This is a genomic window from Winogradskya humida (assembly GCF_016862215.1).
Lineage (GTDB): Bacteria > Actinomycetota > Actinomycetes > Mycobacteriales > Micromonosporaceae > Actinoplanes > Actinoplanes humidus.
The window spans coordinates 1-57,671 of record NZ_BOMN01000101.1; the positions used below are offsets into that span (position 1 = coordinate 1).

Annotated in this window: 48 protein-coding genes and 1 pseudogene (1 of these 49 running past the window's edge); 18 read left to right on the top strand and 31 right to left on the bottom strand. The window is 70.1% G+C overall.

Annotated elements, in window-relative coordinates:
• The 5 genes and pseudogenes from Ahu01nite_RS35035 to Ahu01nite_RS35055 form a co-directional block, all read right to left on the bottom strand.
• A partial coding sequence (locus Ahu01nite_RS35035) for a VOC family protein (protein ID WP_239159373.1) occupies window positions 1–764 on the bottom strand: 764 nt, incomplete at its 3' end.
• A gap of 164 nt (window positions 765–928) precedes the next feature.
• Entirely contained in the window at window positions 929–1,594 is a 666-nt protein-coding gene (locus tag Ahu01nite_RS35040) for a GNAT family N-acetyltransferase (protein WP_307794647.1), read from the bottom strand.
• A 1,608-nt stretch (window positions 1,595–3,202) separates the two neighbouring features.
• Window positions 3,203–3,778 carry a GNAT family N-acetyltransferase gene (locus Ahu01nite_RS35045; RefSeq protein ID WP_203841017.1) on the bottom strand — a complete coding sequence of 192 codons (576 nt, stop codon included), beginning with the start codon at window positions 3,776–3,778 and terminating at the stop codon, window positions 3,203–3,205.
• Window positions 3,779–4,254: 476 nt separating this feature from the next.
• Window positions 4,255–5,751: pseudogene (locus Ahu01nite_RS35050) on the bottom strand (APC family permease); the annotation flags it as partial.
• A gap of 440 nt (window positions 5,752–6,191) precedes the next feature.
• Complete coding sequence (locus tag Ahu01nite_RS35055; RefSeq protein WP_203841019.1) at window positions 6,192–6,848, bottom strand: GOLPH3/VPS74 family protein; 657 nt, start codon at window positions 6,846–6,848, stop codon at window positions 6,192–6,194.
• 167 nt (window positions 6,849–7,015) lie between these two features.
• Here Ahu01nite_RS35055 and Ahu01nite_RS35060 point away from each other — a divergent pair, with 167 nt between their 5' ends.
• The gene (locus Ahu01nite_RS35060) at window positions 7,016–7,786 is read left to right on the top strand and encodes a dioxygenase family protein (RefSeq protein ID WP_203841020.1); all 771 of its coding nucleotides are present in this window, start codon (window positions 7,016–7,018) and stop codon (window positions 7,784–7,786) included.
• Between the two features lie 108 nt (window positions 7,787–7,894).
• A complete protein-coding gene (locus Ahu01nite_RS35065) occupies window positions 7,895–8,902 on the top strand; it encodes a TerC family protein (protein WP_203841021.1) in 1,008 nt (335 codons plus the stop codon).
• Window positions 8,903–8,909: 7 nt separating this feature from the next.
• Here Ahu01nite_RS35065 and Ahu01nite_RS35070 read toward each other — a convergent pair whose 3' ends face one another.
• The gene (locus Ahu01nite_RS35070) at window positions 8,910–9,365 is read right to left on the bottom strand and encodes a MarR family winged helix-turn-helix transcriptional regulator (RefSeq protein WP_203841022.1); all 456 of its coding nucleotides are present in this window, start codon (window positions 9,363–9,365) and stop codon (window positions 8,910–8,912) included.
• Between the two features lie 85 nt (window positions 9,366–9,450).
• Between Ahu01nite_RS35070 and Ahu01nite_RS35075 the strand changes: the two genes are divergently transcribed.
• A complete protein-coding gene (locus tag Ahu01nite_RS35075; RefSeq protein WP_203841023.1) occupies window positions 9,451–10,338 on the top strand; it encodes an NAD-dependent epimerase/dehydratase family protein in 888 nt (295 codons plus the stop codon).
• Here Ahu01nite_RS35075 and Ahu01nite_RS35080 read toward each other — a convergent pair.
• From Ahu01nite_RS35080 to Ahu01nite_RS35090, 3 genes are all read right to left on the bottom strand, one after another.
• Window positions 10,328–11,914: a S8 family peptidase gene (locus Ahu01nite_RS35080; protein WP_239159374.1), complete on the bottom strand. Its 1,587-nt coding sequence runs from the start codon at window positions 11,912–11,914 to the stop codon at window positions 10,328–10,330. The genes Ahu01nite_RS35075 and Ahu01nite_RS35080 overlap by 11 nt on opposite strands.
• Before the next feature lie 97 nt (window positions 11,915–12,011).
• Complete coding sequence (locus Ahu01nite_RS35085) at window positions 12,012–12,257, bottom strand: hypothetical protein (protein WP_203841024.1); 246 nt, start codon at window positions 12,255–12,257, stop codon at window positions 12,012–12,014.
• 218 nt (window positions 12,258–12,475) lie between these two features.
• Window positions 12,476–15,229 carry a helix-turn-helix transcriptional regulator gene (locus tag Ahu01nite_RS35090; protein ID WP_203841025.1) on the bottom strand — a complete coding sequence of 918 codons (2,754 nt, stop codon included), beginning with the start codon at window positions 15,227–15,229 and terminating at the stop codon, window positions 12,476–12,478.
• A 128-nt stretch (window positions 15,230–15,357) separates the two neighbouring features.
• Between Ahu01nite_RS35090 and Ahu01nite_RS35095 the strand changes: the two genes are divergently transcribed.
• Window positions 15,358–16,134 (top strand): thioesterase family protein, encoded by a 777-nt coding sequence (locus Ahu01nite_RS35095; RefSeq protein WP_203841026.1) that lies wholly within the window; start codon window positions 15,358–15,360, stop codon window positions 16,132–16,134.
• Here the strand turns inward: Ahu01nite_RS35095 and Ahu01nite_RS35100 are convergent, their stop codons facing one another.
• From Ahu01nite_RS35100 to Ahu01nite_RS35130, 7 genes are all read right to left on the bottom strand, one after another.
• On the bottom strand, window positions 16,135–16,734 hold the full coding sequence (locus Ahu01nite_RS35100; protein ID WP_203841027.1) for a DUF5666 domain-containing protein: 600 nt from the start codon (window positions 16,732–16,734) through the stop codon (window positions 16,135–16,137). It lies immediately after the preceding gene.
• Between the two features lie 8 nt (window positions 16,735–16,742).
• Window positions 16,743–17,954, bottom strand: coding sequence for an ABC transporter permease (locus Ahu01nite_RS35105; RefSeq protein ID WP_203841028.1), 1,212 nt, complete (start codon window positions 17,952–17,954; stop codon window positions 16,743–16,745).
• Window positions 17,951–18,673 (bottom strand): ABC transporter ATP-binding protein, encoded by a 723-nt coding sequence (locus tag Ahu01nite_RS35110; protein ID WP_203841029.1) that lies wholly within the window; start codon window positions 18,671–18,673, stop codon window positions 17,951–17,953. Before Ahu01nite_RS35110 ends, Ahu01nite_RS35105 begins: the two co-directional genes overlap by 4 nt.
• The gene (locus tag Ahu01nite_RS35115; protein ID WP_203841030.1) at window positions 18,670–19,893 is read right to left on the bottom strand and encodes an efflux RND transporter periplasmic adaptor subunit; all 1,224 of its coding nucleotides are present in this window, start codon (window positions 19,891–19,893) and stop codon (window positions 18,670–18,672) included. The genes Ahu01nite_RS35110 and Ahu01nite_RS35115 overlap by 4 nt, the downstream gene beginning before the upstream one ends.
• 65 nt (window positions 19,894–19,958) lie before the next feature.
• Complete coding sequence (locus Ahu01nite_RS35120) at window positions 19,959–21,458, bottom strand: sensor histidine kinase (protein ID WP_203841031.1); 1,500 nt, start codon at window positions 21,456–21,458, stop codon at window positions 19,959–19,961.
• A complete protein-coding gene (locus tag Ahu01nite_RS35125; protein WP_275411802.1) occupies window positions 21,458–22,207 on the bottom strand; it encodes a response regulator transcription factor in 750 nt (249 codons plus the stop codon). Before Ahu01nite_RS35125 ends, Ahu01nite_RS35120 begins: the two co-directional genes overlap by 1 nt.
• Before the next feature lie 61 nt (window positions 22,208–22,268).
• The gene (locus Ahu01nite_RS35130; protein ID WP_203841032.1) at window positions 22,269–23,615 is read right to left on the bottom strand and encodes an efflux RND transporter periplasmic adaptor subunit; all 1,347 of its coding nucleotides are present in this window, start codon (window positions 23,613–23,615) and stop codon (window positions 22,269–22,271) included.
• A 167-nt stretch (window positions 23,616–23,782) separates the two neighbouring features.
• On the opposite strand from Ahu01nite_RS35130, the gene Ahu01nite_RS35135 reads away from it, so the two are divergent.
• Window positions 23,783–24,412, top strand: a complete 630-nt coding sequence (locus Ahu01nite_RS35135; RefSeq protein WP_239159389.1) for a hypothetical protein — start codon at window positions 23,783–23,785, stop codon at window positions 24,410–24,412.
• Window positions 24,413–24,577: 165 nt separating this feature from the next.
• Here the strand turns inward: Ahu01nite_RS35135 and Ahu01nite_RS35140 are convergent, their stop codons facing one another.
• Window positions 24,578–25,027 (bottom strand): hypothetical protein, encoded by a 450-nt coding sequence (locus Ahu01nite_RS35140; protein ID WP_203841033.1) that lies wholly within the window; start codon window positions 25,025–25,027, stop codon window positions 24,578–24,580.
• 186 nt (window positions 25,028–25,213) lie between these two features.
• On the opposite strand from Ahu01nite_RS35140, the gene Ahu01nite_RS35145 reads away from it, so the two are divergent.
• Genes Ahu01nite_RS35145 through Ahu01nite_RS35160 form a run of 4 tightly spaced genes read left to right on the top strand, consistent with a single transcriptional unit; the run spans window position 25,214 to window position 31,359 of the window.
• Entirely contained in the window at window positions 25,214–26,494 is a 1,281-nt protein-coding gene (locus Ahu01nite_RS35145; RefSeq protein WP_203841034.1) for a hypothetical protein, read from the top strand.
• A 15-nt stretch (window positions 26,495–26,509) separates the two neighbouring features.
• Complete coding sequence (locus Ahu01nite_RS35150; RefSeq protein ID WP_203841035.1) at window positions 26,510–27,043, top strand: NUDIX hydrolase; 534 nt, start codon at window positions 26,510–26,512, stop codon at window positions 27,041–27,043.
• A gap of 48 nt (window positions 27,044–27,091) precedes the next feature.
• Window positions 27,092–29,512, top strand: coding sequence for a glycoside hydrolase family 3 C-terminal domain-containing protein (locus Ahu01nite_RS35155; RefSeq protein ID WP_203841036.1), 2,421 nt, complete (start codon window positions 27,092–27,094; stop codon window positions 29,510–29,512).
• Window positions 29,513–29,559: 47 nt separating this feature from the next.
• Entirely contained in the window at window positions 29,560–31,359 is a 1,800-nt protein-coding gene (locus Ahu01nite_RS35160; RefSeq protein WP_307794652.1) for an L-lactate permease, read from the top strand.
• On the opposite strand, the gene Ahu01nite_RS35165 is transcribed toward Ahu01nite_RS35160, so the two are convergent.
• The 4 genes from Ahu01nite_RS35165 to Ahu01nite_RS35180 form a co-directional block, all read right to left on the bottom strand.
• Entirely contained in the window at window positions 31,285–31,698 is a 414-nt protein-coding gene (locus tag Ahu01nite_RS35165; RefSeq protein ID WP_203841038.1) for a hypothetical protein, read from the bottom strand. The two genes, Ahu01nite_RS35160 and Ahu01nite_RS35165, sit on opposite strands and share 75 nt — an antisense overlap.
• A 16-nt stretch (window positions 31,699–31,714) precedes the next feature.
• The gene (locus Ahu01nite_RS35170; protein ID WP_203841039.1) at window positions 31,715–32,068 is read right to left on the bottom strand and encodes a GNAT family N-acetyltransferase; all 354 of its coding nucleotides are present in this window, start codon (window positions 32,066–32,068) and stop codon (window positions 31,715–31,717) included.
• A gap of 198 nt (window positions 32,069–32,266) precedes the next feature.
• The gene (locus tag Ahu01nite_RS35175; RefSeq protein WP_203841040.1) at window positions 32,267–32,734 is read right to left on the bottom strand and encodes a hypothetical protein; all 468 of its coding nucleotides are present in this window, start codon (window positions 32,732–32,734) and stop codon (window positions 32,267–32,269) included.
• An 839-nt stretch (window positions 32,735–33,573) separates the two neighbouring features.
• The gene (locus Ahu01nite_RS35180; RefSeq protein WP_203841041.1) at window positions 33,574–34,818 is read right to left on the bottom strand and encodes an MFS transporter; all 1,245 of its coding nucleotides are present in this window, start codon (window positions 34,816–34,818) and stop codon (window positions 33,574–33,576) included.
• Window positions 34,819–34,865: 47 nt separating this feature from the next.
• Here Ahu01nite_RS35180 and Ahu01nite_RS35185 point away from each other — a divergent pair, with 47 nt between their 5' ends.
• Complete coding sequence (locus Ahu01nite_RS35185; protein WP_203841042.1) at window positions 34,866–35,960, top strand: ROK family transcriptional regulator; 1,095 nt, start codon at window positions 34,866–34,868, stop codon at window positions 35,958–35,960.
• Between the two features lie 356 nt (window positions 35,961–36,316).
• On the opposite strand, the gene Ahu01nite_RS35190 is transcribed toward Ahu01nite_RS35185, so the two are convergent.
• From Ahu01nite_RS35190 to Ahu01nite_RS35205, 4 genes are all read right to left on the bottom strand, one after another.
• The gene (locus Ahu01nite_RS35190) at window positions 36,317–36,886 is read right to left on the bottom strand and encodes a histidine phosphatase family protein (protein WP_203841043.1); all 570 of its coding nucleotides are present in this window, start codon (window positions 36,884–36,886) and stop codon (window positions 36,317–36,319) included.
• 221 nt (window positions 36,887–37,107) lie between these two features.
• Entirely contained in the window at window positions 37,108–37,713 is a 606-nt protein-coding gene (locus Ahu01nite_RS35195) for an FMN reductase (protein WP_203841044.1), read from the bottom strand.
• Window positions 37,710–38,804: an LLM class flavin-dependent oxidoreductase gene (locus tag Ahu01nite_RS35200; RefSeq protein ID WP_203841045.1), complete on the bottom strand. Its 1,095-nt coding sequence runs from the start codon at window positions 38,802–38,804 to the stop codon at window positions 37,710–37,712. Before Ahu01nite_RS35200 ends, Ahu01nite_RS35195 begins: the two co-directional genes overlap by 4 nt.
• Window positions 38,805–38,922: 118 nt before the next feature.
• Window positions 38,923–40,770: a glycoside hydrolase family 76 protein gene (locus Ahu01nite_RS35205; RefSeq protein ID WP_203841046.1), complete on the bottom strand. Its 1,848-nt coding sequence runs from the start codon at window positions 40,768–40,770 to the stop codon at window positions 38,923–38,925.
• 127 nt (window positions 40,771–40,897) lie between these two features.
• Here Ahu01nite_RS35205 and Ahu01nite_RS35210 point away from each other — a divergent pair, with 127 nt between their 5' ends.
• Window positions 40,898–41,740: a hypothetical protein gene (locus Ahu01nite_RS35210; protein WP_203841047.1), complete on the top strand. Its 843-nt coding sequence runs from the start codon at window positions 40,898–40,900 to the stop codon at window positions 41,738–41,740.
• A gap of 66 nt (window positions 41,741–41,806) precedes the next feature.
• Here the strand turns inward: Ahu01nite_RS35210 and Ahu01nite_RS35215 are convergent, their stop codons facing one another.
• On the bottom strand, window positions 41,807–43,165 hold the full coding sequence (locus Ahu01nite_RS35215; RefSeq protein ID WP_203841048.1) for a carbohydrate-binding protein: 1,359 nt from the start codon (window positions 43,163–43,165) through the stop codon (window positions 41,807–41,809).
• A gap of 314 nt (window positions 43,166–43,479) precedes the next feature.
• On the opposite strand from Ahu01nite_RS35215, the gene Ahu01nite_RS35220 reads away from it, so the two are divergent.
• Genes Ahu01nite_RS35220 through Ahu01nite_RS35235 form a run of 4 tightly spaced genes read left to right on the top strand, consistent with a single transcriptional unit; the run spans window position 43,480 to window position 48,063 of the window.
• Window positions 43,480–44,319: an SCO2525 family SAM-dependent methyltransferase gene (locus Ahu01nite_RS35220; protein WP_203841049.1), complete on the top strand. Its 840-nt coding sequence runs from the start codon at window positions 43,480–43,482 to the stop codon at window positions 44,317–44,319.
• A gap of 33 nt (window positions 44,320–44,352) precedes the next feature.
• Window positions 44,353–46,185 (top strand): SCO2524 family protein, encoded by a 1,833-nt coding sequence (locus tag Ahu01nite_RS35225; protein ID WP_203841050.1) that lies wholly within the window; start codon window positions 44,353–44,355, stop codon window positions 46,183–46,185.
• Between the two features lies 1 nt (window position 46,186).
• Window positions 46,187–47,107, top strand: coding sequence for an SCO2523 family variant P-loop protein (locus Ahu01nite_RS35230; RefSeq protein WP_203841051.1), 921 nt, complete (start codon window positions 46,187–46,189; stop codon window positions 47,105–47,107).
• On the top strand, window positions 47,104–48,063 hold the full coding sequence (locus Ahu01nite_RS35235; protein WP_203841052.1) for an SCO2522 family protein: 960 nt from the start codon (window positions 47,104–47,106) through the stop codon (window positions 48,061–48,063). The genes Ahu01nite_RS35230 and Ahu01nite_RS35235 overlap by 4 nt, the downstream gene beginning before the upstream one ends.
• Before the next feature lie 95 nt (window positions 48,064–48,158).
• On the opposite strand, the gene Ahu01nite_RS35240 is transcribed toward Ahu01nite_RS35235, so the two are convergent.
• The gene (locus tag Ahu01nite_RS35240; protein ID WP_239159375.1) at window positions 48,159–49,100 is read right to left on the bottom strand and encodes a DUF6879 family protein; all 942 of its coding nucleotides are present in this window, start codon (window positions 49,098–49,100) and stop codon (window positions 48,159–48,161) included.
• Window positions 49,101–49,108: 8 nt separating this feature from the next.
• Window positions 49,109–50,032, bottom strand: coding sequence for an SCO2521 family protein (locus tag Ahu01nite_RS35245; protein ID WP_203841053.1), 924 nt, complete (start codon window positions 50,030–50,032; stop codon window positions 49,109–49,111).
• 293 nt (window positions 50,033–50,325) lie between these two features.
• Between Ahu01nite_RS35245 and Ahu01nite_RS35250 the strand changes: the two genes are divergently transcribed.
• The gene (locus Ahu01nite_RS35250; protein WP_203841054.1) at window positions 50,326–51,288 is read left to right on the top strand and encodes an FAD-dependent oxidoreductase; all 963 of its coding nucleotides are present in this window, start codon (window positions 50,326–50,328) and stop codon (window positions 51,286–51,288) included.
• 648 nt (window positions 51,289–51,936) lie between these two features.
• On the opposite strand, the gene Ahu01nite_RS35255 is transcribed toward Ahu01nite_RS35250, so the two are convergent.
• From Ahu01nite_RS35255 to Ahu01nite_RS35265, 3 genes are all read right to left on the bottom strand, one after another.
• Window positions 51,937–53,025, bottom strand: a complete 1,089-nt coding sequence (locus tag Ahu01nite_RS35255; RefSeq protein WP_307794655.1) for a winged helix DNA-binding domain-containing protein — start codon at window positions 53,023–53,025, stop codon at window positions 51,937–51,939.
• Window positions 53,026–53,075: 50 nt separating this feature from the next.
• A complete protein-coding gene (pgi, locus tag Ahu01nite_RS35260; protein ID WP_203841055.1) occupies window positions 53,076–54,707 on the bottom strand; it encodes a glucose-6-phosphate isomerase in 1,632 nt (543 codons plus the stop codon).
• A gap of 130 nt (window positions 54,708–54,837) precedes the next feature.
• The gene (locus Ahu01nite_RS35265) at window positions 54,838–55,203 is read right to left on the bottom strand and encodes a DoxX family protein (RefSeq protein ID WP_203841056.1); all 366 of its coding nucleotides are present in this window, start codon (window positions 55,201–55,203) and stop codon (window positions 54,838–54,840) included.
• A gap of 83 nt (window positions 55,204–55,286) precedes the next feature.
• On the opposite strand from Ahu01nite_RS35265, the gene Ahu01nite_RS35270 reads away from it, so the two are divergent.
• Both Ahu01nite_RS35270 and Ahu01nite_RS35275 read left to right on the top strand, forming a co-directional pair.
• On the top strand, window positions 55,287–55,763 hold the full coding sequence (locus Ahu01nite_RS35270) for a MarR family winged helix-turn-helix transcriptional regulator (RefSeq protein ID WP_239159376.1): 477 nt from the start codon (window positions 55,287–55,289) through the stop codon (window positions 55,761–55,763).
• 69 nt (window positions 55,764–55,832) lie between these two features.
• Window positions 55,833–57,671, top strand: the 5' portion of a protein-coding gene (locus Ahu01nite_RS35275) for an ArnT family glycosyltransferase (protein ID WP_203841057.1). Its footprint extends 264 nt past the window's final position; the window shows 1,839 of its 2,103 coding nt (coding positions 1–1,839); it begins with the start codon at window positions 55,833–55,835; the stop codon falls past the right edge of the window.

Here is a 57,671-nt window from a genome sequence, read left to right on the forward strand (position 1 = left end):
GCACCGCTCCCAACCCCTGCGCCGTCCGCACCGCTCCCAACCCCTGCGCCGTCCGCACCGCTCCCAACCCCTGCGCCGTCCGCACCGCTCCCACCGTGAGCGGGGCCTGCGCCGTCCGCAAGGTCTGCGCGGACTTCGGGCAGCGTGGCCCCGAGGGCAATCAACCGCTCGATCTCCGACAGCTGATCGCCGCTGGCAGGAGTGACGTCGAAGCGCTGCCGACTCGTACCCGGCGTCGGGGCCGGCGAGGGCCCACCCCACGCAACCTTCGTACCTCCGTGCGGCGACTGGATAGCGGTCTCCTCATCCTGGTCCCACACCAACGGCCAGCCCATCGCCTCGCTCCAGAAGACGCCGACTTCCCGCCCGCCGTCACAGGCAACCTCACCAAGAAACCCACACCCGGCCAGAAACTTGTTGCCCGCCTCGATCACACAGAACTCGTTGCCCTCCGGGTCAGCCAGCACGATGTGCCCCTCCTCGGGCAGCTGCCCCACATCAAGATGCGCGGCCCCGAGCTCCAGAGCAACCGACACTGTGCGCTCCTGGTCGGCGCTGGTGGCACTGGTCAGATGCAGATGCAACCGATTCGCCCCGGCCTTCACCGAATCGCTCGGCACAAACCGAAGCCCCACCTGCGTGTCATCGCCCGGCAGAAGCGCCTCACCGCCGGCCTCGACAACCACCCGGCCGAGCAAACCGCCCCAGAACTGCGCCAGACGAACCGCATCGCGCGCGTCAAAAGCCATCGTCAGCGTCCGCATCACCGCACAGTAGACACGCCGTCACCTCGACAACAAGGCATTAACCCCCAACGCGCTCAACCCCACCTCCCACCCGCCCCATCCCTGCTCGCCCCACCCCACCCCGCTTGCCTTCTTGCTTGCCTTCTTGCCTGCCTGCCTGCCTGCCTGCCTGCCTGCCCAGTTCATGCCCGCCCAGCGATACGCGTCAGCAGCCTCTCCCGGCACTCAGGCCATTCCGAGGCGACGATCGAAAACATCGCCGAGTCCCGCAACATCCCCTCCTCCCCCGGCGCCCACGATCGGGACCAACTACGCAGCACTCCCTCGAACCGAGCGCCCACCCCAGCGATCGCCGCACGCGAACGGGCATTCCGCGCGTCCGTGTTGAGGTCCACCCGGGCCACCTTCCACACCTCGAAGGCACGCTGAAACAACAGGAACTTCGCCTCACTGTTGACCGCCGTCCCCTGCGCCGACGCCGCCAGCCATGTGAACCCGACCTGAACCGCAAACAGCGCACCTCCATCCCCGAGAACCCGCGGATCCCAGTACGCCGTCACCCCCACAGCCCGCCCCGAATCCACCACAACCTGAGCAAACGGCATCAGCGACCCAGCCGCGGCCAGCCCCAGCTGAACCCCGATCCGCTCCTCGACCTCGCCCACAGCAGGCACCGAGGTGAACCCATATGACCGCCGATCCTCCGCCGCAGCCACTGCAAGATCCTCGGCATGCCGGTGCGCCAGTGGTTCAAGCCGGACTACCGACCCCACCAGCATCGGACTCTCGATCACAGAACCCATGCCCACCTCCCGCTTTCGCCCACCCCGATAAGCGCCCCGCCGCATAGGTGCGCACGGGTCACCCTAGCCAAGCCCTGAGCAATCAATGATCACGCGTGGCACTCAATTCCACAGCCATCTAAATTCCACAGCCATCTAAATTTGCTGCAGAACCAGGCCCATAGTATCCGTGCCAGCCGTAACCATCGACCCTCATGTAGCTCAGATCACGTTCACCGAGAGCGCGCTCCCGGTCACTCTGATTTGGCATGATCAAATTGCGTTCGAGGTGGATTGATCATGCGGGGCGGCGCCATAATCGACGCGTGGGGCAGTTGCAGATTTTCAGCGCAGCACAGGTCGCCGGAATGCGCGACCGGACACGATCGCGCAATTATTCAGCCGCGCGCGACGAATTCCGTCGCGACCATGAACACCGACGCGAATGGGGCAAGTACCGGCTCCACAAGGAACGCCTGCGCCAGCTACGTGCCGCCGAGGGAAACCCCCGCATCCACCAGAGAAGCGGGCTCCTCTGGGACGACATCGCCCGCCTCCCGATCCCGCCCGCGACCCCACGCCCACGACGGCCCCAACCATCGCTAGCGTCATCGCCGACGTCGCCGCAACCTCGGTCGCCGCAACCCCGGTCGCCGCAACCCCGGTCGCCACAGCGTCGGCTGCCGGGGCCGCAACCGCAGCCCCTCCAGCAGCGACCATGGACGTCGTCGGCGCCTCCATCAACGCCGCCACGGCCTCCATCGCGACTGCCTCAGCCACCGCTCCCTCAGCAAGAAGCGCCTGCGCAGTCGTCACCTCAGAAACAGTTACTCCAGAAGCAGCACGCCCCAGCCATCCAGCCGGCCGCTGCCTCGACAATGCCCGGCCGGCAGCCGCCATCGCCGCTTCCGAACAAGCCACAACCGCAGGCCACTCCAGCACACGCCGAGCCTCCGCGGTCGGAAACCCTCAGGCCGGCCAGACCAAAATCAGGAGCGGTTCCGCGGTCAGGAACAGTGCCGCGGTCAGGAACAGTGCCGCGGTCAGGAGCAGCCCCGTTGACTGAGCGCACACCGCAGGCCCAACCGTCGTCACGCTCGTCACCAGCGCAGAAACCGTCGGACGCGTCGACGCAGTCCAAGCCTGTTTCGCCCGGTCTCGCCCCTGCCTCACGCCCACCTGAACTGACTCCGCCCGGACCTGCACCAGCGGCGGGGCTGAAGTCTGTGCTCGGAACGCGGTCACTGTCGCCGCCGACGCAGGAAAAGCCATTGCCATCCCGGCCGCGGCCGGGAATACCACTACTAATGGGAACGCTATTGCGTGCGCCAGCTGGGTGGATGCGAAAAGCCAGAAAGACGAGAGCTGGCGAGAGAGTGCGACACGCTGGACTGACTCGTTCGCGTCAAGTCGACAAGCGCACCGTTCCACCTAGGATTACTGGACCGGATGTCACCACGGCCAGACGCAGTCGCGTCTTCCTTGAGACAGGCAATTTTTGGCTTACGAATACAGGAAGATCTCCGCCTGAGGCCATCTATCTGTCAAATTCGATGCTCGGCCGAACGCGGCGGCCGCTTGAAGTCTAAAGAGCGGGTTCACATTACCAACCCCTGCATGGAACTCTGCGCGCTATTTACGAGTCTTGGGGAGCGGGAGAATGCGTGGCCTTGTTCAGGGGCGGCGCCACATTCGGTAGAAAGGGGTGCCGTCCGGCAGGTGGATGGCGAAGGGGTGGAGCGTTTTGTAGCCGTGGCGGCGGTAGAGGCGGATGTTGGCTTCGTTGGTGGCTTCCAGGTAGGCCGGCGTGGTCAGGGTGGTGTGGGTATGGGCGAGTAGGGCTGCGCCGTGGCCGGTGTGGCGGTGGTGAGGGTGGACTGCGAGGAAGGCCAGGTGCCAGTGGGGTTCTGGTGGGTGGTGGGCGGCGAGGAGGTTGTCGAGGGCTTGGAAGTTGGGGAGGTAGGGGCCGGTGATGGTGGCCAGGTGGTTGTCGTAGGTGGGGTTCGGGGGCTCGGGGTGGGTGCGGTCGAACCAGACCGATGTGGCTATGGGGTGGTCGTGGGGGCCGGGGATCACGTGGATTGTTGCGGTCGTGATGGCTAGTTCGAAGTAGGCGGTCATCACGGGGAGGCGGTGATCGGTGTCCGGGACGAGGGAGTGGGTCTGGGCGAGGTTGTTGAAGGCGTGGGCGATGAGGGCTGCTACCGAGGGGATTTCGTCTGGGCGGGCGTGGCGGATCGGTGGGGTCATTGGGCGCCGCCGGGGGTATCGCCGCCGGATACGTCATGGTCCCTGGGGTCGCTGGGGCGGCCGCCGTTGCTCAGAGAAACGCCGCCCGGGGCACCGCCGCCCGGGACACCGGTGGACGGGACACCGGTGGACGGGACACCGTAAGCAGCGACGTTGGTTCCAGGGAGGTTGCTGCTTGGGGCCGCGCTGAGGGGGACGGTGATGTCGGGGGCGGCGTTGGCTGGGGAGTTGCTGGGCCGGGAGTCACTGGTGTCGGGGATGGTGCCGCGCGGGGAGTCGCTGGGCCGGAAGTCGCCGGGTTGGGAACCGCCGGGCCGGGAGTCCATGGGCTGAAGGTCACCGGGTTGGGGACCGACGGGCCGGGAGTCCATGGGCTGAAGGTCACCGGGTTGGGAACCGCCGGGCCGGGAGTCAATGGGCTGAAGGTCACCGGGCCGGGAGTCGCTGAGTTGAGGGTCGGTGAGTTGAGAGTCGCCGGGCCGGGAGTCGCTGAGTTGAGGGTCCGTGGGCTGAGGGTCGGTGGGTGGGGGGTCTTCGGTGGGGTGGAAGCGGGTGCTGCGGGCGCCCCAGCCGATTCCTTCGTAGGTGGTGGGGCGGGTGAGGCGGAGGGTTAGGGCCCAGGTTGCGCCGGCGGCGGCGAGGAGGGTGTAGGCGAGGGGGACTGTCCAGGTGGGAGGGGAGCCCGGGGTGACGCCGAAGAGGGTGGCGATGGTGGTGAAGGCGGCTGTGGTGATTGCCAGGAGGAGGAGGGTGCCGCAGGTGGGGGCTATGGCGCGGCGCCAGAGGGTTTCGTCGCAGGGGGTGCGGAGGAAGAAGCCGATTACTGCTGCTGAGGTGACCGTGATCAGGAGTAGGACGCCGAGGGCGCCTGTGGTGCCGCCCCAGAAGAAGAGCTGGACCAGGGGGTCCCAGCCGAGGAGGGCGTACGTGAGGATCACGAGCAGGCCGAAGGCGGATTGGGCCAGTGAGCCGTTTTTGGGGGCTCCGGTGGCGGGGACCGTGCGGCCGAAGGTTCGGGGTAGGACGCCTTCGCGGCCCAGGGAGAAGGTGTAGCGGGCGATGATGTTGTGGAAGGAGATCATGGCGGCGATGAGGGAGGTCAGGAACAGGGCGTGGCCGAGGTCTACGGCCAGGTCGCCCAGTTGGGCGGCGGGGAGGGTGAAGAAGAGTTCGGGGCCTTCGGTGGTGGCACGGTGGACTGCGTCCGGGCCGGCGGCGGAGATCATTGCCCAGGCGGAGAACGCGTAGAGCGCGGTGATCAGCAGGATGGACAGGTAGGTGGCGCGCGGGACCGTGCGGCGGGGGTCGCGGGATTCTTCGCTGAAGACGACGGACTGTTCGAAGCCGACGAAGCCGGTGACCGCCATGACGAGCAGTGCGCCCGCTCCCGCACCGGCGAGGCCGCCCGGGTCGAGTGGGGCGGCGGAGGGGACGAAGCCGGCGGTGGTGAGGTCGGCGAAGCTGAAGAGGACGACCAGGATGATCTCGGCGACCAGCAGGGTGGCTAGGACTTTGCCGTTGACGGCGACGTCGCGGACGCCGAGGACGGCTACGAGGGCCCAGGCGGCCAGGGCGATGAGCCACCAGGGTGGCTGGATGCCGAACCATTCGGCGAACAGGGGTGCGGCGATCGCCCCGATGCCACCGTAGCTGGCGACCTGGAAGCTGTTGTACGCCGCGAGTGCGACCCACGCGGCGGCGACGCCGAGGGGACGGCCGAGTCCACGGGAGACGTACGCGTAGAAGGCTCCCGCGTTGGCGATGTGTCGTGCCATGGCGACGTAGCCGACCGAGAAGACGGCCAGGACGAGGGCGACCGTGACGAAGGCGATCGAGATCGCGGTGAGGCCGGTGACGGCGAGACCGGTGGGTACGACGCCGGCGACGACGGTCAGCGGGGCGGCCGCCGACATGACGAAGAAGACGACAGAGGCGACGCCGAGCCGGTTGCGGGCCAGGGCGTTCGTGAGCATGGCGGATCCGTGTGGCGTGTAGGGCATGAGGGGTGCTCTTCCTGAAGAGGGCATGCAGACCAGACCGATCGGCGCGAAACGACCAGCGCGGAGCGGGGTTGAGGGGGTTCAGTGCCTGTTTCGGAAAGGGAGCCGGCGGTGCTCCGGCTTCCTTCACGAGGCAGGCGCACGGTTCTCAAAGCGAGCCAGGCGCAGGGTTCCCAAAGCGAGCCAGGCGCAGGGTTCCCAAAGCGAGCCAGGCGAGGGGTTCTGAAAGCTAGGCAGGCGCGGGGTTTTGAAGGCTAGGCAGGCGCAGGGGTTCTGAAAGCTAGGCAGGCGCGGGGTTTTGAAAGCTAGGCAGGCGCGGGGTTCCAGAAGCGCGACAGGCGAGGGGTTCTGAAAGATGGACGGGCGCCTGGTTCTCAAAGCGGGAGGCGGCCGGAGCCGAACGGGGGCGGAAGCTAGGCGCGGCGGGCCATGACGGCGTCGCCGACGGCTGCTTCGGCGTGGCCGACGAGGTGGTGGAGGGGGAGGGGGAGGCGGCGGTGGATCTGGTCGAGGAGGTGGTTGCGGCCGGTGGGGTGGAGGGCGATCAGGGCGTGCTGGTCGAGGCCGGTGGCGAAGACCAGGCCGGTCAGGACGATGTCGGGGACGGCGAGCAGCTCGCGCCGGTCGGCGGAGATGCGGATGCGGGTGGCCGGGCGGCCGGAGGTGACCGTGTCGACCGGGATGAAGGTGAGGCGGGTGCCGAAGAGGCCACGGCGGGCGTGGCGTTCGACTTTTCCTTCCTTGGCGAGGCGACGGGCGACGAGGTCGGTGGCGATGCCGGTGGCCAGGTAGGCGATCCAGTCGCGGACGCCGCGGCGGTTCTCGTGCTCGATCTGGCCGAGCACCGCGGCGGAGGCGATGTCGCCGGTCGGGCGGGGGTCGAGCAGGCTCAGCCGGTCGCCGCGCAGGCCGACGCGGCGGCGGAGGATGAGTTCGGCGAGGAGGCCGCCGGAGAGTCCGAGGCCGAGCGTGGCCGGGGTGAGCACGCATTTGCCGTGAACGGTGTCGTGGGCGGCCAGGTAGAGGTCGTCGGCGAGCAGCGATTGCGGAGAGGTGCGTTCGGGAAGCACTCCGAAATTCTGCCTTGAGTATGACTAGTTGCGCAATGCACAGTAGGCATAGGGAAAGTGTTTCATTTCACGTGAGTCGCTACGGGGGCTGACCTTGTTTAGTTGACGGCTCAACTAAAGCGCCGTATCGTCGGAGGCAGTTAGTTGAAGCATCAACGGAGGCCAGCATGAGCACCCTGCCCGCGCTCTTCATCAGTCACGGCGCCCCGCCGCTGGTCGACAACCCCACGTGGGTGGCGCAGCTCAAGGAGATGACCGCGGGTCTCCCCCGGCCCAAGGCGATCCTGATGGCCTCCGCGCACTGGGAGTCCGCGCCGCTGATGCTCGGCGCGACCGAGCCTGTGCCGCTGGTGTACGACTTCGGTGGCTTCCCGCAGAAGTACTACGAGACGCAGTACCGGGCGCCGGGCGCACCCGAGCTGGCCGCTCGCATCGAGAAGCTGATGCCCGACAACGAGCACGTCGTGCGGACCACCCGCGGTCTGGACCACGGGGCGTACGTGCCGCTGACCGTGATGTATCCCGACGCCGACATCCCGGTGCTGCAGATGTCGCTGCCGACCCTCGAGCCCGATCGCCTGCTGGAGCTGGGTCGCCGGCTCGCGCCGCTGCGCGACGAGGGCGTACTCATCGTCGGGTCCGGCTTCACCACGCACGGCCTGCCGTTCCTGCGGGACTGGCGGGAGGACGCGAAGGCGCCGGGCTGGTCCCGGGAGTTCGACGCGTGGACCGCCGAGCTGCTGGCCCGCGGGGCCGTCGACGAGCTGGCGAGCTTCCGCGACAAGGCGCCCGGGATGCCGTACGCGCATCCGACGATCGAGCATTTCGCCCCGATGTTCCTGACGCTGGGCGCGTCGAGCGACCCGGAGCAGAGCGCCGACCAGCCGATCGACGGCTTCTGGATGGGCCTGTCGAAGCGCTCGTTCGTGGTGCGGTAGCTAAAAGGTCAGACCGGCTTTACAGGTTTCTCCCAGTCTGAGCAGGGATTCTATGGGTATTCATAAGCCGAGTACCCCCTCGCAACGACGCCCGGAGGTTGTTACCTGATGCTTGAGGTCACCGCGCTCGGCTGGACGCTGACCATCGCGGTCATCGTGGCCCTGCTCGCCCTCGACCTGACCCTCGGTGTGCTGAAACCGCACGCCGTCGGGTTCCGTGAGGCCGCTGCCTGGTCGGTCTTCTACATCGCCGTCGCGATCGCGTTCGGCGTGGTGTTCGCCCAGGTGGCCGGCTGGAACTACGGCACCGAGTACTTCGCGGGCTACATCGTCGAGAAGAGCCTGTCGGTCGACAATCTCTTCGTCTTCGTGATCATCATGGGTACGTTCGCCGTGCCCGAGAAATACCAGCAGGAGGTCCTGACCTTCGGGATCATCATCGCGCTGGTGCTGCGGGTCATCTTCATCGCTCTCGGCGCGACCCTGCTGTCGCTGTTCTCGTTCATGTTCCTGATCTTCGGACTGATCCTCATCTACACCGCGGTGCAGCTGTTCCGGCATCGGGCGGAGGATCCCAGCGTCGAGGACAACGCCCTGGTCAAGGCCACCAAGCGGTTCTTCCCGGTGACCGACGACTACGACGGCGGCAAGATGTTCACCCGCATCGGCGGGAAGCGGATGGCCACCCCGCTGTTCATCACGCTGATCGCGATCGGCAGTTCCGACCTGCTGTTCGCGCTCGACTCGATCCCGGCGGTGTTCGGCGTGACGGAGGAGGCGTACATCGTCTTCGTCGCCAACGCCTTCGCCCTGTTGGGCCTGCGGGCGCTGTTCTTCCTGGTGAAGGGCCTGCTCGACCGGCTGGTCTACCTGTCGACCGGCCTGTCGCTGATCCTGGCGTTCATCGGCGTGAAGCTGGTGCTGCACTGGCTGCACGAGGACATCTGGCACGACGCCCCGGTGATCAGCACCCCGGTCTCCCTCGCCGTGATCATCGGCGTCCTGGCCATCACGACGGTGGCCAGCCTGTTGAAGACCCGTAACGACCCGTCGGCCAAGGCCCACGCCGGCAGCCTGAGCGCGCGGTCCCACGAGGACGATCCCGCGAAGCACTGACAAGGCGTCAGGGGCCCTCGGCGATGCTGCGCAAGGCATCTCCGAGGGCCTCGTGGTGTGCCGGGTCGATCAGGTCGAGGACCTCGCGGCGGGCTATGGCGAGATACTGAGCGCGCGCTTCCCGCGTACGGTCAAGGCCTGTGCCGGTAAGAACGGCCACCGCGCTGCGTGCGTCATCCGAGTGTTTTTCCTTGATCGCCAGTCCGTCCTTGGCCAGGCCGTCGACGACGCGGCTCACCCGGCTCGGGGACAGGCCGCACGCGGCGGCGAGGTCGGTCATCCGCATCCGGTGGTCCGGGGCCTCGGTCAGGGCCTGGAGGACCGCATATTCGGTCATGGTGACGCCTGTCGCCCGGACCATGGCGGTGTCGAGGCGCCGGGGCAGGCGGTGGACCGCGCGGCCCAGCGACCGCCACAACGCGTCTTCGGCGGGGGTCAGGTCCCCCGTAGTAGCTCTGCTCACATCCCCAGGATCTTGCATTATGCGTGCGCACGCAAGCATCATAGAAATTGCGTGCGCACGCACGCAATTTAACAAGGAGCAGCCCGTGAGGATCCTCGTCACCGGAGCCACCGGATACGCCGGCGGCACCATCGCCCCCGCCCTGCGCCGCCGCGGCCACACCGTGCTCGGCCTGACCCGCGACACCACCTCGGCGACCGCCCGCGCCCTGACCGCCGCGGAGGTCGAGCCGGTGGCGGGCGAGCTGGGCGACCCGGACAGCTACCGGGAGCACCTGCGCGGCGTGGACGTCGTCGTGCACGCCGCCATGGACTTCGGCGACCCGGCGGGGAGCGACCGCAAGCTCTTCGCCGCACTGACGGACCAGCATCTCGTCTACACCACGGGAATCTCGCTGCACGGCCGTATCGACCAGCACGGCCGTATCGACCAGCCCGTCATCGACGAGTCCACGCCGTCGAACCCGGCGAACCCGCTGCACTTCCGCTACCAGCTCGAGCAGGAGCTTGCCGCTTCCGGCCTGCGGCACACCATCATCAGGCCAGGCTTCATGTACGGCCACAGCGCGCGCACGTCCCAGCTCGGCAACTGGTTCGCCCTGGAGAGCCCCGTCTTCCTCGGCGACAAGGACAAGCGCTGGTCGTGGGTGCACGTGGACGACCTCGCGGAGGCGTACGCGCTGATCGTCGAGCGACGGAACGCCCCGCACGCCGACATCTTCGTGATCGGCGAGGAGAACCCACCGGCGGCGCTCGACGTCTTCACCGCAGCCGTGCGCGCGGCCGGGCACACGGGCGAGATCCCCCTGGCCGCGATCCCGCCGGAGAACTGGCTGGAGCAGGCCGCCGACCAGGACGAGATCGTGTCCAGCGCCAAGGCCCGCACCGAGCTGGGCTGGCAGCCACGCCACAGTGGACCGGTCGCCGAGATGGCCACGTACTACGCCGCCTGGAAGGCAGCCGCTACATCGTGACGGTTGTGCTGGTCGAGCCGGTGAGCGCGCTGGTGGCGGGCACGACGACCCGGTAGCGGGCTCCGGCGACAAGGCCGGTGACGGTGCGGGTGCCGGCCGCCCGGTAGGACGTGACCTGCTTCCAGCCGCTCTTCGTCGAGCGCTGCAGGCGGACCAGTTGCCCGGCAGCCCCGGTCAGGGTGATGGTCAGGGTACGGGCGGCGGCCCGGGTCGCGGTGACCTTCGTGCCTACCGTGTACGTCGTGACGGGTGACGTCACGGCGAGGGCTGCGCCGGTGGCCGGCACGGTCAGGCGTACCCGTCGCGTGCCGGTTGCCGTGGCCGTGACGGTGATGACGCCGGCCGCAGTAGTGGTGGTGTCGGTGCAGGTGAACGCCGAGGACGCGATTGCCGTGCAGACCTGGACCGCCCGGTTCGCGGCGGCGCTGCCGTCGGCGGTGACCGTGTATCGGGTGGTGACCGGGGTTCCGTAGAGGACGCTGCGGGGGCCGGTACGGACGGTGACCGCTGTGGTCTCGGTGACGTTCAGGGCTGCGGCGGCGTCGACTCTGCCCCAGCCGTAGCTGGTGTCCTTGCCGGCGACGCCCAGGTCGACGGCGGTGTCCTCGAGGGTCTGCTCGATCTGGTCGGGGGTGGCCGCCGGCCGGTACGCCTTGATCAGCGCGGCAACCGCAGCGACGTGCGGGGTGGCCATCGAGGTGCCGCTGTCGGTCGCGTAGCCCGAGCCCGTCGGATACGTGCTGAGGATCTGGACACCGGGCGCGGCGATGTCGACGTAGCTGCCGCGGTTGGAGAACGAGGCGACCTGGTCGGACGAGTCGGTGGCGGCAACCGCGATGACGCCCGGGTCGGCGCCGGGATAGTTGACCGGGCTGCCGTTCTCGCCGTCGTTACCGGCGGCGGCCACGACGGTGACGCCCTTGCCGCGCGCGTAGGTGATCGCGGTGGTCATCGCCGTGATCTCTTCGTCCGCGCCGAGCGACATGTTGATGATGTCGGCGCCGTGGTCGGCGGCGTAGACGATGCCCTTGGCGACGTCGGCCATGTTGCCGCTGCCGTCGGCACCCAGGGCCCGGATCGGCATGATCCTCGCGTCCGGGGCGACCGCGGAGATACCCACGTCGTTACCGGTGATCGCGGCGATCGTGCCGGCGACGTGGGTGCCGTGGCCGTTCGGGTCGGTGCTGGTCCCCGTGGTGCCGGCGACGTAGTCGATGCCGGGCAGGATGTGGCCGGCCAGGTCCGGGTGGGTCGCGTCGACACCGGTGTCGATCACCGCCACGATGACGCCGGAGCCGGTCGAGTGCTCCCACGCCTGTGCCACGCCGATCTTGGTGAAATCCCACTGATCGCCACGGTACGGGTCGGAGCCCGCCGGCACGTCCGCGACGGTCACGCGAGTGTCGAGCTCCACCGTGGCCGGCCCCTGCCGCCCTTCCCGGACGTAGCGCAGGGCGGCTGCCTGGCTGGTCGCCGTCCGCGTGGTGATCACCGGCCGGCCGGCGCTGTCGAGGGTGGTGCTGACGACCCGGGTGGGACGACCCGCCAGCGCGGCGTCGGCAGCCGGGGCGGTCACGACGGTTGCGGGGCAGTCGGGCCGGGTGCGGAACGGTTGCGGGGCACGAGAAAGCCCCGGCGGGATCGCCGGGGCTTCGTCGTTGGGGGTGTCGCGGTCAGCGGCTATAACCGGTGACCACGGGCCAGGCGCGCTGGCGTTCGTAGTCCTGCTGGTTGAGGATCTCGCGGATCTCGCGGGTCTCCTCGACGGTGTGGCGGCCCAGGATGAGGTCGAGCTCGGCGCGTTCGGCCGGGGTCTGGAAGGCCGCGAGCTCGGCGCACAACTGCTGGCGGGCGCGGCGCTCGGTGCGGCGGTTGGCCAGGGTGACCTGAGCGGACTTGATGATCGTCTTGAGTGGCATCTGCCTTCTCCTTATGGACTGGTGGACGAGGGCGGCATCGCCCTCGAACACAAGAGTTGCCGGTCCGGGAGACAGCGCCAAATCACGCAGGTAAAACCCTCGATGGGAAAGTGACCCCGGCCACCGAAAACGGGTAGCCCAGGTCACCTTTGACGCCTACGCCGCAGGTCAGGGCGCTGCCGTGTTTTGCACCACAACAGAGCTTATTCTAACGACCATTAAGCGTTGATCGACGTTTCTGGATCCGGGAAGATACGGACCGCGGGCAGGCGCTGGGACAGCTGGGTGCGGGAGCGCACGCCGAGTTTGCGGTAGACGCGGGTCAGGGTCGCCTCGACCGTCTTCACGCTGAGGAACAGCTGGGCGGCGATCTCGCGGTTGCTCGCGCCGTCGCGGACCAGGCCCGCGATGCGGGCCTCGGTGAAGGTCAGGCCGAGGTCCGCGGGGGGTGCGGTGGTTCCTTCGGTACGCGCCAGCGCGCGCTCGGTCTGCTCGGTCCACGGTTTCGCCTCGGCGGCCAGGAAGATCGCGAGCGCCGCCCCGATCGCCACCCGCGCGGCGGCGTAGCGGCGGCGACGGCGTTCCGCGCCGCCCTGGACGAGCAGGGCGTGGGCCTGTTCGAGGGGCTGGTGCAGGCCTTCGAAGCGCTGCGCCGCCGACTCGGAGAGGCGTACCGCGGAATCGGGTTCGCCGCTCTCCGACATGACCATCGCGGCGGCGCGGTCGAGGTAGCCGTCCAGCGCGGGACCGGCACCGAGGCGTACGGCTGCCGCGCGGGCGTCGGCGAGGGTCGCGGCGGCTTCCTCGTGCTCCCCCAGCGTCGCCAGGCCGGCCGCCAGATCACCCTGCCAGCGCACGATCATCGGGTCGCCGGCGTCGCTGAGGTCGCGCAGCCGGCGCAGGGCGGCGACCCCGGCCCGTGCGTCGCCTGCGCGCAGTTCGGCCTGGCCCAGGGCATGCAGGTTGCGGCGCAGGTAGAGGGCGTCACCCTCCTGTTCGGAGGCTCGTACGCCGCGGCGCGCATATCCGGAAGCGGCCGCGAGACTTCCACCGGCGAGCTCCGCGACAGCCGCCGTGTACCAGGTGGGTCCCGGGCTGAGACCCGCGCGGCCGGCGGCGGCGACGGCGCGGTGGGCGTACCCCAGGGCGTCTCTGCAGCGGCCCGCCCGGGTCGCCACCTCCGACAGGCTGCGCAGCACCTCGACCAGAGCCTCGCCGGTGCGGTCCTGTTCCGCGACCGCGAGCAGCATGAGCAGTTCGGCGCGGGCCTCGTCGAGGCGGTCGTCCATCATCGCGAACCGGGCGGCCGCGTAGCGCGGGCTCATGTGCAGCCAGCCCGGCAGCAGCGTGGCGGGCAGGCGCAGGGCCCGCTGCAACGTCAGCCGCCAGGTCTCCTCCCCGCGCAGCCGCTGGACCTGGGCGAGCGCGCACAACGCCATCGCCTCGGTGCCGCTGTCCCCCGCCGTGCGTGCCGCCCGGGCCGACGCCGACGCGTGCCCGACTGCGGCGTTCACGTCACCGATCAGGAACGCCGCCCAGGTCTGGCGCAGCCGCACGGGTGCGAGCAGCGCCGGATCGTCGCCGGCCTCGTGCACCGCCGCGGCGAACGTCTCCCCCATGTCGGCGAGGGCCTGTCCGGCCAGGTCGAGCAGCACGACCCTGGCTCGTACGCGGAACGGCGCCGGCGCATCGACGGCGGCGATCACGGCCTCGGCCGCTCGTCCCGCGATCTCGGGAGCGCCCGCGGTCGCGGCGGTGCCGGCGGCGGCGATCAGCCAGCCGAAGCGTTCCGCGGCGAGGCTGCGCGGGCACCTGTCGGCGGCCAGCAGGTAGAGCTCGGCGGCCGTACGCCCGGCGCTGCGGGCGAGGGCACGCTCGGCGGCGGCGACCAGATCGCGGGCGACGTCGGCGTCGGGGCGTCCGCTGCGCAGGGCCCGGTGGCGCACCGCCACGGTCTCGTCCAGCGCCGCGTCGGCGAGCGCGTCGTGCACCCCCGCGCGGCGGGCCGCGCCGGCGTCCTCGGCCAGCACGGTGGCCAGCGCCGGCGGCGTGAACCGGATCGTCTCCCCGTCCAGCTCCACGATGCCCGCGGCGGCGGCCGTGCGCAGATCGCGGACGGCGTCCTCATACCCGGCGCGCACCAGCGTGGGCCGCACCGGCTCGGTGGCCAGCGCCGCGACCAGCAACGTCGACTTCACCGCCGGCGGGACGGCGTCGAGCCGGCGCCGCAGCAGCGCGCGCACCGGCTCGGGCAGCGGCGCGGGCCGCCACGCGGGACCCGGGGCGACCGCACCGCCGAGCTCCAGGGCCAGGAACGGGTTGCCGCCGCTCGCCTCGTGCAGCCGGGTCGCCGTGCGGCAGGGCAGCCCGCGCGATTCGAGGAGCTCGGTGAGGTCGTCGGCGCCCAGCGGCGGCACCAGCAGATCGGAGACGGGGGCCGGGCACAGCCGCGCGGCGCGGTGCGGCCCGGCGTCACCCGGGTGGCGCTGGGCGGCGACCACGCGGATCCGCGGCCCGGGACCGCGGCGCATGGCGAACCCGATCAGCCCGGCGGACGCCGCGTCGAGCCACTGCACGTCGTCGAGGACCAGCAGCACCGGAGCCGTGCGTGCGCACCACGCGAGCAGGCCCGGCAGCACGAGCCGGCGGGCCAGGGCGGGGGCACCGGCGCGCGGCGTGGCGCCGCGGCGCAGACCGGTCAGGGCCGCGCGGTGGGCCGGGGGCAGGGCGGCGACGGCGGCGCTCGGCAACTGGGCCACGAGGTCGGCGATCCCGGCGTACGGAAGGAGTCGCTCGGCCTCGACGGCCCGCAGCCGCACGACGAGCTCTCCCCGCGCCGCGGCCGCGGCCGACACGACGTCGAGCAGCGCGCTCCTGCCGATGCCCTCGGGACCGCGCAGCGCGACCCCGCCACCGGCGCTGAGCCGCGCCTCGATGGCGGACAGCAGTGCCGCCCTGCCGAGCACAACCACGAGTCATCTCCCCGGTGAACACTTGTCGATGCATTCAGACTAGGAAGGTTCCGTTACACGCATCAACAACTATGCATACGGGTTTGGTCAGATCACCGGTGTGATGGTTCCCGTTTACGCTCCATCCTGTGAACAGCTACTTCGCGCGCACCGGCGAGCACCGGTTCCAGCCGTCCGAGCTGACCGGGGGCGCCTGGGCCACCGACGAGCAGCACATCGCCCCGATGACCGGGCTGATCACGCACGAGGTGGACCGGCTGGTCGAGGCTCGGGGCGGCGACGGGCTGGCGACCGCGCGGATCAGCATGGACATCCTCGGCGTGCTCAAGCTTGAGGAGTTCGAGCTGACCGTCGAGGTGGTGCGTCCCGGCCGCACGATCGAGTTGCTGGAGGCCGTCGTCGTGGCACGCGGGCGCCCCGCCGTCCGCGCGCGGGTCTGGCGGATGGCGGGTGCTGACACGTCCGCGGTCGCCGGGGGCCTGCCGGAGCCGTTGCCGGATCCCGCGACGCTGCCGGCGTACGAGATGTCGGATGTCTGGCCCGGCGGTTACATCACCTCGATCGAGACCCGCCCCGCCGGGGAGGTCCGGCCCGGGCGCGGCGCCGTCTGGGTCGGCTCGTCGGCAACCCTGGTGCGCGACGAGCCGGCGAGCCCGCTGGCCGAGTGGGTGAAGCTGGTCGACACCGCGAACGGCATCGTGGTGCGCGAGTCGCCGAAGGAGTGGATGTTCCCCAACCTGGACCTCACGATCCACCTCTACCGGCAGCCGTCGGGGTCGTGGACCGGGCTGGACACCACGGTCACGTTCGGCCCCGACGGCCACGGCCTGACCAGCACGGCACTGCACGACGTGCACGGGCCGGTGGGCCGCGCCGAGCAGATCCTGACGGTCAGGCCGCTGTGACTACTTGCTCTTGGTAACGGTGGTCGCGGTGACGGTGCCGTCGGCGTCGGCGCTGCCCTGGACGCTGACCGGGTCGCCGGCCTTGAAGTCCTTGAGCTTGCCGGTCGACGCCGTCTGCACCTTGGTGTCGCCGCTGGTGCGCACGGTCACGACGCTGCCGTCGGAGGTCTCGACGTAGATGGTCGTGCCGTCCACCAGCTTGATCTTGCCGGTGGTCGGTCCGGCGGCGGCAGCGGACGCCCCAGGGGCCGCCGCTCCAGGTGCCGCGCCGCCGCCGGAGTTCTGGCCCCCGCCCGGGAAACCGCCACCGTTGGTGCCGCCATAGCCGCCGAAGTTTCCGCGGCCGGCAGCACCGCCCGCGCCGCCCGCGCGTCCGGCGGCTGTGGCGCTGGTGCCGTAGTTCTTCTGCACCTCGAGGCCGCCGACGAAGCCGCCGACCAGCAGCACGCCGCCGAGCAGGCCGATCGTCACCTTGTTCCACCACTGCCGGGGTGCGGCCTTGGCGAGCTCGGTGGCGAGGCCGTCCTCGTGGTTGAGATCGTCGTCGGCCGGCGCCGGGGGCACCCGCAGGACGGCGGTGTCGTCGTTCGAAGGGGTCACAGCGGTCCTCACTCGTAACGCAGGGCGTCGATGGGGCGCAGCCGGGCGGCGCGGCTGGCGGGCAGGCCACCGAAGAACAGTCCGATGGCGATGGAGACGCCGAGGGCGAGCCCGACGGAGCTGGGCACGATGACCGGTTTCACCCCGACGATCGTGAAGCTGCTGCCGATCAGCGCGGCCGCCACCCCCAGCGCGCCGCCGAGGACGCTGAGCAGCGTGGCCTCGATGAGGAACTGGGTGAGGATGACCCGCCGGGGTGCCCCGAGCGCCTTGCGGATGCCGATCTCACGGGTCCGTTCGGTGACCGTGACCAGCATGATGTTGGTGATGCCGATGCCGCCGACCAGCAGGCTGATCGCGGCCACCGCGCCGAGCAGCGTGGTGAAGGTGTCGGCCGTCTCGGTCTGCGTCTCCAGCAGCTGGGAGGCGTTCTGGATCCGGTACGGCGTGCTCGTGCTGCCGCTGGTCGCGTCGACCTTGAGCTGCTGGTTGAGGATCGTGGTGACCTCGGACTGCACGGCGTCGACCTTGCCGGGGTCGGTCGCCTCGACGAGGATCGAGTTGATCGAGCCGTACCCGGTGAGGACCTCGCGCACCGCCGACAGCGGGGCGACCGCGGTGTCGTTGCTGTCCTGGAAGCCGGTCGAGCTCTTCTCCTTCAGCACCCCGACCACCGTGAACAGGGCGCCGCTGACGGTGACCTGCTTGTCGATCGGGTCGACGCCGGGGAAGAGCTCCTCGGCGACGGTCTGGCCGATGACCACGACCCGCCGGGCCTGGGCCTCGTCGTCGGCGGTGAAGCCGGCCCCGGTGCCCACCGGGGTGTTGGAGGCCGTGAACCAGCCCGCGGTGGTGCCGACGAAGCTGGTCACGTCGTGGTCGGTGCCCTCGTACGTGAGCGTGGCCGAGGAGCTGACCACCGGCGACACCGAGGCGACGTCCGGGGCCAGCGTCGGGTCGATCAGCGCGTCGGCGATCTCCGGGGTCAGCTTGGCCGTGGAGCTGCCACCGCCACCGCCGCCGGAGCTCATGACGGTGATCGTGTTGGTGCCCAGCGCCTCGATCCGGTCGCTGATCGCCTTCGCCGAGCCGTTGCCGACCGCGACGAGCAGGATGACCGCGGCGACGCCGATCAGGATACCGAGCATGGTCAGCGCCGACCGCAGCTTGTTAGCCGACAGCCCGCGCAGCGCGAACCGCACTACTTCGAAGAAACTCATAGACTGTGCCGTCCTGCCGCGCTGAGGACCGGGGCCTGGCGCCGGTCGAGGACGATGCTGCCGTCGACGAGGCGGATCAGCCGCTTGGCGCGATCGCCGACCTCGGTCTCGTGGGTGATGATCACGATGGTCCGGCCGGCAAGGCTGAGCTGGTCGAAGACCTCCAGCACGTCATCGGTCGAGCGGGAGTCCAGGTTGCCGGTGGGCTCGTCGGCGAGCAGCAGGGCCGGCTCGGTGACCAGGGCCCGGGCCACCGCGACACGCTGCTGCTGGCCGCCGGAGAGCTGGTTGGGCTCGTGCTTGGCGCGGTCGGCGAGCCCGACGACGTCCAGCGCGGCCATCGCCCGGCGGCGCCGCTCCTTGGGTTTGACCCCGGCGTACGCGAGCGGGAGTTCGACGTTCGCCACGGCCGACGTACGCGGAATGAGGTTGAACGCCTGGAAGATGAACCCGATGAGCCGGTTCCGGGCCAGGGCGAGCTGGCGGTCGGCGAGCCGGCTGACGTCCACGCCGTCCAGCAGGTACTGACCCGAGGTCGGCACGTCGAGGGCGCCGAGGATGTTCATCAGCGTCGACTTGCCGGAGCCGGACGAGCCCATGATCGCCACGTAGTCGCCGCGTTCCACGGTGAGCGAGACCCCGCGCAGCGCGTGCACGGTGGCCTCCCCGGTGCCGTAGATCTTGCGGAGCTCGCGGACGTCGAGGACGGGTTTGCTCATCGGGTGCCCCGCCCCTGGCCGCCGCCCTGGAAACCGCCGCCGCCGGCGGGCGCGCCGCCCCCGCCGGTCAGGCCGCCGAAGCCGCCGCCGGTCCCGGTGCCGCTCGTGGTCGTGGTGGTGGTCTTGATGACGACCTGCTCGCCCGCGGTCAGCCCGGAGGTGATCTCGGTGGCCTGGTCGCCCTCGAGGCCGATCTCCACCGAGCGGGTCTCCTCGACGCCGTTGGCCAGCACGGTGACCGTGTGCCGGTTGCCGACGCTGGTGAGCGCCGCCGAGTTGACGTAGAGCGCGTCGGTGACCGAACCCGTGGTGACCGAGACCGAGACCGTCTGGCCGGGCTTCGCGCCGGTGGGCACCTTGTCGAGGCTGAGCGTGACGCCGTACGTGACGACGTTGTTGCTGGTGGTGGCCTGCGGGTCGACCGCGACGACCTTGGCGCTCTGCTCGGTGCCGCTGAGCGCGTTCCAGGTGACGGTCGCGGTCTGCTTCTCCTTGAGCTTCGTCGCGTCGGCCTCGGCGAACGCGGCGGTCACCTGCAGCTTCGTCAGGTCGGCGATGTCGATGAAGCCCTCACTCGTCGAGGACGACGAGGACGTGGTGGTGGAGGACTGACCACCGCCCTGGCTGCCGCCGCCCTGGCTTCCGGAGGAGGACGACGACGTGCCGGTGCCCGAGGAGGAGCTGCCGAGCGTGCCGTTGACGGCGACCACGGTGCCGGTCATCGGGGCCTTCAGCGTCGTGCCGGTGACCCCGGCCTCCGCCTCGTCGACGGCGAGCTGGGCCTGCGTCACCTCGTTCGACGCGGTGCTCGTGTCGGAGCCGGCGTCCTCGGCACGGGCCAGGGAGTCCTGAGCGGCGTCGAGGTCGGCGTTGGCGGCGTTCAGCGTACGGTTCGCGGCGGCCGGATCGACCTTGGCCAGGACCTGGCCCTTCTTGACCTTGTCACCGACCTTGACCGAGATGCTGGTGACGGTGCCGCCGGTGACGAAGCTGGCGCTGGCCGAGCTGGCGCTCTCCAGCGAGCCGTCGGCGGTGACTGAGGCGGTGACGGTGCCCTGCTGGACTTGTACGGAACGGGTCGACGCCGCTGCGGCGGTACCGGTGTCCGGGCCGGACAACGTCTCGTACGCCCAGAAGGCGCCACCGACGAGCAGGAGCCCGAGGGCGGCGTTGACCGCCACGGTGGGGCGGCGCAGGGAACCCAGGCGGGGGGCAGGCATGACGGACACTGTGGCGACGCCCCCTCAAGGGAGGTTCGGCGTAACCTGGGAGCCACCTTAGAAGTTCACGGCCGGTCACCCTCAGCGGGGATCAGTACCCGGAAAGTGGCGCCCTTACCCCTCGTGGAGTCGAGTTCCACCCACCCGCCGTGGCCGGTGACGATCGCGGCCACGATGGACAGACCCAGGCCCGAACCGCCGCCCTTGCCGCGGGTCCGGCTGGAATCGGCCCGGTAGAGCCGTTCGAAGACCCGGGGCGCGTGCTCGGCGGGCACGCCCGGGCCGTCGTCCGAGACCTCCATGACCGCGAGGGGTACGCCCAGAGCGGCCACGCCCGACGACACCACTCCCCGTCGTGGCACGTACCGCTCGACCCGCCCGACCCGCACCGTCACGGTGGCCGACGTGGTGTGCTGCAACGCGTTCGCGACGAGGTTCGTGGCGACCTGGCGCAGCCCGTGCTCGTCACCGAGAACCGTGGGCGGCTCGAACGTGTCGCTGTCGTCGTCCAGTGCGGCGAGGCGTACCGGGCGGTCGGGCACCCGGGCGTGCGCGTCGCGGATCGTGTCGGCGGCGATCTCCAGCAGGTCCACCGGGCGCAGCACCGGCGGCCGTTTCTGGTCCAGCCGGGCGAGCAGCAGCAGGTCCTCCACGAGGACGCCCATCCGCCCGGCCTCGCCCTCGATCCGGCTCATCGTCTCGTCGAGCTGGGGGCCGGGCGGTGCTCCCCCGCGCCGGTACAGCTCGGCGAAGCCGCGGATCGACGTGAGGGGCGTACGCAACTCGTGGGAGGCGTCCGCGACGAACTGGCGCAACCGGCGCTCGGAGGCCGTCCGCGCCGAGACCTCGGCCTCGATGCGCGACAGCATCAGGTTGAGCGCCCCGCCGAGCCGGCCGGGCTCGGTGTGCGGATCGGTGTCCGCGACCCGCCCGGAGAGGTTGCCGGCCGAGATCGCCGTCGTCAGCCGTTCCATGTCGGTGAGCGGGCGCAACCCGATCCGCACCACGAACGCCGAGCCGGCCGCGAGCAGCGCCAGCACGAGCAGCGTGACCCCGGCGTCGATGGCCATCAGCCGGTCGACGGTCTGCGCGACCTCCGACATCGACGAGCCGATCACCGCGACGCCGCCGGTGTCGGTCATGGGAACCGCCAGCAACCGCCAGTCGGTGCTGCCGTCGGTGGCACCCACGGTGTACGGCTCGCCGCTCGCGGCGCGCGCCTGCACCTCGCTCAGCGGCTGCACCGGCGGCATGGTCGCGTCGGCGGTCGAGCTGCGCTCCGGGTCGAGGGTGCCGGTCGCCGTGTAGACATACACGACCTGGTCCGGACCGAGGCGCAGCATCCGCCGCGCGGCGAAACCGTTGCCGGCCGGAAAGTCCGGGCGCGCGCTCGACGAGAACGGCCGGACCATGCCGGTGAGCTGCTCGTCGATGCGGTCCCGCAGATAGCCGCGGATCAGCACCAGCCCGGCGATGTTGGCCAGGATCAGGGCGACCGCGGCCAGCGCCCCGACGACCAGCACCAGTCGGGAACGCAGGGTCCAGTGCCCCCACCGCCTGATCATCAGTCGTCGTTTCGTGGCAACCTCAAGGCGTACCCCACCCCGCGGACGGTGTGGATGAGTGGCTGGCCGGTCTTGTCGATCTTGCGGCGCAGGTAGTAGACGTACGACTCGACGATGCGCCCGTCGCCGCCGAAGTCGTACTTCCAGACCCGGTCGAGGATCTGGGCCTTGCTGACCACCCGGCCCGAGTTGATCATCAGGTACTTGAGCAGGTTGAACTCGGTCGGCGACAGGTCGATCAGCCGACCGGCGCGGCGCACCTCGTGGGCGTCCTCGTCCATCTCCAGGTCGGCGTAGCGCAGGACGCCGGTCTCCTCCGGGCCCAGCTCGGGCTGGCTGCGCCGCAGGATGGCCCGGATCCGGAGCACGACCTCCTCGAGGCTGAACGGCTTGGCGACGTAGTCGTCCGCGCCGGCGGTCAGCCCCGCGACCCGGTCCTCGACGGTGTCCCGGGCGGTCAGGAACAGCACCGGCGTGCCGCGCCCGGCGGCCCGCAGGCGCCGGGCGACCTCGAAACCGTCCAGGTCCGGCAGCATCACGTCCAGGACGACCAGGTCCGGGTCGAAGTCCTCGACCGCGACCAGCGCCCCGTGGCCCGATTCGGCGACCCGGACGTCAAAGGCGACCAGGCGCAACGTGGCCGAGAGCAGCGCGGAGATGTTGGGCTCGTCGTCGACCACCAGGACCCGGGTCGGCCGGGCGACCGGCGGCTCGGACAGGGCGACGGAACCTCGCGTATCGGAATGCACTGGGAAGAACTATCAACGGTTCCTTTGAATTTCCCATGAATTGCGTGAGAGCCCGCTGAGGTCACCACGATCGGACCACTGCCTCGCCCTCGGTGAGCCCGGACTTGATCTCCGTGTACTGGTCCCCGCGCAGCCCGATAACGACCTTGACCTGAGCCCCGTCGCGCAGCACAGTTCCGCTGTCCCCGGCCACGTCGTGCACGGCGGTGCTCGGCACCCGCAGGACGTCCTGCGCCGAACCGGTGGTCACCCGCACCGAAGCGCTCTGCCCGACGAGCAGATCCTTGGGGGCGTCGTCGAAGGAGAGCACTACGCCATAGCGGACCAGCGTGCCGTCGCTCGTCCCGATCGGGTCGACCTGGACCACGGTGGCGCCGAGGGTGTCGCCCGCCCGGTCCGCGAGCCCGATGGTGGCCTTCTGGCGCACGGCGAGCCGGTCCGCGTCGGCCTCCGGGAAGTCCGCGCTGACCTGCATGTCGTAGACGTCGGCCAGGGCGATGAACGTGGAACCGCTGCTCACCTGGCTGCCGACCTTGCCGGAGACCGAAAGGATCCGGCCGGCGATCGGCGCGGTGATCGTGGTGCCGTCGAGGTTGTCCTCGGCGTTCTCCAGGGCCACCTCGGCCTGGTTCACCCGCTGCTGCGCGCTGAGCACCGCGTCGCCGCCGCTGCCCTGTCCCCCACCCTGCTGCCCGCCGCTGGTGTTCCCGCCGCCGGTGCTCCCGCCGCCGGTGCTCCCGCCGCCAGTGGTGGTGGTGCAGTTCTGGTTCGACTTCGTGGTGGGGGCCGCCCCGCCGCCGCGTGCCGGATTCGTGGTTCTTGCCGGCGCCTTCGTCGGCGCCTTGGTGGTGGGCTTGGTGGTCACCGCCGGGGTCGGGGACGTGCTGGTCCGGCTCGGCGTCGGGCTCGCGGTGGCGCTGCTGCTCGCGCTGGGCGCCGGATCCGCGTACGCCGCCGGGGCGACACACCCGGTCGTCGACGTCGTCGGCGTGGACGTCGCCTCGGCCGCGGCGTCCTGAGCCTCGGTCAGCGCGTCCTGCGCGTCGGCGAGGGTGTCCTGAGCCTCGTCGACCGTGGTAGCGGCGTCGTCGTCACCGATACTGGCCAGATCCTGACCGGCGGTGACGACCGTGCCTGCGCGCACCTTCACGCTCTCCACGGTCCCGGCGACGGTGAACGACAGGTTGCGCGTCTGCGCCGGCTGCAACGTCCCGGTCGTGGCGACCTCCGAGGTCACCGCACCCTTGTCCACCGCCACCGTCGTCGCGGCGGCCACCGGTTTCTCATCCGCGTCGGCGGTCAGCGCCCACACCACTCCCGCGACGAGCACCAGCACCACGACCACACCGGCCGTCAGCCACACCCATCGCCGGTTTCCCCCGCGCCAGGCGGCCATACCGATACCCATGTCGGCAGAGTGTTCCGGCCCGGCCTCGCCGTGGGCTCGGTCCCGCCTGGGAGTTACCTCGGAAGCTCCGGCCGCCGCTCATAGCTAATTCCGAGGGTCGTCCCACGTAGCGAGGAGGTGGGCGGTCTTCTCTGGACCGTCGTGTCCGCGTACCCAAGGAGAGACCCGTGCCGCTGAACAAAAGAATGACCCCGCGCCGCCTCGCGGGCCTGTTCGTCGCTTCCGCGGCGCTGCTCGTCACCGCGGCGTGCGGCGGCGGATCGGACTCCTCGTCCACCGACGCATCCGGCGGCGGTAACGGCAACGGTGCCAACGGGTTCGCCGCCTACCAGAGCTGTCTGAGCCAGAACGGCGTCACCATCACGATGCCGTCCGGCATGGCCCGCAACGGCGGAGCGTCGCGCGGTGCCTTCCCGTCCGGTGGTCCCCAGGGTGGCGGCTTCCCGTCGGGTATGCCGCGGCCCTCCGGCAGCGCGGGCGCCGGTGGCCAGCGTGGTGGCGGCTTCCCGGGTGGCGGGGGCGGCTTCCAGAAGCCCGAGGGCGTCGACGACGCGACCTGGGCAAAGGCGCAGACCGCGTGCGCGTCGGTGCGGCCCAGCGGCCGGGCGGGCGGCGGCAACGGAAACGGCCAGGGCCGGGGCAACGGCATGAGCGCCGCCTACCGCACGTGCCTGACGGACCACGGTGTGACCCTCGGTGAGGGCACGCCGCTGAACACCACGGACGCCACCACCAAGAAGGCGGTCGAGGCCTGCAAGGCCCTCGCCCCGACGCCCAGCGCGTCGCCGACCCCCTGACCCACCGCCCTCCGCACGAGCTGATGCCGGCGCTCCCACGGGCGCCGGCATCTTTTTGTTCCGGACGACTGGATCTCGGGGCCCAGGCGATCTCGGGGCCCAGGCGATCTCGGGGCCCAGGCGATCTCGGGGCCCAGGCGATCTCGGGACTAGGCGGTCTCGGGACTAGGCGATCTCGAGGTTCATCCAGCGGTCGGTGAGCTGGCGGCGGCGGCAGGCGACGAGGTGACCGGCGAGGATCGCGGGCTGGCCGCCGCGCACGCAGACGTCCGCGCCGGCGGACAGGACGCCGGCGACCAGCTCGGCCGCAGCGTCGTCGTCGAGCAGGGCCACGATCCTGGTCCGGCGCGGCAGGACGGCCCGCGCACCCACGACGTCGAGCACCTTCGCGCCGCTGACCAGGACGATGTCGTCGGCGCGGATGTCGTCGAGCCCGGCCGCGTGCCGCACCGACCACCCGCTCGGCAGGTGCGCGCCGAGCCCGGCGACCCGCCCGTGATAGCCCAGCACGGCGACGACCGGATCGGGCCGCGGTGTGTTGACGTCGGCCTTCCCGGTCACGTGGTTGGGCGCGAACGCCTCGTTCTGATCGGTGCGATTCAGCTGCACAAGCATCTCGGACTCCCCCAAGCCGTGTCCCGTTCCCAACACCCCCTACCTTTCGCCACCAGCCTTGGGGCTGCGTGTGCAAAACCTGTGGGTCCCATGACAAACGGGAACCCCCTCGCACACGTTGACCGCAGCCGATACCTTGGGTGACGACCCGACCACACAGCTGGGGGCGACACGTCTGGGGGCGGCATGGTGCGGTCCGCGTATTTCGGCGCCCTGGACCCCGTCGGGTTCGCGCCCGCCGCCACCCAGGTCGACCGCCGCATCGTCGAGGCCGCCGGCGTACTGATGATCCACATGCTGGCCGGTGGGGTGACGCCGATCCTCTCCCCCGCGCAGGCATTCGACGGGCCGCTCGTGCTCGGCGCGGTGCAGCGCTACGACGACGAGACCCTTGCCGTGCTCGGCCTGCTGCGCCGCGGCGCTATCCAGGTGCGCATCGTCGACAACCCGCTGCTGCGCGACACCACTGACCCGGCCGACCGGTTCAGCCTGCTCAACGCGTTCGGCTCGGCGCTGCTGCGCGACGACTTCGAATTCTCGTCCTGGCCCGAGCTGCACGAGCACCCGGAGCTACGCCGGGAACTGGCCGCCCAGCTCGCCCGGGACGTGCCCGGCGTGGACGGCATCGCCGACGGGCCTCTGCGCCAGCGCCTCGCCGCGCTGGTGGAGATCGACCGGGCCCTGCGCGACGCCGGGCTGCCGATGCGCGTGACGGCACCGCCCGGCGACGGTCTCGCTGCCCGCGTGCAGGCCGGCCTCGAGACACTCCCCGAAGATCCGGTCGTCGTCGCGCTGCTCTCCCGCGTACGGTCGGATCCCTCGTCCTTGCGGACCCGCAGCCAGTGGCGCAGCCTGATCCGGACCCTGGAGCCCGGCCCGGAAGCCGTCGCGAAGCTGAACGGGCTCGTGAACATCTCCTACAACGGCCTGGTCCGGGCCACGCTCGGCGCCGAGGGCCTGAACACCGACGCCCCCGACTACGAGACGGCGATCCTCGCGGCCAAGAACGGCATGGGCCTGGCGCTCAGCGCCAAGACCGCCGAGCTGGTCGACGACCGGGCGCTGAGCGGCTGGCTGACCTGGCAGGAGGTACGCCGCCTACGTGACGAGCTGCTCGAGATCACCTCCGCGGACGGGCGCATCCGCTACCTGATCAGCCGGCACGCCGAGCACTCCCTGGAGATCGCCCGCGCCACGAACACCGGGACCAGCATGTGGGCGCATGTGAAGGCCGCACCGCTCAACATCGGCGGGAGCCTGCTCGGCGGCGGGGTGGGCGTGCTGACCGGCGACCCGGCCCTGGTGCTCGCCGGTGCCGGAGCGGGAGCGGCCCTGGCCAGCGTCGCGAACTACCTGACCGACGTGTTCCGCGAACGCGAGGCCGTGCGCCATGCCGCGGCGCGCGCGGGGGAACTGTCCGACCGCTGGTCGCCGTCGCTCGTATCGGACACGATGGACTATCGCTGACCCCGGGAGGGCCGCATGATCCGTACGCTGCGCGAACGCCGCGTCTACGAGAACAGGTTCGTCACCGTCTACGACGACGACGTGGCGTTCGCGGACGATTCCCGGGGCCGTTACCTGCGCATCGTCGAGTCCGAGGGGCGGCCGGGAGTGGCGATGCTGGCCTCGCACGCGGGCCGGTTCGCGCAGGTGCTCACCTACCGTTACCCGACGCGGTCGTGGGAGTGGGGCATTCCGCGCGGGTTCGCCGCCGGCGTTCCGCTCTACTCGGCGGAGCTGGAGCTCAAGGAGGAGCTCGGGGCGGCGCCCGACACGCTCGAAGCGATCGGCGCGGTGACCCCCAACTCGGGACTGCTGGCCTCGACCGTGCACCTGTTCCACGCCACCTACTCGGAGTTGCCCGGCGCGCCGGACGGCACCCGGGAGGTCGCGGACGTCCGCTGGCTGACCGCCGCCGAGCTGATGGCGGGCATCGCCGCCGGCGAGATCACCGACTCGTTCACCCACTGCGCCCTGCTGAGCGCCCTGGCCCGCGGGATCATCGGCCGCTGAGGGGGTGTCGGTCCCGGCGCCGCTCCCGCGACCAGCGAAGATCATCGGGTGAAGTCGTCGGAGAGTGCGGGTCGCGGTGCGCTTGTCCGGTCGTTGCTGCTGCCGGAGAAGGTCACGCTGCTGACCGGCGCCTCGGCGTTCACGCTGGCCTCGCGGGAGTCGATCGGACTGCGCGAGGTGCGGGTCTCCGACGGTCCGGCCGGGGTACGGGGTGCCACGTTCAGCGGCGGGCCGACCGCTGTGCTGCTGCCCAACCCGACGCTGCTCGCGGCGTTCTGGGACGAGGACGCGGCGGCCGAGGCGGGCCGGATCCTCGCCGAGGAGGCCCTCGCCCGCGGGGTGCACGTGGTGCTCGGGCCCACCGTCAACCTGCCGCGCTCGCCGCTGGGCGGGCGGCTCTTCGAGGCGTACTCCGAGGATCCGCTGCTCACCGGGAAGCTGGCCGCTGCCGCCGTCCGCGCGATGCAGGACCTCGGTGTCGGTGCCGCCCTCAAGCATCTGGTCGCCAACGACAGCGAGACCGCGCGCAACACCATGAGCAGTGAGCTGGACGAGGCGACGCTGCGTGAGGTGGCGCTGCTGCCGTTCGAGATCGTGGTCGCCGATGCGGACCCGTGGGCGATGGTGGCGGCCTACAACCGGGTGAACGGTACGCCCGCCACCGAGCATCGTGAGCTGATCACCGGCATCGTCAAGGGCGAATGGGGCTACCGGGGGCTGGTCATGTCCGACTGGTTCGCGGCCCGCTCGGCCGGCCCGGCCGCGAACGCCGGGCTGGACCTCGTCATGCCCGGGCCGCGCGGGCCGTGGGGCGAGGCGCTGGTCGCCGCGGTGGAGTCCGGCGAGGTCGGTGAGGCGGTGATCGACGACCATCTCGGGCGGTTGCTGCTGCTCGCCGCGCGGGTGGGCGCGCTCAAGGAAGGCACTCGCAGCGACCACCGTGGCCCGGCGCCGGACAGTGCTGCGCGGCGGGCTCAGCTGACGCGGCTGGCGGCGCAGGGGATGACGGTGCTGGTCAATGAGAACGGGACGTTGCCGCTCGATCGGGCGCGGACCGTTGCGGTGATCGGGCGGCATGCGGTGGAGACGATCGGCATGGGCGGGGGGTCGGCGCATGTCACCCCGCCCTACCAGGTCAGTGTCGCCGACGGGCTGCGTGGTGCGCTGGGTGATCGGGTCACCGTGGTCGACGGGGTCGAGGTTCGGAGCAGGCCGGTGCCCGCGCGCAGTGGGTTTCTCGAGGACGGGGAAACCGGCACTTCGGGCGTACGCGTGAAGCTGCTCTCCGAAAGCGGCACCGAGCTGGAGCGGCGGCACGCGGCCGACGCCACCACCACGGCCGGCCTCGACGAACGCTACGCCGAGCCGGTCGCCACCGTGGTCCTGTCCGCCGTGATCACCCGGTCCGGCGCGGCCGAGCTCGGTGTGCTCGGCTCCGGCGACTGGACCGTCCGGATCGGTGACAGCGAGTCATCGTTCTCGCTGTCGACCACGGGGCGTAACTTCGGCGAGGAACTCGTTGTGCCGCCCCTGTCCACGGGGGTGCACACGGTGACGGCGGGCACGACGTTCGAGGCGTCCGTGCGGCTGGGCTCGGGAACCGACGCGTTCAGCGCCGCGGGCCTGTTCGGCCTGATCGGACGGCCGGCCCGGCGGGAAACCGTCGACGTGATCGACGACGCGGTCCGCGCGGCGGCTGACGCGGATGTCGCCGTCGTAGTGGTCGGGCTGACCGAGGAGCAGGAGACCGAGGGCGTCGACAAGAGCACGCTGCACCTGCCCGGAGCACAGGACGCGCTGGTCGAGGCCGTTGCGGGAGCCGCGCGGCGGACGATCGTCGTGGTCAACGCGGCCAGCCCGGTGATCATGCCGTGGCGTACCCGGGTCGACGCCGTTCTCTGGGCCGGGCTGCCCGGTCAGGAGGCGGGTCATGCGATCGCCGCGGCGCTGCTCGGGGACATCGAACCGGCAGGGCGGCTCGTGACGACGTTCCCGGATTCGGACGGGGGATCACCCGCGTGGTCGGTCACCCCGGTGGACGGTGTGCTCGCCTACTCCGAGGGGCGGTTCGCGGGGTATCGGGGGCATGACGCGGGGCTGGCTCCGGCGCCGGCCTTCTGGTTCGGGCACGGGCTGGGCTACACCACCTGGGACTATTCTTTCGCTGAGGTCGTTGCCGGCACGCCGCCGTCGGTGGCCGTGACAGTCACCAACACGGGGGCGCGCCCCGGCCGCGAGGTGGTGCAGGTCTACTTCAGACCGGACGACACGGCTCATCCCGTACGCCTCATGGGCTGGTCCGCCGTTTCCCTGCCCGCCGGCGGGTCCGCCCGGGTGACCGTCCCCACCGATCCGCGCATGTGGCGGGCCTGGGCCGGGACCTGGGTGCCACTGGGCTCCGGCGAGCTGATCGTGGCGCGCGGCCTCGGCGACGTCCGCGCCGTAGTAGGTTTCCTCTCGGCTACATAACGGTTACATTGCCTTCCAGGACTCATCGAAGAACCTGGATGGCAGCCATGTCCGACCAGTTCACGATCGTGACCGACCCCATCGCCGATTCCGTCGGGCTCTCGGCGCTGTTCGCGGTGCTCCCCCTGCTCACGCTCTTCCTGCTGCTCGGCGCGCTCCGGATGCGCGCCTGGCTGGCCGGGGTGATCTCACTCGTGGTCGCGCTGATCGTCGCGATCGCCGTCTACACGATGCCGGTCGGGCAGGCCCTGCTGTCGGCGAGCGAGGGCGCCGCGTTCGGCTTCTTCCCCATCCTCTGGATCGTCATCAACGCCATCTGGGTCTACAACCTGACCGTCGCGAGCGGGCATTTCGACGTCCTGCGCCGCTCCATGGAACGGGTCAGCCCGGACATGCGCATCCAGGCCATCATCGTGGCGTTCTGCTTCGGCGCGCTGCTCGAAGCCCTGGCCGGATTCGGTACGCCGGTAGCTGTCACCGTGGTCATGTTGATGGCGCTGGGGTTTCCTCCGCTGCGGGCGGCGACGGTGGCTCTGATCGCCAACACCGCGCCGGTGGCGTTCGGTGCGCTGGCCACGCCGATCGTCACCCTCGGGACGGTCACCTCGGGCGCCAGCGATGACCCCCGGCTGAACACCGACATGCTCGGCGCCATGGTCGGGCGGCAGACTCCGTTGCTCGCGGTGGTCGTACCCCTGGTGCTGGTCGCGGTGATCGACGGGCGCCGCGGCGTTCGGCAGACCTGGCCTGCTGCGCTGGTGGCGGGCGTTGTCTTCGCCGTGGGGCAGTTCGTCGCGTCGAACTACATCTCGGTTCCGCTCACGGACATCATCGCGGCGTTGCTGGCCGCGGCGGCTGTGGTCCTGCTCCTGCGCTTCTGGCACCCGATCGAATCCCCCGACCTCGCTGTCCCTCCCCCGGCGCCCGCATCATCCAGCTCGGGGCCTTCCGCTCCCCGGCCGTCCACTCCCGTACCTTCCGCTTCTGGACCGCCCGCTTCTGGACCCTCCGGCTCGGGGTCCTCCGGCTCGGGGTCCTCCGGCTCGGGGCCGTCCGGCTCGGGGTCCTCCGGCTCGGTTACCGCGGTGCGGGATACTCGGGTCGAGGTTGCGCGGGCCTATGCGCCGTACCTGATCATCATCGCGATCTTCTCCGTCGCGAACATCGGCGTGGTGAAAGCAGCCCTCGCCAAGGAACCCTGGACGGTCGCGTTCGGCTGGCCGGGCCTGCACGTCTTCGGTGCCAACGGAAAGCCCCTCGCGTCGACCACATTCACGCTGGGCTGGCTGTCCGCCGCCGGGACCCTGATGATCCTCGCGGGCATCCTCACCGCTCTGGTGCTCCGGGTCCGCCCCGGCCGGGCTGTGCGCGCCTACGCGGCGACCTACGCCGAGCTCCGCCACGCGATCGTGACGGTGATGGCGGTGCTGGCGCTGGCTTACGTACTGAATCAAAGTGGCCAGACCACCACCCTGGGCCAGGCCCTTGCAGAAACCGGTGGTGCCTTCGTCTTCCTGGCCTCGATCCTCGGCTGGATCGGCGTGGCGGTGACCGGCTCGGACACCTCGGCCAACGCCCTGTTCGGCGCCCTGCAGGTCCAGACGGCGACCAAGGCGGGCCTCGACCCGCTCCTGCTCGCGGCGGCCAACTCCTCCGGCGGCGTCCTCGGCAAAATGATCAGCCCCCAGAACCTCGCCATCGCCGCCTCCGCAGTCGGCATGGCCGGCAAGGAGGGCGACATCTTCCGCCGCGTGGTCGGCTGGAGCCTCCTGCTACTGCTCGTGATGTGCATCCTTGTGGCGTTGCAGGGAACCCCCGTCCTCGGCTGGATGGTCCCCGCCGCCTGACTCCAGGATTCCGGCCTGGCGCTTCAGGTCTGCCGCGATATCGTCCCAGTCCGGGCCGTACGTCCACAGATTCAACGCTGCCTCCCGCATCAGCTCCGGCTCACCGGGCCGCTGCAACACCACCAGCCGGTACGCCAGATTACGCACCCACACCGGCAGATACCCCTCCAGCTGGTTCGGCGACAACTCCCGCAGCATCGCCAGGATGGCGTCCGCATCAGCAAAAGTCAGTGCCTCGATGAAATAGTGCGGATCGTGGTTCGCGGCGCACGGGACCGCATCCGGCTGAAACTCATCGCCGTACACGCACCGGGCGTGCTCGGTCAGGCTGCTGTGCATACCGGGACCCCATCTCTCAGAGGTCGAGGACGCCGACGGTCTGGCCGTGGCTGACTTCCCCGGTCGCCCGGAAACCCAGCCTGAGATAGAACCCCTCCGGCCCACCCGTACCCTGAGCATCCGCGGCGATGTTCAACCGCCACAGCCCGGACCGGCGACCACCATCGCTCCAGGGAATGCCGATGAAGGCCATCACAAAACCCACCACCCGGTCGCCGTCGCAGATCAGGCGCGGCCATGCGAAATCCGGGAAAACGTACGCCTCCGCGAGCGACTTCACCACCGGCGCAACAAGATCCTCCTGCCCCGGAGCCACCGCGATGTCCAGCGCCGCCTCATAATTCTCCGGCGTGATCATCTCAAGACGCATGGAACGCACTGTATTGAGCCCTCGACCGGCGCGCGACGAGATTTGCCCGCGGTTCCCGCCTCCCCCGGCTTCCGTGAGGGGACAGGGGCGCCGCGCCCCGCCCGCCGCTATCCGGTCCGGCCAACCACCAAGGACGCCGTCACGATCCCGCTCAGTCCGTGACCGCGGGCGTCCGGCTGCGTGCCGCACGATCCATCATCAATAGTGCGCGAGAATCTGGGCGACAGGATGCCCGAGCAGGCTCGCCACCTCGGTGAGTTCTGCGCCGTCGAGCTCATACCCGGCCCGCGTGGCATTCATGGCGCACACCTCGAAGCGGGCGAACCCCACCGGCCAGTCGTAGCGATGCGAGTCCAGAGCGGCGACGGCCCCACAGCACGGCACCTCGAAGTCGAGGCTGTCGAAGGCCTCGCCCTGCTCCTCGATCAGGTCGAAGAACCAGCCCACCCCGATGTCCGCACCGCACTGCGAGCAGAACACCCGGGTGGTGTTCTCCCCGGCATCGACCAGCGTGACCTGGTCATAGAACTCCGCCTCGACCTCTTCGACGTCATCCTGCGGCCCCGAGAACAGACCCGCCACGTACCTCACCGCCGCAGCAGCAGCATCGGGATCCGGCTGCCATTGCCTGTCCGTCGGAATCAACCGGATGTATTGATCACTCACCCGCGCCAGCATGCCGCCCCCATGATCATGATCAAGTGTGCAGATGCACTCACCGCGGCCACCGGGGCTCGCCTTCGGCCCTGCGGGGTGCGCGGTTCAGCGGCGACGGGGACCCCTGGGAAAAGGCGCGCCAGTGGCCGGACCTTCACCTCCGTGCAGGCCAGGCGACGAAGGACAGAGCCGGGGCGGCGGCCGGGCCCCACGAGCACGACGCGGGGTGGCCCCGGCCCCAGGCCCCGGGTCAGGCCAGCCCCCACAAACAACGCGCAGGCGGGCTTGCCCCCAGGACAAAGCCTCAGGCAGGTCAGGTCCCACCACCAAGGCGCGGGGTGAGCCCGGCCCCAAGGACTGACAAAGCCCGGGGTGAGGTCACGCCCCCACGAACGAGGCGGGTCGGGTACACCCCAAGGACCGAGCCTGGGGTCAGGCCAGGCCCCACGAAGCCGGGCGCAGCCAAGACCCCGGAACAAAGCTCGGGGCAGGACGCTCTCCACTACAAGGTCCGGCGGCAGGTCATATCGCACCAAGCCCGGGAGCGCAGACGAGACCCCCGGACGCAGCCGGGGAAGGCCAGGCACCAAGAACGAAGCGCGGGGGCAGGCCAAACACCAAGAGCAAAGCGCGGGCGCAAGCCAAACACCAACAACGAAACGCGGGCGCAAGCCAGACACCAACAACGAAACGCGGGCGCAAGCCAGACACCAACGAAACGCGGGCGCGGGCGCGGGCCAGACACCAAGAGCAAAGCGCGGGCGTGGCCGGATACCAAGAGCGAAACGCTGGCGCGGGCCAGACACCCTGCGGAGAGTGCCTGGGGGTGGGTTGGAGCTTGCGGTGGGTTATTGGAGGGCGGGGAGGGGTTTATCGGGGGTGGAGTCCGGGTGGGGGTGGGGTTTGGGGTCCAGGGCGAAGCTGGTGGCGGCTAGGGCCAGGCCGATTATGGCTAGGGCTACGCCGACCCAGGCTGGGGCGAGGTAGCCGAAGCCTCGGGCGATGACCAGGCCGCCGAGGGCTGCGCCGAGGCTGTTGGCGATGTTCATGGCGGACTGGTTGAGGGCGGCGCCCATGAGCTGGGCTTTGGGGGCGACGGTGATCAGGCGGGCCTGCATGGTGGGGCCGAGGAAGAGGCTGGTGGCGCCGATCAGGAAGGCTCCGGTGAAGAGGCCGATCGTGGTGGAGGCGGCCAGGCCGAAGAAGATCGTGGCGGCGATGACGGCGGGGAAACCGATCAGCATGGCGCGGCGCAGGTCGCGGTCGGCGAACCAGCCGCCGAGGGCGTTGCCGACCGTCATGCCGAGGCCGACGGCGACCAGGACCCAGGGGACGGTGCCCGAGGAGAGGCCGGTGACGTCCGTGGTGATCGGGGCGATGTAGCTGTCCACGGCGAAGAAGCCCGCGAAGCCGATAGCCGCCGTTGCCGCGACGAGCCAGACCTGGGGGCGTCGCAGTGCTTCGAGCTCGTTGCGCGGGGAGCCGCCCTCGGCTGCCTTCACCTCGGGGACGGTCAGGGCGACGGCGAGCAGGGTGAGCAGGAAGACGCCGGCGATGACCAGGTAGGCCACGCGCCAGTCCGTCGCCTGGCCGAGTTTGGTGATGAGGGGGACGCCGACCACGTTGGCCGCGGTCAGGCCGCTCAGCACCGCCGCGAAGCCGCGGGCCTCGTTGCCGGGGCCCATCAGGGTCGCCGCGAGCAGGCCGGCCGCGCCGAAGTAGGCGCCGTGCGGCAGTGCCGCGACGAACCGGGCGACGAGAACGAGACCGAACGTGGGGGCGACCGCCGAGCCGATCGTGCCGGCCACGAACAGGACCAGGAGGCCCAGGACCAGCTTCTTGCGGGGCACGCGTGCGGTCAGCGCGGCGATCAGCGGGGCGCCGACGACGACACCCAGCGCATATGCCGTGATCATCCAGCCTGCTTTGGCCACCGCGTCGGTGGAGGAGGCGGCGTAGTCGTCGGGGAGCAGACCGCGGGCGATGTCGGGGAGCAGCCCCATGGCGACGAACTCGGTCAGGCCGACTGCCACACCGCCGAAGGCGAGGGCGAGCAGGGCTGTCCAGCGGTGACGGGGGCTGAGATGTTCCACGGGGACGACTTTAGCAACGCTGTTGCGTTAGGGGGTAGTGTGATCCTATGCACCGCATCGCCGCGGACCTGACCTTCCTCCGGGACTACAACGAAGCCCTGGTCATGGCCCTTGCCCGCACCTGGCGCACGTTTGAGCGCAACACCGTCTCGGACGCGACCGGGCTGACCCCGCAGGCCGTCTCCAAGGTTCTCGCCCGGCTCGTCGAGGAGGGTGTGGTCGCGCCCGCGGGGGTGCGCCGGCCCGCGATCGGCAAGCCCGCCGGCGTCTACGAGCTGGTCCCCCACAGTCGCTATGCGATCGGGGCGCACGTGTCACGGCGTACGGTGCGGATGGTCTTGGTTGATCTTGCGGGGACCGTGCTGTGGTCGAGGGTGATGCCGCTGCCGGCCGATTTCACGCCGGGGGATCTGCTCGACGGGATGGCCGGGCTGATCGACAAGGTGCGCGCGGAGCATGCGATCGACGGGCGGCTGACCGGGGTCGGCATCGGGATGATCGGGCCGCTGGACCACGCGGCCGGCACCGTTCGCGACGCGCACAGGATGCGGCATTGGCACGATATCCCGCTGGGGGCTTTCGCCGAGGATGTGCTCGGCCTGCCGGTTCACCTCGACAAGGACGTGACCGCGGGGGTGACGGCGGAGGCCTGGCGGCGCGGCGCGGCCTTCCGGGACGCCGCGCTGATCATGGTGGAGTCGGGCGTGGGGGCGGGGCTGTGGCTGGGCGGCGCGGCGCATCGGGGCTCGCACACGAATGCCGGCGAGTTCGGGCACACGGTTGTCGCGCTGGACGGGCCGCGGTGTGCGTGCGGGCGGCGTGGGTGCATCGAGGCGGTGCACGACGCGGCTGTTGAGGCCGGTGATGTGGCGCGGGCCGCGGAGGTGCTCGGGGTCGGCGTGGTCAATCTGTTGCAGACGCTCGATCTGGAGCATGTGGTGCTGGCGGGGGCGGATCTGCTGCGGCACGCGAAGGTCTACCGGGACGCGGTTGAGGAGGCTGTCCGCACTCAGGTGCCGCGGGCGGACTGGCTGACGGTGGAGGTGACGCTGTCCAGTTTGGGTGAGGATGTGATCGCGGCAGGGGCGGCGATGCAGGTGCTCGACGCGCGCTACGGCATTCCGGGGCTCGCGCCGCTCTGACCCGCCGCTGGCGGGCTGGCAGGACAGGGCCCTTGCAACGGCCGCCCGGCACGGGCCGCGGGCCACGGACGGCAGGCCACGGACGGCAGGCCACGGACGGCAGGCCACGGACGGCAAACACGGGCGGCAAACACGGGCGGCAAACACGGGCGGCAAGCCGTAGGGCACCGACCGGCGGGCGGCAGGCCGTAAGGGACGGGCCGCGGAAGGTAGCGCGTTGAACGGTCGCGGCGCGGGCGCCGGGGTGGGTCCGGCTAGCAGAGTGGCCGGCCACCGATGTCCCGCGAGGGAAGATCCTGGCTGTGGAACGGCAGCCGGCCGGCCCCGGGAAGAGGGACCGGCCTGCGGGAGAGCGCTCAGGAAGCGGCGTTCCAGGTGTCGATGGCGGGTTCGCCGTGGTCGAAGCCCAGGGTGGACAGCGTGGCGGTGTCGAGGCGGAAGAGGGCTCCGCCGGCCGGGGGGAGGCCGATCCAGCGGGCGCCGGCGACCCGGAGGCTGTGGCCGTGGGCGATCAGGGCGACGTCGCCCTGGTCGAGGAAGGTGCGGGCGTGGGCCAGGACCTTGTCGAGGCGGTCGGCGACCTGGGACGGGGATTCGCCGCCGGGGGCGCCGTCGGTCCAGAGTTTCCAGGTCGGGTCGGTCTCGTGGATGGTTGCCGAGGTGATGCCCTCGTAGTCGCCGTAGTTCCATTCGGCGAGGTTCTCGGTGGTCTCGGTGACCGTGAGGCCGGCCAGCTCGGCTGTGCGCAGGGCCCGCTTGCGCGGGCTGGAGATCACCGCTGCGAACGTGCGGCCCTGCAACCGCTTGCCGGCCTCGCGGGCCTGCTGTTCGCCGGTCTCGGTCAGGTCCAGATCGGTGTACGAGGTGTGGCGCCCGTTGGCGCTCCACTCGGTCTGGCCATGCCGGATGAGCACGATCTCACCCATGGTGTCCCCCTGTCGTCCCGTTATTTCTACCCCGCTCGGAGCACGCGCGAAGCGAGACGAACGTCATGCATGTTGATCTTGCCACGCCCGGGCAGGCCGATCCGGGCCCGAGTCTGCCGACCCAGGGCGGGCCGAGCCAAGCCGACCCGGCCAGGCCAGGCCAGGCCTACCCAAGCCAGGCCGACCCAAGCCAGGCCGGGGCGGGGCGGGGCGGGGCCGGCTCAGGCGCCGAGCAGGTCGGCGAAGGACGCGGTGAGTGCGAACGGGTCGGTGACCACGGCGGGTTCGCGCCGGGAGATCTCCCTGGCCAGTTCGCCCGCGGCGCGGTTGACCCGGCTGTGGAGAAGGTCTTCGGAGCCACCCCAGTCGTCGGTGGCGGCGAAGACGGATGTCGGCATGGTCACAGCCCGCAGGTACGCGAACATGGGCCGCAACGCGTGCTCCAGGGCCAGCGAGTGCCGCGCCGTGCCGCCGGTGGCCGCGATCAGCACCGGCTTGTCGGCCAGCGTGTCCTTGTCGAGGATGTCGAAAAACGATTTGAACAGCCCGCTGAAGGAGGCGTTGAACACCGGGGTCACCGCGATGATCCCGTCGGCAGCCGAGACCGCGTCGATCACGTCCTTGAGCGCCGCCGGCGGGAAGCCGGTCAGCATATGGTTCATGAGGTCGTGCGCTACGTCACGGAGCTCGACGACGCGCACGGTCAGGTCGACGCCGAGGGAGGCGGCCTGGTCCACCGCCGCCGCGGACAGGCGGTCCGCGAGCAGGCGGGTGGACGACGGCTGGCTCAGCCCCGCCGAGATGACGACGAGAGAGCGCTGGTTCATGCGACCGAGACCTCCGAGGAAGACTTAGCGGCGAGCAGGGATGCGTGGGTGGGGGCGTCCGGCACGTGGGCCGGCTTGAGGTTGGCGAACTCCTTGCGGAGCACCGGGACGACCTCGGAGCCGAGCAGGTCGAGCTGCTCGAGGACGGTCTTCAGCGGCAGGCCGGCGTGGTCCATGAGGAAGAGCTGGCGCTGATAGTCGCCGACGTAATCGCGGAAGCCGAGCGTACGGTCGATGACTTCCTGGGGGCTGCCGACCGTGAGGGGCGTCTCCCGGGTGAAGTCCTCCATAGCCGGGCCGTGGCCGTAGACGGGGGCGTTGTCGAAGTAGGGGCGGAACTGCTTGACCGCGTCCTGGCTGTTCTTGGCCATGAAGACCTGACCGCCGAGGCCGACGATGGCGGTGTCCGGGTCGCCGTGGCCGTAGTGCGCCCAGCGCTCGCGGTAGAGGGCGATCATCCGCTGGGTGTGCGACGCCGGCCAGAAGATGTGGTTGGCGAAGAAGCCGTCACCGTAGAACGCGGCCTGCTCGGCGATCTCGGGGCTGCGGATCGAGCCGTGCCAGACGAACGGCGGGATCTCGTCGAGCGGGCGCGGGGTGGAGGTGAAGGACTGCAGCGGCGTGCGGTACTTGCCCTTCCAGTCGACGGTGTGCTCGCGCCAGAGCTTGTGGAGCAGGGCGTAGTTCTCGATGGCGAGGGGGATCCCCGCGCGGATGTCCTTGCCGAACCAGGGGTAGACCGGCCCGGTGTTGCCGCGGCCCAGGGTCAGGTCGACGCGGCCGTCCGCCAGGTGCTGCAGCATGGCGAAGTCCTCGGCGATCTTGACCGGGTCGTTCGTCGTGATCAGCGTGGTCGCCGTGCTGAGCTGCAGCGTCGAGGTCTGCGCGGCGATGTAGGCGAGGGTCGTCGTGGGCGACGAGGAGAAGAACGGCTCGTTGTGATGTTCGCCGAGGGCGAAGACGTCGAGCCCCACCTCCTCCGCGTGCTTGGCAATGGTGACGATGTCCTTGATGCGCTCGGCCTCGGTCGGCGTGTGACCGGTGGTCGGGTCGGTGGTGATGTCGCTGACGCTGAAGATCCCGAACTGCATGACCCGCTCCTGGCTTTCCCGCCGGGACCCCTCGTCCCGATCTGACCCGCACAACCTCTTTGCTTCGTCAAATATTTCACGAGCAAAGACTTTTTGGGAAGTGCGACCTGGGTCACCCTCAGCCGATCGCGGCGATCAGGGCACCCAGCCCGGACGCCTGGGTGCGCCAGTCCCGCGCGTTCGGGTACGCCGAGGACGTCTGCCCGCTCCACCGCTGCCCGATCCGGTTGAGGGAGTCACGGTCCGCATTCCAGATGCTGTCCGCCTGGGTACGCGCATAGGTCCGGTACCCGGCCTCCCCCGTGGCATCGGCGAGGTCACCCAGATAGCGCATGAAAATGCCCTTGAACTGCTTCCCGTTGTCGTCGCACGTCCGATCGGCGGCGTCGCACGACTCGGTCAGGATGCCGTTCTTCGTCAGCACGGGTGACGCGATCGCCGCATCCGCCAGCCTCCGCGACGCCGCGAGCGCATTCGCGTTTCCCGTCGCCCGCCAGACCTCGAGCGAGGCCCCGATCGCGAGCCCCTGGTTGTAGGAGTAGACGGTCTGCCCGTTGTTGGTGCACGCATTGGTGAGCCCGTCGTTCACGAGCCCGGCGGCATTGATCAGGCCGCTGGCGGCAAACCAGTTCCACCCGGTCACGGCCCGGTTCAGCCACGTCGTGTCGCCCGGCAACCGGTTGTGCAAGGACGCGGCCAGCCGCACGTACAGGCCGCTGGTGACGGCATTCTTATAGGTACGCTCGCGGTCCCACCACACGCCACCACCGCACGTCGACGTGTCCCAGAAACCGTTGACGTAATTGGCGATCGTCACCGCCTCGTCGCGGTATTTGGTGTTGCCCGTCAGGTCATAGGCCTTCACCCACGCGAGGCCCCACCACGCCGCATCGTCGATGGCGCGGCTGATGAAATGCCCCTCGATGGCGTCGCTGCTCCTCACCCCGGCGGGGAAAGCCACCTTGTTCACTTCGAAGGTCCGATCAACTACCCACCCATATTCCTGGGTACGCCCTGAGCGCGCCATCCAGTCCATCACAGTGGTCACGGCGACGGCGGAATTCCACCAGCTCGACGGCCACCACGCGGTATCCGGCTGATACGAGAACATCAACGCGTCAGCAGCCGCGGCGGCACGGTCGGCGGCGGGTCGCGCCCATTGCGTACAACTGCCATTGGAACCGGTGACCGCCCGGCCGCAGGCGCGCACGCTCCCCGCGTACATCAAGGCCTTGGTGTCTCTGGAGGTAAAGAGTGCGGTGCGCGCCGAGCTCGCGCCCGACGGGGTGCTCGTGCGCCCGAGCGACGAGCCTCCGGGCCAGCTCACGCCCTCGTCCCACGACCGGTCGAGCCAGATCTCGTCGCCCGGGGCCCCGCCGGAAATGGTTCCCCAGAGCATTCCGCGCTGATCGGCGTGCAAAGAAATGGTGCGCCCGCTGAGCGTGGCGGAAGGGACGGGCACAGTGTCACCGACATTCGCGGTCTCGCCGTCACAGACCACATCGCACGCCTTGAGATGCACCCATTCGGTGCACTGGATCCCGCTCGCGTCCCCGCACGCCCGGACCATGCCACGCTTGTGATGCGACGGATCGGCGAGGTTGTACATCAGCGTCCGCGTGCCGGTCCAGGTCGACGGAATACTCGCCTTTCCGAGCAGCCCGTCCCAACTGGAACCCCCGTCCCAGCTCCGATCGAGCCACACGGAATCCCCGGCACCCCCGTTGTCGATACTCCCCCACGCCATCGCGTCGGCATCGGAGAGATGCAGCGAGATCCGCCGCCCGTTCTGCGTCTTGTCGGGCACTGGGAACGTGTCCTGGCGAGCGGTCGAGGGATCCCGGGTGTCACAGGAGACCGAGCAGACGGTCGCGGCGGCGGCCACGGCGGCACTGACGGACGAGGGCGGGGCGACGGCCGGCACTGCCGTGGCCATCAGAGCGACAACAAGCAGGGTTCGCAGCATCTGTTCATATTGACGCTTATCAACGTCTATGAACAGCCTTGTTAACAGAATCAATGAGCCGCCCGCCCGATTGCGGCCGGGGCGCACCATCGGATGGAATCAACGTGACTCGGCTCAGGGGGCGCCCGTGAAGGTCCGTTTCAAGATTCTCGTCACCGCGATCGCGGGTGGCATCACCTATCTGCTCACCAGCGCCGCGGGCCAGGCGGCGATCTGGCAGCTGACGATGGCGGTCTTCGTCGCCGGCATCGTGCTCGTGGCCCTGATTCTCATCGATCTGAATCTGGCCGTCTCCGAGCTCTACACCGGGCCGGGGAAATCGCGCCTGCGGGCGGATGACATCGACCGGCTCGTCGCGGCGTCCGCGAGCATCGACTCCGCGGATGTCGTGCTGCGCCGCTTCGCGGATCACGAGCTCAGCCGGCTCGCCCAGACCCTCGACGGGTTGCGCGAGGGGTGGGCCGTCTACGAGGGCGAGGACCGGGACTGGCTGCTCAATCTCACCGAGTGCGCGTTCGAGACGATCGACGCCACCAGCATGACCTCGTTCGACGCTCCCGGCAACTTCGCCGACGCGGGCCTGTTCTGGGCAACCGACCTCGGGCGGCACTACCTCGCCCGGCAGCGGCAGGCGATCACCGAGCGCCACGTCGCGATCCGCCGGATCTTCCTGATCGACGACGCCTCCGACGCGGGCGAGGACTGGATCGACGACCTGGTGAAACCGCACAAGGAGATCGGGGTACGCACCCGGGTGCTGCGCTCCTCGCAACTGGACTCGCTGACCCGCACAGACCTCTACGACTTCATCGTCTTCGACGGCCGGCTCAGCTACGAGCTGCGCGCCGCGTCCGCCCCGGACCCCGACGTACCGCCGCTGATCACCAGCGTCACGCTCGTCGCGGACTGGCGGGTGGAGGATCGCAAGCGGCGCTTCGAGCAGATGTGGAACGACGCCGCCGACCGGTGAGGGGGACGGCCCGCTGCCGCCCTGGGGACGGGGCGACAGCGGGCCGTGGCAGGTGCGAGCGTTTTTTCAGCGGCCCTGGAGGGCTTTCACGTTGTCGCCGAAGGTCCAGCCGCGGGAGCCGTCCCAGTTGGCCGACCACGTCATCAGGCCCTTGAGGCTGCCGTTGAAGCTGTTCCACGACTGGGAGACCAGCGCCGGTGTCATGTAGCCGCCGCCCGCGCCGGACTGGGCGGGCAGGCCGGGGACCTGCTTGTCGTACGGAACGCGGATCGTCGTGCCCTGGATGGTCAGGCCCGCGTTGAGGCACTGGGTCTGCGCGACGAAGCCCTGGACGGTGCCGGCGGAGTAGCTGTCGCCGCTGCAGCCGTACATTGATCCGTTGTAGTACTGCATGTTGAGCCACCATAGGCGGCCGTTGTCGGCGTATTTCTTGATGATCGGCAGGTACGAGCCCCAGATCGAGCCGTAGGTGACGCTGCCGCCGGTGACGTACGCGGTCTCCGGGGCCATCGTCAGGCCGAAGTTCGACGGCATCTGGGCGAGTACGCCGTCGATGATCCGGATCAGGTTGGCCTGCGAGGCCGAGAGGGTGGTGATGGTGCCGCTGCCCGTGAGGCCGGTCTCGATGTCGATGTCGATGCCGTCGAAGTTGTACTGCTTGAGGATCGGCACGATCGTCGCGATGAACCGGTCGGCCACCACGGCGGAGCTGAGGTCGATGCCGGCCGCCGCGCCGCCGATGGACATCAGCAGGGTCGCGCCGTTCGCCTTGGCCTGGCACATCTGCGCCGGGGTGGACACCTGCACACCCGCGTCCATGCCGTTCTCCCACAGCACCGTGCCGTCGGAGCGGATCACCGGGAAGGCCGCGTTGAGCACGTTGTAGCCGTGCTGCGCGAGGCGGCTGTCGGTGATCGGGACCCAGCCGAGTCCGGGGTGGACGCCGTTGCTCGCGCCGTCCCAGTTCTCCCAGTATCCGGCGAGGACCTTACCGGTCGGCCTTGACTTGACGGCGCAGGTACTACCACCGGGCGGCGTCGTGGTCGGCGGCGTAGTAGTGGGAGGCGTCGTCGTGGGAGGCGTGGTGGTCGGGGGCGTGGTCGTCGGGGGCGGCGTGGTGGGGGTGCCGGTGCAGGCGCCTAGGTCACTCCACAGTGAGGGCGTCGCGGCCGGGTTCCAGCCCGCACCGACGTACGCCGTATGTGTGACAAGTGCCAGATAGAGCCGCCCGGAGTAGGTGACCTGCGTGCCTACTGTGTAGGTGTTGCCCTCTGCCCACGCCGGAGCAGAGCAGGTTACAGCCGCCGCGCGAAGAGGAACACCCACAGTGGTGGCTGCCATGCCGTCGGGAGCCAGGGCCACTACGGCCGCCAGCGCCAGCGAGATGCCGGTGGCCAGCACGGATACGGTACGACGTTTGCCCATGGCGACTCCCGATACATCGATGACCAGGCAGGTCCTCCATATCTTGACGTTTGTGAACATCTTTATCAAGGGTTGTTAACAGATTCAGCGCGGGCAATACCCGACCCCCGCGAGTTGACTCATGACAACCCCCTGTACTGTGCGTTTCCTGAACGCCATAGCGCTCGTTACCGCAATCGGGTCCACGCGCCGGCCGCCAACGCGACAATAAAACCTAAAAGCCACACCTGGGCCGGCCCGCCAGCCGGTGACGTCATGTGAAATTTCGTGCCTAACGGCCGCCACGCGGGAGACCTACGCTCAACAAGAGCGGCGTGAACGGGACTCCAGCGTTGACCGCCCAGATCGCCGGAGGAAGAACCGTGGTCAACCCTGCCGGAGCAGCACAGGCGGAGAGCGCGGCAGGCCCGCGGCTCAACGAGGATGTCGACTGGGATCTTTTCGACTCAGCGGCGTACTTCGCGCACAACTACAGCACCCTACGCCCGGACGACGGCGAGATCATCCGGATCGTCGCGGACTTCTTCCAGCAGCAGAAGCAGCAGTGGCCGGACACGTGGCGACCCAAAGCGATCGATGTCGGGGCCGGCGCCAACCTCTACCCCGCGCTGACCATGCTGCCGTTCACGGGCGAGATCACGTTGTACGAGCGGGCGTCGTCCAACCGGGCCTGGCTGACCACGCAGATGGAGCAGCCGGACGGGCCGAGTCCGACGTGGAAGCAGTTCTGGGCGGAGATGATCCGGGGCCGCAGCGCATACCAGACCATCAACGACCCGTTGAACCTGCTGACGCGCCGCGCCCGCGTGGTCAAGGGAAGCGTCTACGGACTCCAGCCGGACCAGTACGACATCGGGACGATGTTCTTCGTCGCCGAGTCGATCACCACGCGCGACGACGAGTTCGAGCGCGCGACCCGCATGTTCGTCAACTCGCTGCGGCCGCACGCGCCGTTCGCCGCGGCGTTCATGAAAAATTCCTCGGGTTACCGCGTCGGGGGAAACACTTTCCCGGCGTGCTCGGTCGACGAGAATGACATCCTCCGGGCGCTCTCAGGGGTTGCGCGGGATGTCACAATCAATCCGGTCGAGAGCAACGATCTGCGCGACGGTTACGGCGGCATGATCGTTGTTACGGGACGCAAGAAGATGTAGCGGACCGATGGACGGGTAGGTGACGGCACTCCGATGCAGATCCAGCCACGGCAACAGCTTCTCGACATCTGGCGCGCCACGGCGCGACTGTCCTATGCCGACGATCGGTGGCGGTTCGGTGGCCGCGACGGCGCCAATTCCATCAGCGACGCCGAGCAACTGCTCTGCATCCTGGCGCCCGCCACGGAGATCCCTCTGTTCCGGCTCGACAATCCCGACGTGGCCAACCGCGACGTGCTGGACGCGCTCGACGCCCTCGGCGACGACATCCAGGTGCCCCAGCGCATCATCAAGGCGCTCACGATCTATCTGGAGCGTTACACCTCCGCCGACGGGACACCGGTCTTCTCCGGCGGCAGCTACTTCCGGTCCGAGGACCTCGACGACACGATCACGCCGGAGCAGCGTGGCCTGGACGTCGTAGACTCCTTCTCGGTGAGTATCACCCTCACGCTGGCCATCGTGGGTTTCACCCGGGTCTTCCGCCAGGTCGTCACGCGACCGGCGTTGCAGGCCGAGGTCGACATCCTCGAGGCGATGGCCAGCAAGCGGCTGACCGCGGCGATGGTCGGCCTGCTGCGCAGCTTCGCGGTCAACGTCTTCTCGGCCGACGACGCGTTCGGCCGGGAGCTCGTCCGCATGGTCAACCAGGAGCGGCGGCCGTCGCGGGTCGTCGTCGAGGAGCTGCGCGCGGCGCTGCGGGAGATCAACGCCCGGCTCCGGGACGACGTCACCATCGGGTCCGGTGCCGCCGAGAGCAGCGACCTCGACCTGCCCAACCGGCTCTTCGAGTGCGGCTGGTCCTGGGGCATCGTCCGGGAGGCCCCGCAGATCGAGACCTCCGACGTGGGGGTCCAGCGCGACGGCGTCGCGCAGAACGCCCCCTATCTCTACTTCACCACGGTGGCCCTGGAGGCGATCCAGGCGCTCAGCTCGGAGCGCACCCGGCTGCTGGGCCTGCTCGACGAGGCCCAGCTGAAACTGGCCCAGGCGTTGCAGCTGCGTTTCGAGCTGACCCGGTCCTACTGGGCGGCGGTGGCGACGTTCGGCTCCGGCCGGTGGCCGCTGGAGGACCTGCCGTGGCGCACCACCGACGGCATCGAGTTCGACTACTTCACGCTGCTGGTCGGCGGGATGGTCATGCAGAACATGATCGCCACCCGCGCGCCCAACGCCGACATGGCCCGGATGGCCAACGTCCTGGAGGAGCTCGCCAACCGCAGCCGGATCACCCGGCGCTCCTCCGAGCAGGAGACGGCCCTCGACGTGCACCATCCCGGTCTCAACTTCCCGCTGGAGGGCAGCGAGAGCCCGGGCGGCCCCCGGCTCTCGTGGACGGTCGCCGACCTGTCACCGCTGCTGCTCAAACGGACGCTCAGCCTGGCCGGTCTGCTGTCCGACGGCACCGAGCGTGGCCGGTTGCTGGGGCTGTCCGACGAGATGTGGAAACACCTCAGGGAGCGGGTGCTGCCCGACGGTCTCTGGGACCAGCCGGCCGGCGCGTACCCGCAGCTGGACGTGAAGTTCACCGACGCATCGTGGTATTTCACGAAGCGGGTCGTCGACTGCCTGGTCACCGCGTCACGGGTCATCAACGAGTCGCCGCTGCGCAGCGAGCTGCTCGCCGACATCGCCGCCGACCTGCTCAACGAGGCCGAGCACCTCTACGACCGCGAGCTGCTGAACAACTCCACCTACAGCGGGCAGTCGCTGGGCGAGCAGCTCAAACAGATCGGCGTCGACCTGGAGCGGGCCCGGACCCAGCGCCGGGACCGGCCGGGTGTCGCGGTCGCGGTGACCGAGGAGGTGCTCCGCAAGCTCGACCGGCTGTCCGCGGCCCGGCGTGCCACCGCGGGGACGATCTGACGTGCTCATCTTCTCGACCTCCGACAAGGGCGGCACCGGGCGCTCGGTGACCAGCAGCAACCTGGCGTACCGCACGGCGCTGGACGGCACGGACTGCTGCTACCTCGACTTCGACTTCGGCAGCCCCACGTCCGGCGCGATCTTCGACCTGCCGGACGCTCCCTCCGGGGTCACCGGCGGCGACGGGCTTCACAACTACTTTCTCGGGCACACCGACCTGCCCCGGCGCATCGACATCTGGGCGGAGTCCGAGCGCGACGTGCTGCGCAGCCGCCCGGCCGGCGCGGGTCGGCTGACGCTGCTGCCCGGTGACCGTGGCGGCGGCGAGTTCCAGGCCACCCCCGACATGGTCGAGCGCTGTGTGGAGCTGTTCCTCAAGCTCGCCGAGGAGTTCGGTCTCACCATCGTGGATCTCAGCGCGGGCCGCTCGTACGCCACGGACATCGTCCTGGCCGCGACGGCCCGTCCGGAGCTCGCGGGGATCAGCGCCCGGTGGCTGGTGTTCCACCGGTGGACCCGCCAGCACATCATCGCCGCCGCCGGCCTGGTCCGCGGCGCGCAGGGGCTGCTCGACGCCGGCACCAGCCGGGGCCATGACCGGCAGGCCCTGCTGAATTCCATCCGGTTCATCCGCACCGCCGTGCTCAACCCGGCGGCGCAGGGTCAGGCGGGTCTGCGCCCCGAGCAGCTGGCCTGGCTCGACCGCATCGACCGGCGGCTGCACGAGCTCGCCGGCAGCACCGGGGTCGGGCGTTCGTGGATGCTGGGCGAGATCCCGCTGGACCCGGTGCTGCAGTGGCAGGAGCAGCTGCTGTCCAACGAGGACGTCCTGCTGCACGGCACCGCCAACCAGGAGACGGTCACGGCGTTCGAGCAGCTGGCGAAGAAGATCTTCGACGACGACGCCTGGGTCGGGTTGTGACGCTGCCCGACGGCGTCTTCACCGAGGAGTCGGCCACCCCGGTCGTGCGCTCGGTGGCGCTGTCCCATCTGTCGATCGAGCTCGGCCACCTCTACATGGACGACTTCGAGGCCGGGCCCGCGCATCTGCTCGACCAGTTCCGCCGGGTCGCCCCGTGGGCCACGGCCGCCCGGGACATCGCCGCCGCCGAGCTGCCTACCGGCAGCACCCCCCGGGTGAGCACCTGCTTCCTGATCGACGACTACTTCACCCGGTTCAGTACGCCCGACAAGGTCGTCGCCATGCTGAGCGCCACGGCGGCCGAGGCCGGTCTGGAGATCGACTACATCGCGCGGGAGTCGGGGTGCGCGCTCGCGGACGGTGTCGAGCTGGCGAGGGTCGTGGAGAACCACCTGGTCAGCGAGCCGCCTGAGGGCGCCGACGGCTCGCGGCCCCCGGTGTCGGTGACGGGCTGGCTGACCAACGGGCAGCGCTCCCCCGGGCAGTCCGGCTCCGCGATGGCGGCACCCCGGCAGTGGCAGCCGCCGCGGCAGAGCGCCGTGCAGAACCACTCGATCTTCCTCGACATCGAGCTGTGGAACGAGAAGGCCGGCACCCGCCTGTGGTCGTGCCCGTTCCTGGCCGCGGTCTGGCAGCTGCAGCGCCTCGGCCTGATCCGGCACCTCGGGGAGCCCGTGGCGCAGCCGGAGCCGATGCCGCTCGACGAGTTGCCGGCCGACTGGGACCAGCTGCCACCGGTGATCCAGCTGAACCCGGGTGCGGCACCGTTCCGGGCCTACCGCACGTTCTCGGTGCTGGGCGCGCGGTTCCTGCCGATCGAGGTGGCGGTCCGCACGATCCTCGGTCAGGTCGCGGTCACCGCGGCGGTGGACGAGCAGATCAGGGGCCGGGCGAAGGGCGAGCGGATCATCCTGCCGGACGAGTTCGTCGACCGCATCCGGTACGCCTTCATGTAACGTCCGGCCGTCCGGCCGGCCGGACGCTCACGCTCAGGTGACGGCAGGGGCCGGATGCTCACGCTCAGGTGACGGCAGGGGCCGGATGCTCACGCTCAGGTGACGGCTTTCGGGTCGAACGCGACTTCCCACAGGTCGCTGAAAAGCTGCACGCACTGCTTGACGCGGTCCGTGGTGAGGACGAGCCGGGTCTCGGAGATCTGCGCGAGCTGCGGGTCGGCGGTGAGCGTCGGGGTCGTCTCGTAGGCCAGGGTGTCGTCGAAGACGATCAGGTCCCGGACCTGCACCCGCTGGTGCGGCGGCACCTCGGGGCGGGCGAGCAGCCGGGCGCGGATCCCCATCCTGGCCTGTTCGGCGCAGACCCGCAGCAGATCCGGGTCGTCGGCACCCGCGGCGGTGTCGAGCACGAAGATCCGCCGCACCCGGCGCCCCGACGCCGCGGCCCGGCGCTGGGCGTCGAGGTAGCGCTGGCCGATCTCGCTCTGCCAGAGGCTGTGGTCGACGGCGGCCATGCTGATCGCGTCGATGCCGGTGGTGGCGTTGCGGGTCAGGCCCAGAAGCCATTCCCGGTCCTCGCCGTAGTAGGTGATCGTGCCGCCCTCGGAGATCTGTTTCAGCAGCCCGGACGTCTCCTGGATCTTGGCGCGCACGAAGTGCTGCACGATCTGCGGGGAGTCCGGTGAGATCCGGGCCGAGTTGTCGACGAGTTCGGTCACCAGGGTGGCGCCCAGGGCCGAGGTGTCGATCATCCTGTACAGCTCGGTGGCCCGGCTGATCTGCGGGAACGTGTCGTCGATGAGGTGGCGCATCTCCGCGATGCTGTCGCCCTCGATCTTCTCCAGCGCGGCGAGCCGTTTCTCGAAGTCGGCGAGGAAGCGGGTCAGCAGGGCGATCCCGCCGATGAGCACGGACAGCGTGATGCTGGTGGCCTGCGGCTGGTCGAGGGCGTTGGTGATGAGGAACGTCAGCCCGCCGGTGGCGACGGTGAGCAGAATCTTGCGGGTGACGCCGGAGCTCTCCCCGGTCCCCCTGGCCATCGACGCCATCACCGGGGTCCGGCTGCGGCCAGCGCGGCCACCGCACCGGCGGACAGCTGGTCACGAATGCGGCTCTCCAGGGTCCGCCACTGCCGGGTGAAGCCGGGACGGCTCTCCAGCACCGCCCACACCCGCGCGGACAGGTCACCGCCGCGTGCGTCCGGCATCCACAGGTGCAACAGGTAGTCGATCACCGGGTCGAGCCTGCGCAGTGCCTCGTCGCGGGCCAGCACGCCGGGCGCGGCTTTGCGTACGGCCTCGATCAGGGTGGTGAGCAGCCAGTCGTGCAGGGCGATGTCCTCACACAGCGCGGCGACCTCGGCGGGCGGGCAGCCGGCGTCCACCGTCAGCCTGATCGCCCGGAAATCACCCTTGCCGAGCCCGAACCGGACCAGTGGGGCGTCGCCGCCGGTGTCCGCGAGCCAGCGCAGCCTGGTCCGGGCGCTGCGCAGCCGCGGGGTGCCCGCGCGGGCGCTGACCCGCTGCACGCGGTCCAGGGCGCGGGCCGCCACCGCCCCGATGTCGAGGCCTTCCCGTCCGGCAGCGAGCGTGCCGGCGAGCTCCGGGCCGCGTACCCTGCCGATCGTCTCGACAACCCCGGGCCGGCTCAGGTAGTGCGACCAGGCCCGGCGGGCGGTCCCACCCGAGGGCACAATCTGCGTGTACGCGGACCCCTGCACGATATGCCCGCCGGTGACCGCCGAGCGTTGCAGCAGCGTGCCCACCCCGCGCACCTGTCTGGCCGCGCCCGGCGGGACCAGTGCACAGTCGACACCCACGGGTACGGCGGGGGAACGCACGTAGGAGATGGGCCGCTCGGACACCAGCACGGGTTCCCCCGCCACCAGGTCGACGAAGCGGCCGGCCTCGTCCTGGGTCGCCGGATCCCGCCCGCGCAGCAGTCCGGTGTGCACCTCACCAACGATGAGCATCGGTCCCCCATGGTCGCGACGGCTCACCGGGGAGACGCCGGACGAGGCTGCAGGGTCAGCGGTGACCGGTGACTCCCCCAGCGGCGCGACCCGTGCCGCGCATGCCGCCAGCCGTTCGATTGGACCGCATCCGATCCAGGAATGCAACGGGGCGTATTCACGCGTACGCATTCCGTAGATCTCGCTAGCATCAAGGCGCACACCGGGACAAGCGATGTGTGCCGTTGTCCGCAATCGCCGTACATTTACGTGCGTCTCCCTGTCAGCACTCCGGACCCGGTTAGCGTCGATAGATGACCGCTGCCCGACCCGATCTTCTGATTATCGGCGCCGGAGTATCAGGCATGACCACCGCGGTGCGACTGGCCGAGGACGCGAGCCACCCACGCGTACGCGTGGTGGCCGAACATCGGCCCGAACGCAGCACCTCGGCGTCGGCCGGCGCCATCTGGGATCCTATCTACGCCAGCCATCCCGACGTTCCTCTCTGGAGTATGTACACGTACGCCGTGCTGCGTGACCTGGAAACCGCCGGGCGCCCCGAGGTCCGCCTCGTCGACGGCGTGGAGGCGTCACGCCGGGAGATCCGCACCCCCGCATGGGCAACGAACCTGCCGGGTTTCCGGGAATGCACTCGCGCGGAACTCCCCGCCGGTTTCCTCAGCGGATGGCGTTATCGGGCACCCATTGTCGACATGCCGGCGTACCTGAAATATCTTGAAAATCGCTTCCTGGCCGCCGGCGGAATGATCGAGGCCGGCCGTTTCGAATCACTCGACCAGGCCCTGGACCGCGCCCCGATCGTCATCAACTGCAGCGGCATCGGCGCCCGCGAACTCGTCCCCGATCCCACGGTCGAGCCGATCCGCGGTCAGCTGGTCGCAGTCCGGAATCCGGGCGTCACCGAGTTCTTCGCCGAGCACACCGACGAACTCGACGAGATGACCTATCTGCTTCCACAGGGTGACGTGCTGCTGCTGGGCGGGAATGCCGACAAGGGCCGCGACGACCCCGTTCCGGATCTGGCGGTCGCGCGGGGGATCATCGAACGCTGCGTGTCGGTGCTGCCGGAGATCGCCGGCGCGGAGATCCTTGGGCATCGGGTCGGCATCCGGCCCCAGCGTGACCAGATCCGGGTCGAGCGGGTTGATGGCGGCGGCGGGCGGGTGCTGGTGCACAACTACGGCCACAGCGGCGCGGGGGTCAGCTTGTCCTGGGGTTGCGCCGAGGCTGTTGCGGCCCTGGCCCTCGGGTAACGGCGCTCGGTCGGGATCGCTGGGCCGCCCACGCCTCAGAGCGCTCGGATCGGGCCGCTCGGGAACGGCCGCCCGGAACCGCCGCCCGGAACCGCCGCTCGGGAACGGCCGCTCGGAACCGCCGCTCGGGAACGGCCGCTCGGAACCGCCGCGTTGGTCTGGCCCGCTCGGGTCGGGGCGCCCGGCCACACTTGATCGAAATGCCTGACCTGAGCGTCTGCTCGGCTCGGCTCGGCGCGGCAGGGCGCTGGGATCCGTCAGTCGGTCGGGTTGGCGGTGGAGGCACTCGCGCGGCAGGCAGGCGCGGGGTCGGAGCGGTTGGGGATGGTGGCGCCCGGTTGGGTTGGTCTGCCGGACGGGCGCAGTTGGGACGTTCGGGCGGGGGTGCCCCTGGCAGCCTTCTCGTGGAGACCTGAGTCAACGTGGCGTCAACTGCAGCTGCGGCCCCTGCAGATCGCTGCCGCAGCTGCGGTGCCGCTGCAGATCGCGGCCGCAGTGCAGATAGCGGCCGCCGTACCGTGCAGCGCAAATCCCGGACGCGGTACAGACAGCAGCCGCCGTGCGATGCGGATCGCGGGGGCGTCGATGGCGAAGGACGTCAGGGGCAGGGAGACGGGGCAGCGCGGCATGCTCGCGTGGGGTGTGGGGTTAGGTCCAGGTGATCTGCAGGGGCAGGCCGGTGAAGGTGGCGTAGGGGGTGAGGGCGGTTTCGGCGCGTTTGCGGGTGGCTGGTTTCAGGGGGACCAGCGGGATGATCTCGACGGCGGCGGCTTTTTTGGTGAGGGTGCGTTTCCAGGTGGCGGCGACTCGGCCGTTTTCGATGAGGGTGGATTGGAAGATGCCGTTGCCGCCGGGGACGACGGCTTCGAAGTGGGCGGGGTCGAGGAGCATGGTGCGGTCTTTGTAGCCGAGCATGTATTCGTCGAAGCCGGGGAGGGCTGCCCAGTCGTCGAGGGGGGCGGGGTCGGGCTCCAGGAGGGTGGGGTCGGCGTACATCGTGGTGGTTTCGACGGTGAGCGGGGTGAGGGCGGGGCCGGCGAGGGTGATGGCTTTTTTCGAGTCGGTGAGGGTGAGGCCGGTCCAGCGGGCGAGGTCGTGGACGGTGGCGGGGCCGTGGCTGCGGAAGTAACGGTGGGCGATCAGGGCGAGGGCTTCGTCGCGGGTGGGGCGGTGGGGGGACGGGACCCATTCGTCGAGCAGGACGAAGGTCTGGTCCTTGCCGCGGTGGGGGGCTATGCACGTGACGCCGCGCTGGGCTGCGTACCACAGGAGGTGGTAGCCGCGTTGGCCGGTGACCTCGATGCCGCCGTCGGTGAGGGTGGCCAGGCACTCGGCTCGCGTCAGTCTTTTTCCGCCCTGCAGGGCGGTGGCGAGGATGTCGACGGCCTGGTCGACGGTCTTCTCGGTGAGGCCGAGGGTCTCGCGGCGTTTGGCGGCGCCGGCGAGGGCGCGCACGCCCATCAGGTCGAGCATCCAGTGGGCGTCAGCGGGCGGGACGAGGTGCACGGTGCCGCGCATGGGCCAGGTGCGGATGGCTTCGCGGCGCTCGAGGGCGGCGTCGATGTCGGCGCGGGTGGAGCCGGGGAGGCGGACGCCGAGGGACCAGAGGCCGCTGGCCATGTCCTGGGCCTGCATCGCGCCGAACCACTCGACGATCCCGGCGACGCTGGTCAGCCGCTTCTCAGGGGTGAGCAGCAGGCTGCGCATGCGCACGGCGAGCGCCGTTTTCAGGTCCACGAAAAGCAGCTTAGGGCGGCCCTACGACAAAAATAGGACCGCCCGGAGGATCAACGGCCGCGTTGCGTGCGATAACGCCCGATCAGCGCGTCGGTCGAGGAGTCGCTGCTGCCCGTTGCGAAAGAATCGCCGGTGAGCAGGGGGGCGAGCTGGTTGGCCATGACCTTGCCGAGCTCGACGCCCCACTGGTCGAAGGAGTTGATCTCCCAGATGACGCCCTGGGTGAACGTGATGTGCTCGTAGAGGGCGATGAGCTGGCCGAGCACCGACGGTGTCAGCTTCTCGGAGAGGATCGTGGTGGTCGGGTGGTTGCCCGGCATGACCTTGTGCGCCACGATCGCGGCGGCGACGCCCTCGGCCTCGATCTGCTCCGCGGTGCGGCCGAACGCGAGCGCGCCGGTCTGGGCGAAGAAGTTCGACATGAAGAGATCGTGCATCTCGCCGGTGTCGTGGTTGGGCACGCTGAAGCCGATGAAGTCCGCCGGGATCAGCTTGGTGCCCTGGTGGATCAGCTGGTAGAACGCGTGCTGGCCGTTGGTGCCGGGCTCGCCCCAGAACACCTCGCCGGTCTGGAACTCGACCGCGGAGCCGTCCAGGCGCACGTGCTTGCCGTTGCTCTCCATGGTCAGCTGCTGCAGGTACGCGGCGAAGCGGTGCAGGTACTGCGAGTAGGGCAGCACGGCGTGCGACTGGGCGCCGAGGAACGTGTCGTACCAGACGTTGAGCAGGCCGAGCAGGGCCGGCACGTTCTGCTCGAGCGGCGTGTTGAGGAAGTGCTGGTCGACGACGTGGTAGCCGTCGAGCAGCTCGCCGAACTGCTCCTTGCCGATCGCGATCATGACCGAGAGGCCGACCGCGGACGGCAGCGAGTAACGCCCGCCGACCCAGTCCCAGAAGCCGAACATGTTGGCGGTGTCGATGCCGAAGCCGGACACCTTCTGCGCGTTGGTGCTGACCGCGACGAAGTGCTTGGCGACCGCGGAGTCGTCACCGCCGAGACCCGCGAGCAGCCAGTTGCGCGCCTCGGTGGCGTTGGTCAGCGTCTCCTGGGTGCCGAAGGTCTTGGAGACGATGACGAACAGCGTGCTCGCCGGGTCGAGGTCGTGGGTCTTCTCATACAGGTCCGTCGGGTCGATGTTCGACACGAAACGGCATTCGATGCCCTGCTGCGCGTACGCCTTGAGCGCCTCGTACGCCATGACCGGGCCGAGGTCGGAGCCGCCGATGCCGATGTTGACGACCGTCTTGATGCGCTCGCCGGTAGCGCCCAGCCACTCGCCCGAGCGGACCTTGTCGCTGAACGCGCCCATCCGGTCGAGGACCTCGTGCACGTCGGCGACGACGTCCTGGCCGTCGACGACCAGCGTGGCGTCGCGCGGCAGGCGCAGCGCGGTGTGCAGAACCGCCCGGTCCTCGGTCACGTTGATGTGCTCGCCGGCGAACATCGCCGCGGTGCGCTCACGCAGCTTCGCCCTGCCGGCGAGCGCGATCAGCGCGCTGAGCACCTCGTCGGTGACGAGGTTCTTGCTGTAGTCCACGTAGAGGTCGGCGACCTGGGCGGTGAGCCGCTCGCCGCGCCGTGGGTCGCTCTCGAACAGCTCGCGCAGGTGCACGCTCGAGAATTTCTCGGCGTGCCCCTGCACAGCCTGCCATTCGGCGCTGTCGGAAACGTGTTCGCTCATTGCCTTTTGACTCCCGCCTGAACCGAACTATCGGTGCCATCGTGGCACGGATCGACGCCCCCCGCCGTGCATCTCGGAGGGCGAGACCTGTCACAGAGAGCAGAACGGGCCGGCGGGCCGAACGGATCATTCAGAACGAGTACGGCCCGAAGCGCCCCCACGCGACGAATGCGGACAGCAGCAGGAGCACCACGTTGGGCGCGAGGGCCTGGAATTCCTTGCGCCGGGCATGCACCACGATCGCACCGATCATCATGAGCACCAGGCCGGTGGCGGCGAGCGGGACGAAGATCGGGGCGATATCGAGCACGGCGGGCAGGATGAGCCCGATCGCGGCGAGGATCTCCAGCCCGCCGATGACCTTGGGCGGGAAGTCGTCGACCCAGCCCATGCCGGCACCCTTGAGCGCTTCCTTGTCCCGGAGGACCTTCATGGAGCCGGCGGCGAGGAACGCGGCCGCCAGCAGCCCGGCGACGATCCAGAGGGCGATGTTCATGGGGGATGGCCTCTCGATGAGTTGAACGTTCCAGTGAACGTAGCGGTTCGCGGTTGAATGTTCAAGTCAGCTACGATCGGGCGGTGGCCGAGGACGTGAACTGGTTGGACAGCGAGCAGTTGCAGTCGTGGATGACCTTCATGGGGCTGCTGGTCGTGCTCCCCGGCGAGCTCGACAGCCGGATGCAACGCCAGGCGGGCATCACCAACTTCGAGTACACCGTCATGGCCGGCCTGTCCGAGGCACCCGGGCGCACCCTGCGGATCAGCGTGCTCGCCCAGTTCGCCCAGGGCTCGCTGTCCCGGCTGTCGCACCTGATCAAGCGGCTGGAGAAACAGGGCTGGGTCCGCCGCGAGCCCGACCCGCTGGACGGCCGCTACACCAACGCCATCCTCACCGACGCCGGCTTCGCGAAGGTCGTCGAGACCGCCCCCGGGCACGTCGGCGCCGTCCGTGAGCTGGTCATCGACGCCGTCACCCCGGCACAGCTGCGCAGCCTCGGCGAGATCAGCGGCCGCATCCTGCGCGGCATCCACCCCGACGGCGACTGCCCCCTGTGATCCACGCCTCATAGAGGCCACACAGAACGGACACAGAAGCTCGCCAGGCGCCGTCGCGAAGGTAAGCGCATGACGACGTTGATGGACCGTCCGGCCACCACACCCGAGGAAGCGGCGCCGAGGCACCGCCACCGCCGCGGGCCCGGATGGGAGAAGATCGCCCTCGGTGTCCTGCTGGCCGGCACCGCCGTGCTCTACCTCTGGAACCTCTCCGCCTCCGGATGGGGCAACAGCTTCTACGCCGCCGCCGCGCAGGCCGGCGCGCAGAGCTGGAAGGCCTGGCTGTTCGGCTCGCTCGACGCGGGCAACGCCATCACCGTCGACAAACCCCCCGCGGCGATGTGGGTGATGGGCCTGTCCGCGCGCATCTTCGGCGTCAACAGCTGGTCGATCCTCGCCCCGCAGGCCCTCATGGGCGTGGCGTCGGTCTACCTGGTCTACGCGAGCGTCAAGCGCTGGTTCGGACCGGTCGCCGGGCTGCTCGGGGGTGCGGCGCTCGCGCTGACCCCGGTCGCGGTGCTGATGTTCCGCTTCGACAACCCCGACGCGCTGCTGGTGCTGTTGATGACCGCCGGGGCGTACACCACGATCCGGGCCGTGGAAAAGGCCTCCTGGAAGTGGCTCGCCCTGACCGGTGTCCTGCTCGGCTTCGGCTTCCTCACCAAGATGATGCAGGCGTTCCTGGTCCTGCCGGCGTTCGCCCTGGTCTACCTCGTCGCCGCCCCGACCGGCATCGGCAAGCGCATCCGCGACCTGCTCATCTCCGGTCTCGCCCTGCTCGTCTCGGCGGGCTGGTTCGTCGCCCTGGTCTCGCTCTGGCCCGCGTCGTCGCGGCCCTTCATCGCCGGCTCCACCAACAACACGCTGTGGGAACTCGCCATCGGCTACAACGGCCTCGGCCGCATCCTCGGCGGCTCCGGCAACGGGGGCGGCGGCGGAGGTGGCGGCCAGAACACCAGCTTCGGCGGCGCCACCGGCATCGGCCGGCTCTTCGGCTCCTCGATGGGCCTCGAAATCTCCTGGCTGCTCCCCGCCGCCCTGATCGCCATGATCGCCGTCCTCGCGATGACCTGGCGCGCCCCCCGCACCGACCGGGCCCGCGCCGCGGCCATCCTGTGGGGCGGCTGGATCCTGGTCACCGGCATCACGTTCTCGTGGATGAGCGGCACGATCCACCCGTACTACACGGTCGCCCTCGCCCCCGGCATCGCCGCGATGGTCGCCGTCGGCGGTCGCGTCCTCTGGCTCTACCGCGCCGCCCTCGCCGCCCGCCTCACCCTCGCCGCGATGATCCTCGGCACGGCCGTCTGGGGCTGGGTCCTGCTCGGCCGCAGCGACTGGCTGCCGGCCCTGCGCTGGATCACCCTGGTCGCCGGCGTGATCGCCGCGGTCGCCCTGGTCATCAACTTCAGCCCCCTCAAGGCCCGCAAGCTCGCGGTCGTCGCGGTCCTGGCCGGCGTTCTGTCAGCCGGAGCGGGCAGCGCGGCCTGGGCGACGGCCACGGTCGGCGAGGCGCACACCGGCAGCATCCCCACCTCGGGACCGGCCTCGGCGAGCGGCGGCGGCATGGGCGGCTTCGGCGGCGGTGGGACCGGTGGTCCCGGTGGTCAGCGACCTTCCGCCAATTCTTCGGGTACGCAGTCAGGCGACGACGCCACCGAAGGCTCCACATCCGCTCCGTCCGGCTCCTCGTCGGGCTCCTCGTCGGATGATGCTGCGGCGGACGGCGGTGCGACGCAGGACGATGCTGCAGCCGGCGGCGCGACCGAGGACGGTGCCACTACCGGCGGCGGGCGGACGGGTGGTGGCGGCATGGGTGGTCAGAGCACCAACAGCGAGCTGACCGCCGCGCTGAAGGCAACCACCACCAAGTGGGCGGCGGCCGTCAGCGGAGCCACCTCGGCAGCC

Coding starts and splice junctions, on each gene's coding strand:
- Ahu01nite_RS35040 (WP_307794647.1), bottom strand. CDS start 1,594: ATGCGGCGGGGCGCTTATCGGGGTGGGCGAAAGCGGGAGGTGGGCATG.
- Ahu01nite_RS35045 (WP_203841017.1), bottom strand. CDS start 3,778: ATGACCCCACCGATCCGCCACGCCCGCCCAGACGAAATCCCCTCGGTA.
- Ahu01nite_RS35060 (WP_203841020.1), top strand. CDS start 7,016: ATGAGCACCCTGCCCGCGCTCTTCATCAGTCACGGCGCCCCGCCGCTG.
- Ahu01nite_RS35065 (WP_203841021.1), top strand. CDS start 7,895: ATGCTTGAGGTCACCGCGCTCGGCTGGACGCTGACCATCGCGGTCATC.
- Ahu01nite_RS35085 (WP_203841024.1), bottom strand. CDS start 12,257: ATGCCACTCAAGACGATCATCAAGTCCGCTCAGGTCACCCTGGCCAAC.
- Ahu01nite_RS35105 (WP_203841028.1), bottom strand. CDS start 17,954: ATGAGTTTCTTCGAAGTAGTGCGGTTCGCGCTGCGCGGGCTGTCGGCT.
- Ahu01nite_RS35110 (WP_203841029.1), bottom strand. CDS start 18,673: ATGAGCAAACCCGTCCTCGACGTCCGCGAGCTCCGCAAGATCTACGGC.
- Ahu01nite_RS35115 (WP_203841030.1), bottom strand. CDS start 19,893: ATGCCTGCCCCCCGCCTGGGTTCCCTGCGCCGCCCCACCGTGGCGGTC.
- Ahu01nite_RS35120 (WP_203841031.1), bottom strand. CDS start 21,458: ATGATCAGGCGGTGGGGGCACTGGACCCTGCGTTCCCGACTGGTGCTG.
- Ahu01nite_RS35130 (WP_203841032.1), bottom strand. CDS start 23,615: ATGGGTATCGGTATGGCCGCCTGGCGCGGGGGAAACCGGCGATGGGTG.
- Ahu01nite_RS35140 (WP_203841033.1), bottom strand. CDS start 25,027: ATGCTTGTGCAGCTGAATCGCACCGATCAGAACGAGGCGTTCGCGCCC.
- Ahu01nite_RS35145 (WP_203841034.1), top strand. CDS start 25,214: ATGGTGCGGTCCGCGTATTTCGGCGCCCTGGACCCCGTCGGGTTCGCG.
- Ahu01nite_RS35150 (WP_203841035.1), top strand. CDS start 26,510: ATGATCCGTACGCTGCGCGAACGCCGCGTCTACGAGAACAGGTTCGTC.
- Ahu01nite_RS35160 (WP_307794652.1), top strand. CDS start 29,560: ATGTCCGACCAGTTCACGATCGTGACCGACCCCATCGCCGATTCCGTC.
- Ahu01nite_RS35165 (WP_203841038.1), bottom strand. CDS start 31,698: ATGCACAGCAGCCTGACCGAGCACGCCCGGTGCGTGTACGGCGATGAG.
- Ahu01nite_RS35170 (WP_203841039.1), bottom strand. CDS start 32,068: ATGCGTCTTGAGATGATCACGCCGGAGAATTATGAGGCGGCGCTGGAC.
- Ahu01nite_RS35185 (WP_203841042.1), top strand. CDS start 34,866: ATGCACCGCATCGCCGCGGACCTGACCTTCCTCCGGGACTACAACGAA.
- Ahu01nite_RS35190 (WP_203841043.1), bottom strand. CDS start 36,886: ATGGGTGAGATCGTGCTCATCCGGCATGGCCAGACCGAGTGGAGCGCC.
- Ahu01nite_RS35195 (WP_203841044.1), bottom strand. CDS start 37,713: ATGAACCAGCGCTCTCTCGTCGTCATCTCGGCGGGGCTGAGCCAGCCG.
- Ahu01nite_RS35200 (WP_203841045.1), bottom strand. CDS start 38,804: ATGCAGTTCGGGATCTTCAGCGTCAGCGACATCACCACCGACCCGACC.
- Ahu01nite_RS35205 (WP_203841046.1), bottom strand. CDS start 40,770: ATGCTGCGAACCCTGCTTGTTGTCGCTCTGATGGCCACGGCAGTGCCG.
- Ahu01nite_RS35215 (WP_203841048.1), bottom strand. CDS start 43,165: ATGGGCAAACGTCGTACCGTATCCGTGCTGGCCACCGGCATCTCGCTG.
- Ahu01nite_RS35225 (WP_203841050.1), top strand. CDS start 44,353: ATGCAGATCCAGCCACGGCAACAGCTTCTCGACATCTGGCGCGCCACG.
- Ahu01nite_RS35240 (WP_239159375.1), bottom strand. CDS start 49,100: ATGGCCAGGGGGACCGGGGAGAGCTCCGGCGTCACCCGCAAGATTCTG.
- Ahu01nite_RS35245 (WP_203841053.1), bottom strand. CDS start 50,032: ATGCTCATCGTTGGTGAGGTGCACACCGGACTGCTGCGCGGGCGGGAT.
- Ahu01nite_RS35250 (WP_203841054.1), top strand. CDS start 50,326: ATGACCGCTGCCCGACCCGATCTTCTGATTATCGGCGCCGGAGTATCA.
- pgi (WP_203841055.1), bottom strand. CDS start 54,707: ATGAGCGAACACGTTTCCGACAGCGCCGAATGGCAGGCTGTGCAGGGG.
- Ahu01nite_RS35265 (WP_203841056.1), bottom strand. CDS start 55,203: ATGAACATCGCCCTCTGGATCGTCGCCGGGCTGCTGGCGGCCGCGTTC.